We start from the raw sequence: 56,604 nt of genomic DNA on the forward strand, positions 1-56,604 counted from the left end.
CGCCGACGCGCCATAGGCACCGGCAAGGAAGACGGCGATCAGGTCCCCCGGCTGCGCCTCCGGCAGGGCGACGCGGTCGCCGAGCCGGTCGAGCGGCGTGCACAGCGGCCCGACCACCGACACCGTCTCGGCCGCGGGGCCGTCGATCGCGCTGGCGAGCGCGATCGGATAGTTGCGCCGCACCACCGTGCCGAAATTGCCGCTCGCGGCGAGCTGATGGTTGAGGCCGCCGTCGGTGACGAGGAACGTCTCGCCCTGGCTCGTCTTGCGATCGACGATCCGGGTCAGATAGACGCCCGCCTCGGCGACCAGCCAGCGGCCGAGCTCGATCGCGAACCGCGCCTCACGCAGCACCGCCGCGCGCGTCGCCAATGCCTCCGCAAGGCCTGCCCCGATCCGCTCGACATCGAGCGGCCGGTCGCCGGCGAAATAGGGCACGCCGAAGCCGCCGCCGAGATTGACCAGCGGCGGCGCGGCCCCCGCCGCCTCGGCGAGCCGGGCGGCGAGCGCGAGCGTGGCCGCCTGCGTCTCGACGATCGCGCCCGCGTCGAGCGCCTGACTTCCGGCATAGATGTGGAAGCCGCGCCAGTCGGCGCCGGCATCGATCAGCCGGCGGACCAAGGCCGCCGCCGCGGCCGCATCGACGCCGAAGGGCGACGGCCGGCCGCCCATCTTCATGCCCGATCCGCGCAGTTCGATATCGGGATTGACCCGCACCGCCAGCCGCGGCGTGATCCCGAACTGATCGGCGAGCCGCAGTGCGCGCGTCGCCTCGCCGTCCGATTCGAGATTGAGCGTCGCGCCGCTGCGCAGCGCGGCGGCCAGCTCGGCATCGCGTTTGCCCGGGCCGGCGAAGCTGATCGCGCCGCCGGGCTTGACCGCCAGCGCACGCTCCAGCTCGCCGCCCGACGCGACGTCGAGGCCGTCGACCCAGGGCGCGACCGTGTCGAGCAGCGCGGGCAAGGGATTCGCCTTGATCGCATAATGGAGGTCGACCTTCGGAAAGGCGGCACGGAAGCGGCGGATGCGCGCGGCGACGATGCCGGCGTCGTAGACGAAGACCGGCGTGTCCGCCGCCCACTGTTCCGCAGGCGCGCCGGCGATGGTCAGGACGCCGGACTGACCGACGAATTCGGGCGGCAGCGGACCGACGGGTTTCATGCCGTCACCTCGGCACGGATCGCGGCCCGGTCGAGCTTGCCGTTGGCGTTGCGCGGCAGCGCGTCGCGCCAAACATAATGGGCCGGTTGCATGAAACTCGGCAACAGGCTGCGCAGCCGCGCCCGCAACGCCGGTTCCGCCGCGGCATCGCCCGCCAGCATGACGGTGATCGCCTGCCCGAGCCGCGCATCGGCGACGCCGACCGCGACCGCCTCGCGCGCCTCGAAGCCGGCCAGCACCGCCTCCTCGATCTCGAGCGGGCTGATCCGGTTGCCGGCGCTCTTGATCATCTCGTCGTCGCGGCCGACGAAGCGGAACAGGCCGTCCTCCCCTTCGACGACGGTATCCCCCGACCAGACCGCGATGCCGCCGCTCGCCGACCATGGCGGGGCGGGACGGAAGCGTTCGGCCGTCCGCTCGGGGTCGCGCCAATAGCCCTGCGCCACCAGCGGCCCGGCGTGGACAAGTTCGCCCGACTCGCCGTGCGCGCGCGTGCCGTCGGGGCGGACCGCCATCACCTCGGCGAAGGGGATGGCGCGGCCGATCGCGTCGGGATGCGCGTCGATCAGCGCCGGGTCGAGCCAGGTCGAACGGAACGCCTCGGTCAGTCCATACATGGCGACGAGCTCGGCGGCGGGGAAGCGCGCACGCAGTCCGCGCACCAGCCGCTCGGTCAAGGCGCCGCCCGAATTGGTCAGGCGTCGCAGCCGGGCGGCGGTCGCCGCCGGCCAGTCGACGTCGAGCAACTGCACCCATAACGGCGGCACCCCGGCGAGCGTCGTCGCCTCGAACCGCTCGACCGCTTTCACCACGTCGCGCGCCGTCAGATAGTCGAGCGGGGCGACGGCGGCGCTGGCATACCAGGCGGACAGCAACTGGTTTTGGCCATAATCGAAGGCGAGCGGCAGCACCCCGAGCACCCGGTCGGACGGCGACAATCGCAGGTAATCCGCCACCGCCACCGCGCCGAGCCACAGATTGGCATGGCTGAGCATCACCCCCTTGGGCCGTCCGGTCGACCCCGAGGTGTAGAGGATCGCGGCGAGCGACTGCGGGTCTGCGGTCGAGCGACCCGGCCCACCGCCGGCGAGCGGCACCTCGCCCTCGTCGATCAGGCGGCACTCCGCCGGCACGTCCGCGGGGTCGAGCGTTTCGGCGCGCGCGCTCTGGGTGACGAGCAGGCGCGCGCCGCTGTCGGCGAGGATATGGGCGACCTGGGCGCGGCGCAGCGCCGGATTGATCGGGACGTGCACCAGCCCGGCACGCACCGCGGCGAGCGGCAGCACGCAGGCGTGCACGGTCTTGGGCAGCCAGCTCGCGATCCGCTCGCCGGGCGCACACCCTTGTGCGTCGAGCCAGCCGGCGACCGCGGCGACCGCCTCCTCGAGCGCGGCGAAGGTCCAGTCGCGGGATCGCGTCAGCAGCGCGGGCGCGTCCGCGGCGCCGCGCAGCAGGTGGTCGAGCGGAAACGGGGTCGGATCGGGCAAGGCCATCGCCCCTCTTAGCGTCACTCTGTTGCCGAATGCAGCCCCAGCCAGTACCGGCGGCTATCCGCAACCGATCAGGGCCGCCGCTTTGCTTCCCGAAGGCTATGACACCGTCGAGACCACCGTCCGCGCCGTCCTGCGCGACGTGTTGGGCCTTTCCGCCGAGCGCGTCGCCGGCTTCACCGCGACGACGCCGCTGTTCGGCGCGCTGCCCGAACTCGATTCGATGGCGGTCGCCAGCGTGCTGACCGAGATCGAGGACCGGCTCGGCATCCTGATCGAGGATGACGAGGTCGACGGCGATATGCTCGAAACCTTCGGCGCGCTGGTCGAATTTGCCGCGAGCAAGGCGCTCGTCTAGCCTCTGCGGCATGGCGCCGCGGATCGATCATTACGACTGGCCGGGCGGGCGCGAGGCGATGCTGCGCTTCGGCCCGGACGAGGGGCCGCTCGCGGTCGTCGCGCTGCCGGTGTTCGAGGAAGGCAATCGCACGCGGACCTTCGTGGTGACGCTGCTGCGGGCCTTGGCGGAAAGGGGCATCGGCAGTGTGCTGCCCGACGTGCCGGGCCAGGGGGAGAGCATGACCCCGCTGACCGGTCTTACGATTCTGAGCCTGGCGACGGCGCTGGAGGCCATCACCGATCGCTGTCTCGACGACATGCGGCGGACCTATGCGGTGGGCATTCGAAGCGGAGCGTTGCTCGACGGCTGCGCGCTCCATAGCGGACGGTGGCATCTCGCGCCGCAAACCGGCGCAGACCTGCTGCGGGATTTGCATCGGACGTGGCGAGCCGCCGGCCATTCCGGCGACCAGACGATGATGATGGCGGGTGGCGATCCGGTCGAGATCGCCGGCAACCTGTTGCCAAGCGACCTGTTGCTGTCGATGTCGGCGGCGACGCCATCCGATCAGCCCGGCATCCCCCGTCGCGTCGTCCGCCTCGCGAGCGACCCCGCCGCAGCCGACCGCCACGTCGATGCCGCCCCGCTGTGGCGCCGCAGCGAACCGGGCAACGATGCCGCGCTCGCCGCGCTGCTCGCCGAGGATATCGCCGGCTGGATCGCGGCGTGCGAAGCCTGATCACCTTTCCCTGTGCGGGCGAGACGCTGATCGGCTCGCTCGACATGGCGGCGGGCGCGACCGGATTGCTGATCGTCTCCGGCGGCAACGAAATCCGCTGCGGCGCGCATCGCGGCATGGCGCTGCTCGCCGCGGCGATGACGGCCCGCGGCCATCCCGTCTTTCGCTACGACCGGCGCGGGATCGGCGATTCGTCGGGCGACAACCATGGGTACCTGTCCGCCCGCGGCGATCTCGTCGCCGCGGCGGAAGCCTTCCGCGCCGCCGCGCCGCAGCTCGCGACGATCGTCGCTTATGGCAATTGCGACGCGGCGAGCCTGCTCGCGCTCCACGGCCGCGAGGCGGGAGTCGATCGCCTGATCCTCGCCAATCCCTGGACGATCGAGGACTTCGACGACCTTCCCCCGGTCGCCGCGATCCGCGCCACCTATCGCCAGCGCCTGACCAGCCCGCGCGCCTGGGCGCGGCTGCTCTCCGGCCGCATCGATCTCGGCAAGGCGCTCCGCGGCCTGCACAAGGCCTCGACCGCTCCGCCGCAGACACTTGCGCGGCGGATCGTCGGCGCGATCGAGAATTGGGGCGATGCCGCCACGATCATCCTCGCGAGCGGCGACGCCACCGCGCAGGCCTTCGCCGCCGCAGCGCCGCATCTTCCCGCGCATCGGATCGACACCGCCTCGCACAGCTTCGCCCGGGAGACGGATCAGCGGCAGTTGCAGGCGTTGGTCGCAGGTTTGCTGGAAGACCAATAACACACGCGAAGCCGCGAAGACGCGAAAAATTCGGTCGTCGCACAAGGGAAGCGCTTTCCTCTATAGTCTGGAAGTGCACTCGCCCGACGCTTCCACGTCATTGTATTGCACTGGACTCTTAGCGCCTTCGTGTCTTCGCGTGATCACCTTCCAGTCTAGAACGGCGACATCGAGCACCGCTGCAAGGTCATGCAGTGCCGACGCCCGTTCCGGCCACGGCCGGTCGCTATTCCGCCGCCTCGGCCATCTCCTCGAACTCGGCGGCGGCGAGAAAGCGCTCCGCATCGAGCGCGGCCATGCAGCCGGTGCCCGCCGCGGTCACCGCCTGGCGATAGATTTTGTCGGCGACGTCGCCGCAGGCGAAGACGCCCGGCACGCTGGTGCGGGTCGAGCCGGTTTCGACCGCGATATAGCCGTCGTCGTCGAGCGCGAGATGGCCGCGGAACAACTCGGTCGCGGGATGGTGGCCGATCGCGACGAACCCGCCGTCGACCGACAGGCGCGAATGCTCGCCCGTCACCGTATCCTCCAGATCGAGCGCGACGAGGCCGGCATTGCCGCCGCCGTCGACGAACTCGCGCACCTCCTTGTTCCACAGCACGGTGACGTTGGGATGCGCGTGCAGCCGCTCCTGCAGGATGCGCTCAGCGCGCAACGTGTCGCGGCGATGGATCAGCGTGACGTCGTCGCTGTGGTTGGTGAGGTAGAGCGCCTCCTCGACCGCGGTATTGCCGCCGCCGATCACCGCCACCTTCTTGCCACGGTAAAAGAAGCCGTCGCAGGTCGCGCAGGCGGACACGCCCTTGCCCTTCATCGCCTCTTCCGATTCGAGCCCGAGCCATTTCGCCTGCGCGCCGGTGGCGATCACCAGCACCTCGCCCTCGTAGACGTCGCCGCCGTCGCCGATCAGCCGGAACGGCCGCCGGGTGAGGTCGACCTCGACGATCGTGTCCCACATCAGCCGCGTGCCGACATGCTCCGCCTGCTTCTGCATCTGCTCCATCAGCCACGGGCCCTGGATGACGTCGGCGAAGCCGGGGTAATTCTCGACATCAGTGGTGGTGGTGAGCTGCCCGCCGGGCTGGATGCCCTGGACGACGATCGGCGCCATGCCAGCGCGCGCGCCGTAGATCGCCGCCGACAGACCCGCCGGGCCCGAGCCGAGGATGAGCATGCGCGTGGAATGGGTGGTCATGGGAACAGCCTGTCGGAAGGGAAGATTCGGATGCTGATCTAGGCGATCATGCGGCGTTTTTGAATGCCGTCGGCAAATCATCGCCGAACGCGGCTATAATCGGATCACCGGGGACGGTCGGCGGCGGGATCGTCGGCGCAGCGGCATCCTGTCATCATTTCCGTGCATCCAACCCTCGCCTCCACGCGTTCGCGCTCACGAAGCGTGAGGGATGAACATAGTGGCCGACGATCAGATCAGTACCGAACCCTATACCGGCCCGTCCGGCGGCTGGGGGTCGATGAAGTCGGTCGCCCGCATCAACCTGCGCGAGAAGGTCAATCCCGAGACGGTGCGCGAGCTTGCCCGGCAGAACAAGCCGGAGGGCGTGATGTGCGTGTCATGCGCCTGGGGGAAGCCCGCGCATCCGCATATCGCGGAATTCTGCGAGAACGGCGCCAAGGCGACCGCGTGGGAGCTGACCAGCTATCGCACCACGCCCGCCTTCTTCACCGAGCATAGCGTCACCGAGTTGCGCGGATGGAAGGATTTCGACCTCGAACAGGCGGGCCGCCTCACCCATCCGATGCGATATGACGCGGCGAGCGACCGCTACGTCGCGGTGAGCTGGGAGGAGGCGTTTGCCGACATCGGTGCGCATCTCAAGGGCTATGACCCGGCCAAAGTCGTCTTCTACGCCTCCGGCCGCGCCAGCCTCGAGACGAGCTATATGTGGGCGCTGATGGCACGGATGTACGGCAGCCAGAACCTGCCCGATTCGTCCAACATGTGCCACGAGACGACGTCGGTCGGGTTGAAGTCCGCGATCGGATCGCCGGTCGGCACGATCCATCTGTCGGATTACGACAGCTGCGACATGATCCTCTATTTCGGCCAGAACCCCGGCGTGAACAGCCCGCGGGCGCTTCACCCGCTGCGCGCCTGCGCCAAGCGCGGGGTCGAGATCATCGTCTTCAACCCGTTGAAGGAACGCGGGCTCGAACGGTTCACCGATCCGCAGAACCCGATCGAGATGGTCACCGGCAAGTCGACGCCGATCGCCAGCCAATATCATCAGGTCAAGACCGGCGGCGACATCGCGGCGATGCTCGGCATCTGCAAATATGTCATCGAGGCGGACGACCAGTGCCAGCGGATCGGCGCCCCCGCTATCCTCGACCACGCCTTCATCGCCGAACATACCAAGGGCTTCGAGGCCTTCGCCGAAATGGTGCGCGCCACCGACTGGGCGACGATCGAGCATGAGAGCGGGCTCAGCCGCGGCGAGCTGGAAGGCGTCGGTGCGATCTACGCCAAGTCGAAGCGCGTCATCTGCGTCTACGGCATGGGGCTGACCCAGCACGTCCACGGCATCGACAATCTGCACACCCTGGTCAATCTGATGCTGTTGCGCGGCAACGTCGGCAAGCCGGGCGCAGGCTTCGGCCCGGTGCGCGGGCACAGCAACGTCCAGGGCCAGCGCACCGTCGGCATCACCGAAAAGCCCGAACTGGCGCCGCTCGACCGGCTCAAGGCGCTCTACGGTTTCGAGCCGCCGCGCGACAAGGGCTGGGACACGGTCGAGGCGTGCGAACATATCATCGACGGCAGCGCCCAGGCGTTCATCGGCCTCGGCGGCAATCTCGCCCGCGCCGTGCCGGCGACCGCCGAGATCGAGCCGGCGTGGCAGCAGCTCGACCTCACCGTGAGCATCGCGACCAAGCTCAACCGCACGCATCTGCTGCCCGGCAAGACCTGTTACCTGCTCCCCTGCCTCGGCCGGATCGAGACCGACGAGCAGGCGACGGGGCCGCAGGCGGTGACGATGGAGGACAGTTTCAGCCGCATCTACGGTTCGCGCGGCAAGGCGACGCCGGCGGCGGACACCCTGCTGTCCGAGCCGGCGATCGTCGCGGGCATCGCCAAGGCGACACTGGCGCCCAATCCGAAGGTCGACTGGGATGCGTGGGTCGGCGATTACGCGCTGGTCCGCGACGCGATCGAGGCGACCTATCCCGACAAATTTACCCGCTTCAACGAGCGGATGTGGGTACCGGGCGGCTTCTGGAAGGGCGTCGAGGCGGCGCATCGGCAATGGCTGACCGAGAGCGGCCGCGCCGAGTTCAACGTGCCCTCGACACTCAACGCGACCGGTTTCGCCGAGGCGCCAGGGCGGTTCCGGCTGATGACGCTGCGTTCGAACGATCAGTTCAACACCACCGTCTATGGCTATCACGACCGGTTCCGCGGCATCAAAGGCACGCGCGACATCGTCTTCATGAACCGCGCCGACATGGCGACGATGGGCCTCGCCGAACATGACCTGGTCGACCTCGTCGGCGACGCGGGCAGCAACGGCGACCGGCGGGTCGGCAAGCTGCTCGTCGTCCCCTACGACATTCCGCAGGGATGCCTCGGCGCTTATTATCCCGAGTGCAACGTGCTGATGCCGGTGACGCACAAGGCCGAGCAGAGCCACGTGCCGGCGGGCAAGTCGGTGCCGGTGCGGGTGGAGCGATCCGCCTGATCCTCGCGGCGATCCTCGCCGGCGGCCAGTCGCGCCGCTTCGGGACGGACAAAGCGGCGGCGCTCTATCGGGGGCGTCCGCTGCTCGACCATATGCGCGCGCTCGGCGCGGAACAGGCGGATGCGGTGGTCGTCGTCGGGCGCGACGACGGCGTGTGCGATCGGCCGCACGCCGGCCTCGGTCCGCTCGGCGGGATCGCCGGGGCGCTCGCTTATGGCGCGGCGCATGGCTATGCCTCGGTGCTGACGCTGCCCTGCGATATGCCGCTGTTGCCCGAGCCGCTGCTGCCGGCGTTGCTGCGCCGCGCGCCCAGCTTCTGTCTCGACGCGCCGGTGATCGGCCATTGGCCGAGCGCGCTCGCGCCGTCGCTGCTCCGCCATATCGCCGAATCGCCGCGGCGCTCGGTACAGAATTGGGCGCGCAGCATCGGCGCGCTGCCGATCCCCAGCCCCGCGCCGCTGGTCAACGTCAACACACCCGACGACCTGCTCGCGCTGTGAGCGGCGCGCGGCAGGAGGCGGTGCACGTGCTGCGCCCCGACGGCAGCATCGATGCCGCGACACGGGCGATGGCGATCGAGGCGCCGGTCGCGATCGAAGTCGACGGTCTCGGCTATGCGGTGATGATGATGACGCCGCGCGATCTGGCGGCGTTCGCGACCGGCTTCATGCTGACCGAACGGCTGGCGGATACGCGCGGCGACATCCTCGACATCGACGTGTTCGAGGCGCCGGCAGGCTGGATCGTCCGCGTCGCGCTGGCGGAGCGGTGCCGCGGCCGTATCGCCGACCGGATCCGCCACCGCACCAGCGACACCAGCTGCGGCCTGTGCGGGATCGCCAGCCTCGAACAGCTCGTCCGTCCAGTCGCCCGCCGGCCGGAGGCGACGCGGGTCGCGCCCGCTGCGATATTCCATGCGCTGGGGCTGGTGCGCGATTCGCAGCACCTCAACCGCAGCACCGGCGCGGTACATGCCGCCGCAGCCTGCGGCGTCGACGGCGCGATCCTCGCGCTCTGCGAGGATGTCGGCCGCCACAATGCGCTCGACAAACTGATCGGCCTGGGAATCGATGCGGCGTTCACCCTGGTCACGTCGCGGATCAGCTTCGAGATGGTCGACAAGTCGCTGGTGGCGGGAACGCCGCTGCTCGTCGGCATCTCCGCCGCGACCAGCCTCGGCATCGATCACGCCCGCGCGCACGGGCTGACGCTGGTGGCGCTGGCGCGATCGGATGCGCTGCTGCTACTCAACGATCCCGGCGCGGTCTTCGCCTGAGGACGCGCCTCCGCCGCGCCGCCGGTCGTCAGTGCCCCCAATCCCACAGATGCGCCGACCAGTTGCGAATGCCGTCGATGACGCCGTCGAACCCGTCGATCAGCATGTGGCGATAGGTCCCGCCGAGAAAGACGCTGTCGGCGAGGATCAGGATCATCGCCACCGCCGCCCATAGCACGCCGCGATGCATCGGCTCGGGCTTGCGGACCAGTTTGACCTCGTCGCGCCGGCGTTCGGCGAGGCGGCGGTCCGGCGTGACCGGGCGGGCAGCGACGCGACGGTCCCCGCGGCGACGCTCGACAGGATGATGATAGGGCATGACCGGCCTCGCTCCGCAGCGACGACCGCCATGGCATGGCGCGTCTTTACAGGACGTTATCACAGGTTCGTTTTTCGCGGCCGGCCGACGCAACACAGCCGCCGCCCGGTCATTACCCGTGTCTGCCGCGGCGATGCCGCCCGAGGGGGACCTGATTGATGACTACCGAACGTCGCGCCGTGCATCTGCTCGGTTGGATCGCCACGCTGACCGCAGTCGCGATGTACGTCTCTTACGTGTCGCAGATCCGGCTCAATCTGGCCGGCCACAAGGGCTCGGCGATCCAGCCGCTGTGCACGATGCTCAATTGCAGCCTGTGGGTGACCTATGGCCTGGTCAAGCAGCGGCGCGACTGGCCGGTGACGCTCGCCAACGCACCCGGCGTGGTGCTGGGGCTGATCACCTTCGTGACGGCGCTGTAGGATGATGCTCACACCGGCGGGCGCTACCGGAAATGGTAGCGGAGGAGGGACTTGAACCCCCGACCCCAGGATTATGATTCCCGTGCTCTAACCAGCTGAGCTACTCCGCCCCGCCGTGTGAGGTGGCGCCTATAAGTGTGGGATACAGCAGCCGTCAAGCGAACATATGACGGGAAAGTGCTTCCCATGGCCCGCCGCGATACCACCAGGTGGCAAGGCCGGCGATCTCGACCTCGCGCGCGACGAAATCGCGGCTCAGCGCGGCGAGCAGCAGCTTGGCGATATTGGGCTGCACCTTGTTCTGGATGGTGACGTGCGGGCGCCAGCCGCCGGCATCCTGCGGCGTCAGCAGCCCCGAAAAGGCATCGGCCAGCTCACGGCGGATCGCGACCAGCTCGGGCGATTCGATGCGATAGGCGACGCCGCGCCCCAGCGAGATCAGCCCACCGACGCGCGCCACCGGCGCGGCGACGCCGCGGGTGAGGCCGGACAGGCGATGCTTGATCTCCGCCTCCGCCGAGGGCGGCAGATGGTGGAACATGGTGAGATGCGCCGACAGCTGGTTGCGTTCGGGCGGGAAATGTGCGGCACGCTGCGCGTCGAACCAGCCCTGGTCCTGCCGCCCGAACAGCGCGGTGACGATGATCGGCGCCGGTGCCGGACCGGAGGCGGGGCCGGTCAAATCTCCACCTGACTGCCGAGCTCGACGACGCGATTGGTCGGCAGGCGGAAGAATTCCATCGCGCTCTCCGCGTTACGCAGCATCCAGGCGAACAGCTTTTCGCGCCACAGCATCATCCCCGGTCGTTCGGAGGGGAGCAGCGTCTGGCGCGACAGGAAGAAGCTGGTGTCCATCATCTTGAACTCGGCACCGCAGCCATGCACGCGCTTGAGTGCCGCCGGCACGTCGACCTCCTCCATGAAGCCGTAGCGCAGGATCAGGCGGTAGAAGCCGTCACCCATCTCCTCGGTCATGGCGCGATCCGCCTCGCGCCAATAGGGCTGCTGGACGATCTTGACGGTGAGGAGGATCACCCGCTCGTGCAGCACCTTGTTGTGCTTGAGATTGTGCAGCAGCGCATGCGGCACGCCGTCCGCCGACGAGGTCATGAACACTGCGGTGCCGGGCACCCGGCTCGCCGAACTGGCGGCGGAGGTGATGAACACCTTGATCGGCATCGCCGCCTCGCGCAGCCGGTCCATCATCAGCTGCCGTCCCTTCGACCAGGTGGTGAGGAAGGTGAAGACGATGAAGCCGACCATCAGCGGGAACCAGCCGCCGTCGGGCACCTTGGTGAGATTGGCCGAGAAATAGGCGCCGTCGACGAGGAAGAACAGGCCGAGCAACGGTGCGGCGGCATAGAGCGGCCAGTTCCACAGCCGCGTCAGCGCGACGCCGAGCAGGCACGAATCGATGAACATCGCCCCCGTCACCGCGATGCCATAGGCGGAGGTAAGGTTGGACGAGGTGCGGAAGAACAGCACCAGCAGGATCACCATCACCATCAGCATCCAGTTGACGATCGGGATGTAGATCTGTCCGGCGGTCGCCGCGCTGGTATGTTCGATGCGCAGCCGCGGCATGAAGCCCAATTGGATCGCCTGCTGCGTCACCGAGAAAGCGCCCGAGATCACCGCCTGGCTGGCGATGATCGCCGCCATCGTCGCGAGGATGACCAAAGGCAGCTGGAGCGAATCGGGCGCGAGCATGTAGAAGGGACTCTCCAGCGCGGCGGTGCCCTCGCGGAACAGCAAGGCGCCCTGCCCCAGATAATTGCACATCAGCGCCGGCAGCACGAACACCAGCCACGACAGTCCGATCGGCCGCCGCCCGAAATGGCCCATGTCGGCATAGAGCGCCTCCGCCCCGGTCACCGCCAGCACCACCGAGCCGAGCGCGAGAAACGCCCGGACCGGATCGGCGAGGAAGAAATGCACCGCATGATGCGGCGAAAAGGCCCAGAGCACCGCCGGCGTCTGCACGACGCTGATCAGGCCGAGCACGGCGATGACGGTGAAATAGACGAGCATGATCGGCCCGAACACCAGCCCGATCCGCGCGGTGCCGCTCTTCTGCACCCAGAACAAGGCGATGAGGATGGCGATGACGATCGGCAGCACCAATCCGCCGAACGCCGGCGCGGCGATCGCCAGCCCCTCGACCGCGCCGAGCACGGTCACCGCCGGGGTGATCATCGAATCGCCGTAGAAGAGCGAGGTCGCGAAGACGCCGAGCAGGATGATCCCCGCCGACCAGCGTCGGCTCTTGGTCCGGCCCGAGACGAGCGCGAGCAGCGCGAGGCTGCCGCCCTCCCCCTTGTTGTCGGCGCGCATGATGATCGCGACATATTTGATCGTCACGACGATCATCATCGACCAGAACATCAGGCTGAGCACGCCCATGATGTGCAGCGGATCGAGCGCCAGCTTGTGGTGCCCGGCGAAGGTCTCGCGAAAGGCGTAGAGCGGGCTGGTGCCGATATCGCCGAAGACGATGCCGATCGCCCCGACGGCAAGCTTGAGCATGCCGTCGTGATGACCCTGAGCGTCCCCCTCGTCGCGCGCATTCGGCACGGCGGCCGGTACCGGCGTTGTCACGAGCGGTGCGACCGATCCGACGCGCAGCGAAGTCCGGCCATGTTCCCAACCTGTTCCATATGATCCCGCCTTAGCATGGGCTGAACGATGCGGGCAACGGGAAGGCTGCACCGGCCGGGGTCATGGCCGGCGGAAGACCTCGCGAATGACGAAATGCGAGGCGAGCCGCGTCACCCCCGGCAGGCGGGCGAGCGTCTCGCGGTGGATACGTTCGAACGTGTCGTCACGCCGCACCTCGACGTGGAGCATATAGTCCGCCTCGCCGCTCATCAGGAAACAGTCGCGAATCTCCGGCACGTCGGCGATCTCGCGTTCGAACGCGGCCATCGTCTCCTCGCGCTGGTCGCGCAGCGTGACGTTGACCAGCACGACGCTGGGATTGCCGCGCGCCGCCTTGCTGAGCACCGCGCGGAATCCGGCGATATAGCCGCGCTCCTTGAGCGAGCCGACCCGGCGATGCGCGGCGCTCGGCGACAGGCCGACCGCCTCGCCCAGTTCGGCGCTGGTGAGGTCCGAATTGGCGAGCAGTTGCGACAGGATCTTGCGGTCGAGGGCGTCGAGCATGGATCGTGCGATAGGCCGCCCATTGCTGCAATCCTATCCCTCCCGTGCCGCTTTCGTTGCGATTCTTTGCGACCTTCTCCCGCTCGGGCGCGGCTATGTACGGCGGCAGTAGAGGAGAATGATGATGCGCATCGGCGTGCCCAAGGAAATCAAGAACCACGAATATCGTGTCGGCCTGACCCCGCCCTCGGTCGCCGAACTGGTCGCCGCGGGTCATGAGGTCGTCGTCGAGACGCGCGCGGGCGCGGGCATCGACTTCGAGGATCAGGATTATATCGACGCGGGCGCGACCATCCTGCCCGATCCCGCCGCGGTGTTCGCCGCCGCCGACATGATCGTCAAGGTCAAGGAACCGCAGGCGAGCGAAATCGCGCTGCTCGAACCGCGCCACCTGCTGTTCACCTATCTCCATCTCGCCGCCGACAAGCCGCAGGCGGAAGGGCTCATCAATTCGGGCGCGACCTGCATTGCCTATGAGACCGTCACCGCGTCGCGCGGCGGCCTGCCGCTGCTCAAGCCGATGAGCGAGGTCGCCGGTCGCATGTCGGTGCAGGTCGGCGCGCATTATCTCGAAAAGGAACAGGGTGGCCGCGGCGTGCTGCTCGGCGGCGTACCGGGCGTCGCGCCGGCGAAGGTCGCGATCCTCGGCGGCGGCGTGTCGGGCGTCAATGCGGCGCAGATGGCGGTCGGCATGCGCGCCGACGTGACGATCTATGACATTTCCAACGACCGGCTCGCCGAACTCGACATGTTCTTCTCGAGCCAGATCAAGACCGCCTATGCGAGCAAGGCGGCGATCGCCGCGGCGGTGAAGAACGCGCATCTCGTCATCGGCGCGGTGCTGGTGCCCGGCGCGGCGGCCCCGAAGCTGGTGACGCGCGAGATGGTCAAGACGATGAAGCGCGGCGCGGTGATGGTCGACATCGCCATCGACCAGGGCGGCTGTTTCGAAACCAGCCATGCGACGACGCACGAGGACCCGGTGTTCGAGGTCGACGGCGTGACGCATTATTGCGTCGCCAACATGCCGGGCGCGGTGGCGCGGACCAGCGCCTTCGCGCTCAACAATGCGACGTTGCCCTTCGCGCTCAAACTCGCCAACCTCGGCGCGGACGCGGCGATGAAGGCCGATCCGCATCTCGCAAACGGCCTCAACGTCTCGGGCGGCAAGATCCGTCATCAGGCGGTCGCCGAGGCGCTCGACCTGCCGTTCGAGGCCTGGCAGGGCTGAGCCGGAACGAACGTGGAACATGGTGGTTGAAGCCTTCGACACTGTAGAAGGCTTCACCCATGTCCGAGACCGAAAACCCTAAGACCCACCCCACGTCCAACGCCGAAAAGGATCCGGATGACTGGACGACGGGTGACGAGACGATGACCGGCGCGCAGGCGAGCTACCTGAAGACGCTGTCCGAAGAGGCGGGCGAGACGTTCGACGAATCGCTGACCAAGGCGGAAGCGTCGAAGAAGATCGACGAGCTGCAGGGCAAGACCGGCCGCGGCAAGTGACCTCTCACGGCCCCCGTTGCGACAGGACGCGACGGGGGCCGTTCCATGTCGGATTGATGCCATGAAGATGATCCGCTTTTCCGATGGCATCACCGTGCCGGCACTCGGCCAGGGAAGCTGGATGATGGCGGAGGACGCCAGCCGGCGACGCGACGAGATCGCCGCCTTGCGTGCCGGGCTCGATCTCGGCCTCACCCTCATCGACACCGCCGAGATGTACGCGGACGGCGAATCGGAACGCCTGGTCGGCGAGGCGATCACCGGGCGGCGCGACGAGGTGTTCCTCGTCAGCAAGGCCTATCCACAGAACGCCTCCGCCAGCCGGCTGGCGGTCGCGTGCGACGATTCGCTGCGCCGGCTCGGCACCGATCGGCTTGATCTCTACCTGTTGCACTGGCGTGGCCGGATACCGCTCGGCGAGACGGTGGCGGCGATGGAGGCGCTCGTCGCGGCCGGCAAGATTCTGCGATGGGGCGTGAGCAATTTCGATCCCGACGATATGGCCGCACTGATCGCCGCGGGCGGTACGACCTGCGCGACCAACCAGATCCTCTACAATCTGACGCGCCGCGGGCCGGAACTCGACCTGTTGCCGTGGCTCGACCGACGCGGCCTGCCGGCGATGGCCTATAGCCCGGTCGAACAGGGGCGGCTCGTCACGCACCCCGGGCTAAGCGCGATGGCGCGGGCCAAGGGCGTCAGCGCGGCGCAGCTGGCGCTGGCCTGGCTGCTCGCCCGCGACGGCATTCTCGCCATCCCCAAGGCGGGCACGGTCGCCCATGTCCGCGACAATCGTGCCGCCGCCGACCTGCGCCTCGATGCGGAGGAACTCGCGGCGCTCGACCGGCTGTTCCCGCGCCCCGCGAGGCCGGTGCCGCTGGAGATGCTATAGCGGCGGCACGCGGCCGAAGCGCAGGGTGGCGCCCAGGCCACGCCCACCCGGTCCCGCAGCGATGAGCAGCCGCCCGCCATGCGCCGCGGCGACCCGCTGCACGATCGACAGGCCGAGCCCGAAGCCTTCGCTGCGCGTCGTCCCCGCCCGCCAGAACCGCGTTGCCATCCGTTCGAGATCGGCGGGCGCGATCGTTGGCCCGTCGTCGACGACGCTGATCTCGTGCCCCGGACCGACGCGCACGGTGATCCGCGTCCCCGGCGGCGTGTACCGCGCGGCATTGTCGACGAGATTCTCGAGCGCGAGGCGGATCGCGCCGGCATAGCCGGGCAGCGGCGGCGCGCCCTGATCGTCGAGCGCGATCCGCCGGCCCGCCGCGATCAACGCCGGCGCGCGATCGGCGACGACATCCTCGGCGACCGCGGACAGCGCGACGCTGGCATGCGCCCCGTCGATCGGCCGCTCGAGTTCGGCAAGGACGAGCAGTTGCGTGATGACCCGCGCCGCGCGATCGACCTCGGCGAGCAATTTGGCCCTCACCGCGGGGTCGGGGATCGCATCGGCCCGCAGCCGGATCGTCGCGAGCGGCGTGCGCAATTCGTGCGCCACGTCGGCGGCGAAGGCGGTCTGCGCGGCAAAGGCCTGTTCGAGCCGGTCGAGCGCAGCATTGGTCGCGGCGGCGAGCGGCTCGACCTCCCACGGCAAGGTGCCGTGCGGCAGCCGGCGGTCGAGCGTGCGCGGGCCGATCGCCGCGGCGATATCCGATGCCGCGGTCATCCGCCGCGTCAGCCGCCGGGTCAGCCACACGCCGGTCAGCGGCAGCAGCACGATTAGCGGCACCAGCAGCAGCGCGAAGCGGGCGAGGAAGGCATCGACGATATCGTCGGCGACCACTTCGGGCGCGCTGTCGTCCTGCGATACGACGATCCAGCGCCCGCCGGCCGGCAGGCTGATGGCCGCGAGTGCGCCTCGGCGCATCTGCCGCGCGCGCCGGTCAAGCGGCACCGCGGCGAGCATGGCGGGGCGCGAGGGGCCGTGCTGCGCGACGATCCGGCGGCGCGCATCGACGATGCTGAGCGTCAGCCCGCCGGCGAGGATGTCGGTCGCCTCGATCGCCGCCGCGGGGCTGTGATCGCGCAACAGCGTCGCGATTCCCGCGGCCTGCTGACGCAGAACGTCGCGCTGATAATGATGCGCGACGCGGTGGAGCATCACCGCGCCGAGCGGCAGCATCAGCGCCGCGATCAGCGCGGTGACGCCGTGGAGCAGCGCGAACTGCGCGGCGAGCGAGCGCGGCGCGCGCAGCCTCACGCCGCGGCGCGGAGCAGATAGCCGACGCCGCGCACCGTCTCGATCCGTACCCCGGTCTCCGCCTCGTCGAGCCGCTTGCGCAGGCGATGGACATAGACCTCGACCGCGTTGGAGCCGAGATCGCCACCCGCACCGAACAGATGATCCTCGACCAGCCGCTTCGGCACGACGTTGCCGCCGCGGCGCAGCAGCAGCTCGAGCAGCTCGATCTCGCGCGTCGACAGCGGCAGCAGCGTCGCGCCGACGCGCGCGACCCGCGTCTCGACATCGAAGGCGAGCCGCGCGCATTGCAGCGACGCACCGAGATAGCCGCCCTGACGGCGCAGCACGGCGAGGATGCGGGCGTGCAGCTCGTCGGGATCGAACGGCTTGACGATATAATCGTCGGCCCCGCCGTGCAGACCGCGGATGCGCGCCTCGACGCTGCCCCGTGCGGTGAGCGCGAGCACCGGGCGGACGTTGCCGTCGGCGCGCATCCGGCGGAGCAGCGCCAGCCCGTCGCCATCGGGCAGGCCGAGATCGAGCAGCACCGCGGCATGATCGATCGCGGCGAGATACCCCTCGGCCTCCTCGACGCTGGCGGCATGGTCGACGGTCATGCCCCGCTGCCGCAGCGCGCCGATCAGCGCATCGGCGAGCGCCGCGTCATCCTCGATCAGCAAAATGCGCAAACATCCTCCCGCGCCGCAGCATCCGTCAGGCCGCTGTAAGCCAGCCTGCCTATCGGCACCAAGCTTCTTCGCACGCGCAGGATCATGATGCACGCCACCGAACATCCCGAGCCCCTCGCCCCCGCCCGCTCGCTGTCGCGACCGGCGCAATGGCGCTGGCTGGCCATCGTCGCGGTGGTGCTCGCCGGGATCGTGCTGCTGATCGTGCTGATCGGCAGGCTGACCCATCACGAGGACGCGCCGCCGCCCGCGCCGCCGCCCGGCACCTTTCGTCCGACCGCCACGCAGATGGCGGCGCTCGGCACGATGCGGATCGGCATGGGCGCGGCGGACGCGCGGACGCTGGCGAGCGGGTCGATCTCGGTAGACGGCGACCGCAGCACGCCGGTGCTGATGCCCTATAGCGGGCAGGTGGTGCGCGTGCTGGTCGACGCCGGCCAGCGCGTGCGGCAGGGGCAGCCGCTGCTGCTCGTCCGCACCAACGACTTCGTCGACGCGCGCAACGGGCTGTTCGCCGCGCGGGCCTCCTATCAGAACGCCCAGGCGCAGCTCGCCACCGCGACGCGCAACGCCGAACGCCAGCGGCTGATCTACCAGACCGCGGGCGGCGCGGAGAAGGACTATCAGCAGGCGCAGACCGACCTCGCCGCGGCGCAGGCGACCGCGCGTACCGCCGCCGCCGCGCTTGGTGCGGCGCGCGACAAGCTCGCGGTGCTCGGCAAGTCGCCGGGCGAGATCCGCCAGCTGGAGGGCGTCGGCGAAGTGTCGGGCATCCACGACGTGACGACGCTGCACGCGCCGATCAGCGGGCTGGTCGCGACGCGCGACGTCGCCGCCGGCCAATATGTCAGCCAGGGCGGCGACAAGCCGGTGATGACGATTACCGACCCCTCGCGCGTCTGGCTGATCGCGCAGGTCGCCGAGACCGATGCCGCGGCGATCCACGTCGGCGATTCGGCGACGGTGACCACCCCCGCCCTGCCCGGCCGCAGCTTCCAGGCGCGGATCGATCTGGTCGGCGCGGCGCTCGACCCGCAGACCCACCGCCTGCCGGTGCGCGCGGCGATCGCCAATCCCGACGGCGCGCTCAAGCCGCAGATGTTCGCCAGCTTCCAGATCCATCGCGCCGCCGGCGGCGATGTGATCCGCGTCCCCGCCGCGGCGGTAATCCATGAGGGCGATCAGGCGCGCGTCTGGGTCGTCCGCCCCGACGGGCTACTCGTCGCACGCGACGTCGTCGCCGGCGACGCGCAGGACGGCCAGGTCGTCATCCGCCAGGGCCTCGCCGCGGGCGAGAAGATCGTCACCTCCGGTGCGCTGTTCGTCAACGAAGCGGGCATCGGCGAATGAACCGCATCGTCGCCTTCGCGCTGCGCCAGCGGCTGCTCATCGTCGGCGTCTTCGTCGCGATGCTCGCCGCCGGCGTGATCGGCTTCATCAACCTCAATATCGAAGCCTATCCCGATCCGGTCCCGCCGATGGTCGAGGTGATCACGCAGACGCAGGGCCTCTCAGCCGAGGAGATGGAGCGCAACGTCACCATCCCGATCGAGGTCGGCATGGCGGGCATCCCGCACCTCACCGCGATCCGCGCGATCAGCCTGTTCGGCCTGTCCGACGTCAAGATCCAGTTCAGCTACGATTTCACCAACGACCAGGCGAAGCAGCAGGTGATCAACCGCCTGTCGCAGCTGCCGCCGCTCGCCGGCGGCGCGCAGCCGACGCTGTCGCCGACCAGCCCGGTGGGCGAGATCTACCGCTACAAGATCAGCGCGCCCAAGGGCTATTCGGTGATGGACCTCAAGACGTTGCAGGACTGGGTGCTGCAGCGCCGGTTCAAGCGCATCCCCGGGGTGATCGACGTCACCGGCTGGGGCGGCAAGCTGCGCGCCTATGACGTGGTGATCGACAACGACCGGCTCGCCGCGCACAACGTCACCGTCAGCCAGGTGCTCGCCGCGATCGCCAAGAGCGACGGCAATGTCGGCGGCCAGACGATCAACTTCGGCGCACAGGCGGCGATCGTCCGCGGCGTCGGCCTGATCCAGACGCCGTCGGGGATCGAGAACGTGCTCGTCGGCACCGGCGGCGGCCAGCCGGTGCTGGTCAAGGACGTCGCCACGGTCAAGGTCGGCAACAGCCCGCGGCTCGGCATCGCCGGCTATAACGACCAGGACGATATCGTGCAGGGCATCGTGCTGATGCAGCGCGGCGCGCAATCGATGCCGACGATCCAGGCGGTGCAGAAGGAAGTCGCGGAGATCAACGATTCGGGCGTGCTGCCGCCCGGCGTGCATCTCGACCGGATCTACGACCGGTCCGACCTCATCCACCTCACCATCCATACAGTGCTCGAGAACATGGTAGTCGGCATCCTGCTGATCTTCGCCCTGCAATGGCTGTTCCTCGGCAATCTGCGCAGCGCGATCATCGTCGCCGCCACCATCCCCTTCGCGCTCGCCTTCGCGATCCTGATCCTCGTGCTGCAGGGGGAAAGCGCCAATCTGCTGTCGGTCGGCGCGCTCGACTTCGGCCTCGTCGTCGATGCCTGCGTCATCATGGTCGAGAATATCTTCCGTCACATGGTCGAGCGATCGGCGCATGTCGAAAGCGGACGCGGCCATTACACGCTCGCCAACCGCTTCTCGGCGGTGCTCGGCGCGTCGTCGGAGGTCAGCCGCGGCATCTTCTTCGCCGCCGCGATCATCATCGCGAGCTTCCTGCCGCTGTTCACGCTGACCGGCGTCGAGGGGCATATCTTCGGCCCGATGGCCAAGACCTATGCCTACGCGATCACGGGCGGCCTGCTCGCCACCTTCACCGTCGCGCCGGTGCTGGCGACGCTGCTGCTCCCCGACAAGCTGTCGGAGGTGGAGACGTGGATCGTCGGCAAGCTGCGCCGCGCCTATGAGCCGGCCGCCGCCTTCGCGCTCGGCAACCGGGTGCTGGCCCTGGGCGGGGCGGCGCTGATGCTGCTGCTCGCGGTGATCGGCGTGCGGACGCTCGGCATCGAATTCCTGCCGCATCTCGAAGAGGGCAATATGTATATCCGCGCGACGCTGCCCGGCTCGATCAGCCTGGAGGCGGGCGAGCCGGCGGTGAACGGCATCCGGCGGATCATCGCCAGCTATCCCGAGACGACTGCGGTGCTCTCCGCCCACGGCCGCCCCGACGACGGCACCGACGCCACCGGCTTCTTCAACGCCGAATTCTTCGTGCCGCTCAAGCCCGCCAGCGAATGGCCGCACGGCGTCACCAAGGAGACGCTGATCGCCGAGCTGTCGAGCAAGCTCACCGCCAAATATCCCGGCGTCGACTTCTCCTTCTCGCAGATCATCGAGGACAACGTCGAGGAAGCGGCATCGGGCGTGAAGGGCGCGAACTCGATCAAGCTGTTCGGGCCCGATCTCGCCACGCTCGAAAAATTCGCCAACCAGATCAAGGATCAGATGAGCCAGGTGCGCGGCATCGAGGATCTCGGCGTATTCCAGTCGCTCGGCCAGCCGACGGTGCGCGTCGACGTCGATCGCGCCCGCGCGGCGCGCTATGGCCTCACCCCCGACGACGTCAATGCGACGGTCGCCGCGGCGGTCGGCGGCAGTTCGAGCGCCGATCTCTATGAGGCGGGGACCGACCGCCACTTCCCGATCATCGTCCGCCTCAAGCCCGAACAACGCGACTCGCTCGAGGCGATCCGCCGCATCACCATCGGCGCCCCCGCCCCCGACGGCAGCAACAGCACGATCCAGGTGCCGCTGTCCGAAGTCGCCAACGTCCACCTCACCTCGGGCGCATCGTTCATCTATCGCGAGCATCAGGAACGCTACATCCCGATCAAATTCTCGGTGCGCGGCCGCGATCTCGGCGGCGCGGTCGACGAGGCGCGGGCGCGGATCACCAAAAACGTCCATCTGCCCGCCGGCTATCACCTCGAATGGGCGGGTGAGCTCGACAATCTCACCAATGCGATCGCCCGGCTGGAGGTCGTCGTGCCGATCAGCCTGCTGCTGATGCTGCTGCTGCTCTACGCCAATTTCGGCTCGATCCGCGACAGCCTGCTCGCCTTCGCGGCGATCCCGATGGCGGTGGTCGGCGGCGTGCTCGCGCTGGCGCTGACCGGTACGGCATTCAGCATCTCGGCGGCGATCGGGTTCGTCGCGCTGTTCGGCATCGCGGTGATGGACGGCATCCTCGTCGTCACCACCTTCAACAATGCGGTCGACGAAGGGCTCGATCGCGCCACCGCGCTCGGCACGACGGTGCGGCACAGCCTGCGGCCGGTGGTGATGACCTGCCTCGTCGCGGCGATCGGCCTGCTGCCCGCGGCGCTGTCGACCGGCATCGGCAGCCAGGTGCAAAAGCCGCTCGCGCTCGTCGTCGTCGGCGGCATGGCGCTCGCGCCGCTGCTCATCCTGCTGGTGCTGCCGGTGCTGATCGACCGTTTCTCGAAACGGGTGCCGCCGGAGGACCGCGGCGCGCATGGCCGCGACGTCGGCCATGGCCCGGCCGGCGATGCGCCCGCCGCGGAGGTGCCGGCATGAGCCGCGCTCTCGTCCTGCTGCTCGCCTGCGCCACCGCCGCCTGTGCGGTCGGGCCGCACGACCTCGACCCGCATGCGCCGCTGCCGCCCGCCGCGACGCCGGCGACGATCGCCCCCGCCAGCGGCACGGCGCAGGCCTTCTCGACCGCGCCGGCGCGCGCGGACTGGTGGACGGCGTTCGGCAGCCCCGAGCTGGATCGGTTGGTCGACGAGGCGCTCGCCCACAATAACGACATCGCCAGCGCCGATGCCTCGCTGCGCCAGTCGCAGGCGCTCGCCGGGGTGGCGGCGGGGGCGGCCCTGCCGCAGCTCGATGCGAGCTACAATGTCGAGCGCGCACGCGTCTCCAACGCTTTGTCGCCGCCGGTCGCCGATCAGCAACAGCAACTCTATACGCTGCACACCGCGCAGGTGAACGTCAGCTATGCGCTCGACCTGTTCGGTGCGACCCGCTCGCGCGTCCGGTCGGCGCGTGCCGCCGCGGAAGTGCAGCGGCAGCGGCTGGCGGCGGGCCGGACCACCGTCGTCGCCAATCTGGTGCAGGCGGTCATCGCCCGCGCCGCGCTCGCCGATCAGATCGCGGCGGCGCAGATTGCGATCTCGGTCAATCGCGACATCCTGGCGAGCCTGCTGCGTCGCCAGCAGCTCGGCGCGATCGGTGCCGCCGATATCGCCACGCAGCAGACCGCCGTGGCGACCGCCGAAGGCGTGCTGCCGCCGCTCGTCCGGCAGGAGGCGCATCAGCGCGTCCTCATCGCCGCGCTGCTCGGCCGCGCCGCCGGCGATGCGCTGCCGCCGCTGCCGTCGCTGTCCGCCTTGACCCTGCCGACGCGGCTGCCGACCGTTCTCCCTTCCGATCTGGTCGCGCGGCGGCCGGACGTGCTCGCGGCGCGGGCGCAGCTCGAAGGCGCCGGCGCGGACGTGCGCACCGCGATCGCCGCGCGGCTGCCTTCGATCACGCTCAGCGCCAATGCCGGCGGCTCGGCGCAGCGCTTCGGCGACATGTTCAAGGACGGCAATCCATTCTGGACGCTGCTCGGCGGCATCACCCAGCCGCTGTTCCACGCCGGCGCGCTGCGCAACCAGCAACGCGCGGCGGAGGCGGCGCTCGACGGTGCCAAGGCGCAATATCGCGGCGCCGTGGTACAGGCGTTCGGCGATGTCGCCGATGCGCTGACCGGCCTCGCCACCGACGCCACGGCGCTCGATGCGGCGACGCGCGCGGCAGATGCCTCGGGCCGGGCGCTCGGCTATGTGCGGCGTCAGCTCGCGCTCGGCGATGTCGGCACGCTGTCGCTGCTCAACGCCACCGCAGCCGATGCGCAGGCACGCTCGCAGCTGGTACAGGCGCGTGCGGCACGGCTGACCGATACGGTGGCGCTGTTCCAGGCGACCGGCGGGCCGGTGCCCGATGGGACTTTGACCGTCGTCCGATAGCCCCTATCCTGCGTTTTCGAACATGGGGGGCGGCGGGATATGGCGGTCTGGCTCGATCGGCTCGGGGCGTTGCTCGCCAGCCTTGTGCTGCTGACGCCGGTAGCGGGAGCGGCTCAGCCGGCGCCGCTGGGTTCGCTATGGCGCGGCAAGGGCGGCGAGGTTCGCGTCGTCGCCTGTCCGCCGGGGGGCGATACGGATGCCTATTGCCGCGCGCTCGCGGTGACGACGGCGACACGTACGATACGTCTTGGCGGCGGCTATATGAGCGTCAAGACGCTGTGGCAGCGTGACGGGGCACGATCAGGCCCCGATGTGCTGGTGCTTGGCGACTTCGGCGGTTCCGGTGGCGATGCCGATCTGTTCGCCGTCACCCTGACGCCCGAGGTTCACGTCACCAAATGGACGGGCGAGCGTTTCGACATCGTGGCGGTCCGGCCGGGCGGACCGGCGCTGCGGCTCACGCTGCCGTTCGACATCGAATATTTCAACGACGCGCCCCACGCCGGCGTGATCATCCTGCCCCTGCCGGTGATCTGGTCCGGGAACAGCTTGGTGCTCGATCGGCGCGCGCTCACGACGGGCCATGTCAGCAGACGAACATCGGACCCCGCCGTCATGCGGAGGGAGTTGCGCGCCTGGGTGGCGGAACGCTTGCCGCATGGGCGCGATCACCCGAAGGACCCTGATGCCTATACGCAAGCCTCGGTGGAGAGGCTGGTCGGGCTGATGCTGTCCGGCCACGCGGATGAGGCCAGACGCATGCTAGACCGAAACTGGCCGCAGCGGCTGGATGGGCAAGAAATCCTTCCAGGCGGCGAGGATCGATTCTGGTCGGCGATCTGCCGGGCGGTGGTCACCCATCACCTCTGGCGGACGTTCGGCCCGGCGGGCATTCCCCACGCCGATCTCATCCAGCGCGGCGCGGCTCTCCCGGCGTGACCATCGCCGTCTGACGACGGATCGTGCCGGAATCAACAAGGGGGGCATAAGCCCCCCTTGCCTCATGCAGGATGGCCGCCGTGACAGGCACGGCGGCCGCTCCGCATCTTAGTTGCTGTCGCTGTTGTCGTCGTCGGCAACGATGATGATGCCAGCGACGACGGCAGCGGCCGCGACGAGGGCGATGATCAGACCGCCACCGGCGAGCTCGTTCTTCTTGGCCGAGACCGAACCGGTGCGCACCGACTTCGCGACCGACAGGCTCGCCGCCGGGTTGGCGGGGGCAGCAGCGGCCGGAGCGACGGCGAGAGCGGCTGCAGCAGCAGCCATCAGAAACTTGGCAACCATAATGGTCATCCCCTTTGACGTGTTGAGGCTTGCTAATGGCAGCGTCGCCAAGAAAAGACAATCCGAAAGCGCGCAAATCCGCCACAAAGCTGGTCAAACGCCCCTGCCGGTGCGACGAACCGCCTGACGTCGACGGCAATAACCGCAGAGATTCACGCAACGTCGCGTGAGATCAGGACTTTTCGGCGGGCACCGGTGGGCGATACCCTCACGATGGTTCGATCGTCTCTGTGACACTTTGAAGAATTTGCCGGCAACTTGCGGAATCCGACCGATCATCAGTTGTCGGGCGCGTCCGCGGCGGCGATCACCTCGGCAAGAGTCGCCGGCCGAACCGCCAGCGATTCGAGCAGCGCGGTCATTTGCCGCCACCAATCCCAGAATCGTGCCAGATCGGCCGTGCTGCGGACATAGGGCGTATGCCCCGGCACCAGGCTCGGCGAATGGAACGACAGGCTGATCAGCCCGTGACCCTCCTCCTCGACCGCGACACGCACCGCAGCGCACGCCTCGGCGATCGGCATATCCTCCGGCGTCAGCGCGACACGCTGGAGCAGCCCGGCGGTGGCGAAGGCGCCGCGCGCCAACGGCAGGCGGCCGAGCGCAGGATAGAGGCCTGCGCCCCGCCGCCGCAGCCGCCCGGTGAAGCTGGTGGTCAACGGCACTTCGATCAGATCGCCTAGACGGAAGGCAGCGCTGCCGACACGGCTGAAATCCGGTCCGCCGTCCGCACTATAGTCGTAGCGCGCCCGCACCGAGCTTTCGACGCGATAGCCGCGACGGACGAGCGCGGCTGCGGTCGCCGGGCCGATGCCATAGCGTCCGGCGCGATAGGCGAGCGGGGCCCGGCCGAACGCATCGGTCAGCCGGTCGGTCAGCGTGTCGAGCTTGGCGGCTTCGAGCGCCGGCGGCAGATTGCCGGCATAAGTGTCGCCCGGCTGCGGTGCGGCGAACGGAGGTGTCACCCAGGCATGGAGTTGCGCCCCCAGCCCGACTCGCGGATCGGCCAGCACGCCGCGGAGCAGATCGACCGCCCCGGCATCGCTGACCACGGGGTGATCGATCAAATAGACGGGCGCGATGCCATGATCGGCAAAGCGGGCATGCGCCTGCGGCAGCGCGGCGATCGACGTGACCGAGCGATTGGCGCGATCGAGCGGCGCCGACCAGTCGAACTCCTCCTCGACATCGACGAAGACGAGGAAGCGGCGGCCGAAGCGCGCCGGCCAACGCACCAGAGCGGCAGCATCGGGGGCGGGCAGTCGGAACGGCGACAGGGCGCCGCCCAGCACGCTCAATGGGTCGCCTGCACCGCCGCCGGCTCGTCGGCCGCAGGGAGCCGCAGCGTCAGCAGATGCTCGCCGAACACTAGTTCGCCACCCAATTCCATGGCGAGGTTGCGCGCGAGGCGCAGCGCGAAGCCGGTGCCGAGCAGAGGCGCCCCGTCGCGATCCCCCGCCTCGGCCTCGGCTTCGGCGTCGAGGCTGAGCAACGCCGCCTCGCCGGTGGCGGCGAGCGCGATCGGGCGGGCGAAGCAGATCGCGACCTGCCCCTCGGGCGCGGGTGCCTCGGCGATGTCGATCCGCTCCCCCGTCGTCGCGGCGGCGGTCAGCGCGGCGAGCAGGCGCGAGAGCAGGCGTTCGAGCGCGCGATCGTCGCTCAGCGCCTGATGATCGCCCATCGGATGGATGTCGATCACCGTGCCGCGCAGCGAGGCGAGCGGCTCAAGATCGGCGACGATGCGCGTCAGCAGCGGCTCGAAGGCGATCGGCGCCGGGCGCAGGTCGAGCGCCTTGCCCTCGATCCGCGCCGCGGTGTCGAGATCGTCGATCGCGCCGAGCAGGCTCGCCGCCTGCCGGCGGATGGTCAGCGCATGGTCGCGGTAGACGGCGGAAACCGGCCCCAGCAGTTGCGCCTCGATCAATTCGGCGAAACCGGCGATCGCATTGGTCGGGGTGCGCAGCTCATGGACCAATTGGCGCAGCGAATCGGACATCAGCTTGCGTGCGCCCGGTACGGCATCCTCGTCGCTGCGCGGACGGCGGGCGATCGCGACATAGCCGAGGAAGCGGCCGCTCGCCGCATCGAATTGCGGCGTACCGGCGACGCGCCACGCGCCCGCGGCATCGGAATGGCCGCCGACGTCGAGCCGCGCGCCGGCGAATCGCTGCCGCTGGCGCAGCGCGCCGGTCATCACCGCATCGACGCGGACCTCGCCCTGCGGCGTCGCAACGGCGAGCGAGGCGCCGATCAGCGGCCCGCGCGCGACACCGTCGACCGCGCAGATCACGCCATGGCTGTCGGTGTCGAAGTGGAAATAGCTGGGCGGCTCCGCCTTGGCGTCGGCGATCGGTTCGTTGGGGTCGCGCTGCTTCTGAAAGGCATCGATCCGCGCGACGAGATCGGCGATCTGGAAACCGCCGTCGGCGACCGGCTGCGGCGCCGCGGCCGGCAGCAGGTCTTCGGATGGTGGAACGTCTTCGGCCGGCGGGGCGAAACGGACGACGGCGCTCTCCTCGGCGGGCGGCGCGACGGCGACGTCGTTCGCCGCGGGAGTGACGACGTCGTTCGCCGGCTCGGGCGTCTCGTAGCGCAGGACGAAATCGGCGGGACCGAAGCTGGCGAGCCCGCGCTCGACCGGCGCGGGAAGGTCGCGGCGGTGGCGCAGCAAGGCGCGGCCATGCGCGTCGAGTTTCGGCAACAATGCCAGCCATTCGTCGTCGGTCAGGCTCGCGGTGCGCAGCAGCGGTGCGGCGACGGTGATCTCATCCTCGGCGAAGACGCCGATCAGCGCGGCGGGCGGCCGGGCGAAGGCCAGGGCCCGCGCGCTGGCGATGCGCGTCGCCACGGGGACGACCTCCCGCAGCGCACGCAGCCGGTCGAGCGACGCCGGGTCGGCAGGGATGCGCCCGCGCCCCATCAGGTCGGTCAGCTGGCGCCACGCCGATTGCGCGCCGAACCCACTCTCCATGTCGGCCGAAAGCACCGTTTTCAGGCTGTCGTCGAACCGCACACCAACTCCTGGAGATCGCCCCATCGTCACGATGTGCGCGCTCATCCCTTAACGTCCGGCTCCGGTTAGAGGAACCGCCGATTTGCGCACGTCGCATAGTGGGACAATTGCGTTGCGCCGCAATTTTCTTATGCTTAGGGGGAGCCGCCGCGCTAATCCGGCCTGTTCCTGGAGAGTAATACGCAATGTCCTTCGATCGGATCGATCGTCAAATTCTCGCTCACCTGCAGCAGGATGGGCGGATGACCAATGTCGAGCTGGCCGAACGCGTCGGGCTGACCGCGCCGCCCTGCCTGCGCCGCGTGCGCGCGCTGGAGGAGGCCGGGGTGATCCGCGGCTATCACGCCGATCTCGATCCCGCCAGCCTCGGCTTTCCGATCACCGTCTTCGCGATGGTGTCGCTGCGCAGCCAGGCCGAGCATGATCTCGCCGCGTTCGAGGCGCATGTCGCCGACATTCCGGAAATCCGCGAATGCCATATGCTCAACGGCGAGATCGACTTCATCCTCAAGATCGTCGCCAGCGACCTCAAGAGCTTTCAGGAAATCCTCACCACGCATCTGACCCCGGCACCCAACGTCGCCAGCGTCAAGACGTCGCTGACGATCCGCACCGCCAAGTCGACCTCGGGCATCCCGGTCATCATCGACTGACCCTTTGACGCAAAAAGGGCGGCCCGTCTCCGGACCGCCCCCTTGTGCATCACCGGTGAGGCGATCAGGCCGCCGGAGCGGGCGTCGCGCCGACCTGAGTATAGGTGTTCCACAGCGCGGCGATGCCGGCGCGCGGATTCCCCGTCACCGCACCGAAGGCCGCCTGCGCGCCGGCCTTGTCGCCCGACTTGGCGAGCGCGATGCCGAGGCGGGTGTTGACCTCATTGGCATCGACACCGCCCTTGCTCAGCGCGGCGCGATACAATTCGATCGCCTTGGCATAGTTGTTCTGGCCGAGATAGGCGTCGGCGGTCGAGGCCGCGATCTTGCCGTCCTTCGATGCCAGCGCGGTCTTCTCGCTGCCGGCGAGCGACCCGTCCGCCTTGATCGCGGTGTTCGACGCGGTCAGCAGGCTCTTCGAGAAAGCACTGGTCGCGGGGATCTTGCCCGCTGCCATGCCTTCCTTGAGCACCGCCGCCGCTTCATACGGATTGCCCTTGTCGTAGACGTTCTTGGCGTAATCCTCGTACATCGCCTGATCGGGCATCGAGCCGGTGGCGCGGAGCAGGCGATACAGATCGACCGTCTGCGACTTGTCCGGCGCGGCGAGGCTGTTCTGCGCGAAGGCGAATTGCAGGATCACGTCGCGCCACACCTTGGCGTTCGGATAAGCGGCGACGTACTTCTGCATCCAGGCGAGCGTTTCCGGCGCCATTTTCTTGTTGTTCGCGGTGGCGATGCCGAAACGGTAATAGGCCTCCGGCACGGTCTGCCCCGCCGCCTTCTGCGCGGTGATGTAGCGATCGAGATCGGCGAGACCACCGGCGGTATCGCCCGCCTGCACCTTCACCTTGGCGAGCTGCAGGTCGAAGTCGGGCGAATTGTAGCCGGCGGCCTTCGCCTGCGTGAAATATTGCGTCGCGACCGGATATTGGTTGCTGTTGTAGGCGAGCTGGCCACGGCGGAACAAATATTTGCCGCGATCGGCGGCGGGCGTGTTCTTGGCGGCGATCAGCGCGTCGAGCGGCTTGGCGAGTCCGGTCTCGTCGAGCGGTGCCTTCGGATTGGCCTCCTGCGCGATGACGAGCTTGGTGTTCTCGAGATCGTAGCGCAGCGCGGCGGCGATATATTTGTCATCGTCGGTGGTGGCGGCGGCCTCGACCTGCGCGACCAGCGGCTCGGCGGTGGCGACATTGCGCGACTTCACCGCTTCCTGTGCCTGGAAGGCGATCGCCTGCACCGGCTTGCTGAGCTTGAAGCCAGGCGTCGCCGGCTCTTCCTTCTTGGCGATCGCGGGGGCGACGAACGCCAATCCGCTCACGCCGGTGGCCAGCACCGCGGCCAGCGCAAGCTTCGAAAGGGTCTTCATGCTAACCTACTCTCCAGATAGTGAGGCATCGCTGCCGCTAACGTCTGCGCGGCTGTAACGGTCCGTCGCAAGCCGTTCAAGCAGATGCCGTGCGGTGTCTGCCCCGGCGGCACTGAACGGCGATTGAACGGCGGCGGCGGGGCCGCTACCGCGACCGGCGATGATCGCCCTGCTCTCCCCCGCCAAGACGCTCGACTATGAGTCGCCCCTCCCCGCCCTCACCCCGACCCGGCCGCGCTTCGCCGCCGAGGCGGAGACGCTGGCGGCCGCGGCGGCGCATCTGACGCAGAAGAAGCTTGCCGAACTGATGCATATCTCGCCGGCGCTCGCCAAGCTCAACGCCGACCGCTTCCGCGACTTCCCCGACGCGCCCGAGCGGCCGGCGATCTTCGCCTTCGACGGCGACGTCTATACCGGGTTCGACGTCAAGACCCTGCCCGAGGAAGCGCTCCCCTTCGCGCAGGATCATCTGCGGCTGCTCTCCGGCCTCTACGGCATGCTGCGCCCGCTCGATCTGATGCGGCCGTACCGGCTGGAGATGGGCACGCGCTGGGCGCCGCGGAAGACCAAGCTGACCGACTGGTGGGGCGACCGGATCGCCAAGGCCCTCGCCGCCGATCTCGCCGAGGAGGGCGAGGGCGTCGTCCTCAACCTCGCCAGCCAGGAATATTGGGCGGGTGTCGGCGGCCATCTGCCCGCCGGCATCCGCGTCGTCGCCATCGACTTCCGCGACGGCGACCGGTTCGTCAGCTTCCACGCCAAGAAGGCGCGCGGGATGATGGCGCGCTGGATGGTCGAGCATCGCATCACCCGGATCGACGACATGCGCGGCTTCGACAGCGACGGCTACGTCTTCGACGCGGCGGCGAGCGGCGACGATGTCTGGCGGTTCGCGCGATGAGCGCGGCGGTGGTGATCGGCGCGTCGGGCGGGATCGGCGCAGCGCTGCATGCGGCGCTGGTCGACGAGGCGGCCTATGCGCCGGTCCATGCGCTGTCGCGATCGGGCGAGGCGCCGATCGACATCACCGACGAGGCGAGCGTCGCCGCCGCCGCGGCGCGGATCGCCGCCGGCCCGCCGCCGTCGCTGGTCATCCTCGCCACCGGCCTGCTCCACGACGCCCGCCACGGGCCGGAGAAGAGCTATCGCGACTTCGATCCGGCGTGGCTGGAGACGGTGCTGCGCGTCAACGCGATCGGCCCTGCCCTGGTCGCCAAGCATCTGCTGCCACTGATGCCCAGACAGGGGCGGACGGTCTTTGCGGTGCTGTCGGCGCGGATCGGCAGCATCTCCGACAATCGGCTGGGCGGCTGGTACGGCTATCGCATGGCCAAGGCGGCGCTCAACCAGCTGGTGCGGACGCTGAGCGTCGAGGAGCGGCGGCGCAACGATCGGGCGATCCTCGTCGGGCTGCATCCCGGTACGGTCGATACCGCTTTGTCCAAGCCGTTCCAGGCGAACGTGCGCCCCGGCACGCTGTTCACCCCCGATCGCGCCGCCTCGCAATTGCTCGACGTGATCGACGGCCTCGGCGTGACCGACAGCGGCAAGCTGTTCGATTTCGAAGGCAAGGAGGTCGCGCCCTGAGCCATGCCGCCGTGGCGCGGAGATGACAGAATCGTCATCGTCCGGCCATTGGCACGTCAGCGCATCGCGCGCATCGTCCTCATCAAGGCGACGCGATCCCGCGTCGGCCGGTGGGAGATGATGTCATGACCAAATCCTTGCCCGTTGCCATCCTGACGGCGGCCGCGCTCTGCTGTGGCTCCGCCGCCTTCGCAACCGGCGCGCAGACCGCGACCAGCGCCAAGACGACGATGACCAGCCGCACCACCACGACCAAGACGCCCGCGGCGCGTCCGACCACGATGACGAAGACGACGACGCGCACCACCGCCGGGACCAAGGGCCGGATGGTGACCACCAAGACCAGCACCGGCAAGACGGTGACCTATGATTGCAGCAAGGCGGGCAACGCCACCAAGGCCGCCTGCAAGAAGTAACACAAAGGCTCTATCGTCACGCGCGCGCGTGTGCGCGCGTGACTTTCGGTCGCGAGGTGCCTACAAGATCGGCACACCCGTGTAACAATCCGAAAGCGTATAGCCTTGGCCGACGAGACCAGCCTCGCCGAACCCTCCGATATTGCGACGATCTCCATCGTCGACGAGATGAAGTCGAGCTACCTCGACTATGCGATGAGCGTCATCGTGGCGCGCGCGCTGCCCGACGTCCGCGACGGCCTCAAGCCGGTGCATCGCCGCATCCTCTTCTCGGCGCAGGAAAACGGCTTCCTGTTCAATCGCCCCTATCGCAAGTCGGCGCGCATCGTCGGTGACGTGATCGGTAAATATCACCCGCACGGCGACACCGCGATCTACGACGCTTTGGCGCGGATGACGCAGGACTGGTCGATGCGGCTGCCGCTGATCGATGGTCAGGGCAATTTCGGCTCGATGGATCCCGATCCGCCCGCCGCGATGCGCTACACCGAGGCGCGCCTCGCCCGCGCGGCCAATTACCTGATGGAGGATCTCGACAAGGATACCGTCGACTTCCAGCCCAATTACGACGCCAGCGAGCGTGAGCCGCAGGTGCTGCCGGCGCGCTTCCCCAACCTGCTGGTCAACGGCGCCGGCGGCATCGCGGTCGGCATGGCGACCAACATCCCGCCGCACAATCTCGGCGAAGTGGTCGACGCCTGCCTCGCCTATATCGACCGGTCGGTGAGCGGCGGCGAGCCGATCACCATCGAGGAGCTGATGGAGATCGTTCCCGGACCGGACTTCCCGACCGGCGCGATCATCCTCGGCCGCGCCGGCGCGCGTTCGGCCTACAATACCGGCCGCGGCTCGATCATCGTGCGTTCGCGCCACAAGATCGAGACGGCGCGCGGCGACCGCACCTCGATCGTGCTCACCGAAATCCCCTTCCAGCAGGGCAAGAACGCGCTGGTCGAGAAGATCGCCGAGGCCGCCAAGGACAAGCGCATCGAGGGCGTCAGCGACATCCGCGACGAATCGAACCGCGAGGGCGTGCGGATCGTCATCGACCTCAAGCGCGACGCGACGCCGGAGGTGGTGCTCAACCAGCTGTGGCGGCATACGCCGGCGCAGGGCTCCTTCCCCGCCAACATGCTCGCGATCCGCGGCGGCCGGCCGGAGACGCTCAACCTCCGCGACATCATCCAGGCCTTCGTCCAGTTCCGCGAACAGGTCATCACCCGACGCTCGAAGTTCGAGCTCAACAAGGCGCGCGACCGCGCCCATATCCTGCTCGGTCTGGTGATCGCGGTCACCAATCTCGACGAGGTGGTGCGGATCATCCGCGGGTCGTCGAGCCCGGCGGAGGCGCGCGCCGCCCTGCTCGCGCGCGAATGGCCGATCGCCGAGATCGCGCCCTATCTCAGCCTGGTCGAGGCGGTCGAGGGCACGCAGGTCGGTGACGGCTATCGCCTGTCGGACACGCAGGTGCGCGCGATCCTCGACCTGCGCCTGCATCGCCTCACCGCTCTCGGCCGCGACGAGATCGGCGACGAGCTCAAGGGCCTCGCCGATTCGATCGCGGCGCTGCTGGAAATCCTCGGCAACCGCAAGCGGCTGTACGAGGTGATGCGCGAGGAGCTGGTCGACGTCCGCGCCATCTTCGCGACCCCGCGCCGCACCGAGATCGCCGCGGCCGCCGACGGCATCGACGACGAGGATCTGATCGAGCGCGAGGACATGGTCGTCACCGTCACGGTGCAGGGCTATATCAAGCGCACCCCGCTCGACACCTTCCGCGCGCAGAAGCGCGGCGGCAAGGGGCGCGCCGGCATGGCGACCAAGGACGAGGATGCGATCACCTCACTGTTCGTCACCTCGACGCACACGCCGGTGCTGTTCTTCTCCAATCTCGGCAAGGTCTATCGCCAGAAGGTCTGGCGCCTGCCCGAGGGCGGGCCGGCGACGCGCGGGCGGCCGATGATCAACCTGCTGCCGCTCAGTCCCGGCGAGACGATCTCGACGGTGCTGCCGCTGCCGGAGGACGAGACGCGCTGGGGCGACCTGCACGTCATGTTCGCCACCGCCAACGGCACCGTCCGCCGCAACGCGATGGACGCCTTCGCCAACATCCCGTCGAACGGCAAGCTGGCGATGCGCTTTGACGAAGGCTCGGACGATAAACTAATCGGCGTCGCGGTGCTGACCGAGAGCGACGACGTGCTGCTCGCCACCCGCAACGGCAAGGCGATCCGCTTCGCCGCGACCGACGTGCGCGAATTCCAGAGCCGCACCTCGACCGGCGTGCGCGGCGTCAGCCTCGCCGAGGGCGACGAGGTGATCAGCCTGTCGATCCTGCGCGGCGTGCCCTTCGATACCGACACGCGCGACGCCTATCTCCGCGCCGCGCCGTGGAAGGAAGGCGAGCGCGAGACGACGCTCGACGCCGAGACGATGGCGGCAATGGAGGCGGCGGAGGAGTTCATCCTCACCGTTACCCAGAACGGCTATGGCAAGCGCACCTCGGCGTACGAATATCGCCGCACCAATCGTGGTGGCCAGGGGATCACCAACATCGTCTCCGCGGGCCGCAACGGTCCGGTGGTGGCGAGCTTCCCGGCGCATTCGGGCGAGCAGCTGATGCTCGTCACCGATCAGGCCAAGCTGATCCGCATGTCGGTAGGCGACGTCCGCGTCACCGGGCGCAACACGCAGGGCGTCACGCTGTTCAGCGTCGCCAAGGACGAACATGTCGTCTCCGCCGCGCGCATCGACGAAGAGGAAGAGCCCGAGGACGAGGCGCAGGCGGTGGTAGCCGCCGAACTCGGCCGCGCCCCGGCGCATCCGGCCGAGGACGCGCTGATCGTCGACGACGGCACCGGGCCGCAGACGATGGACGAACAGGTCGACGAGAGCGATGACGAAGGGGACGAGGGATGAGCGAACGGCCGAACATCGCCTATAAGGTGCTGACCGGCGAGCAGATGGCGACGCTGGAACGCGACGGCCGCTTCGACGGTGCGCCGGTCGACCGGGCCGATGGCTATATCCATCTGTCGACCGAGGCGCAGCTGACCGAGACGGTCGACAAGCATTTCGCCGGTCAGGACGATCTGCATGTCGTCGCGGTCGATCTCGGCAGCTTCGGCGAGACGTTGCGCTGGGAGGAATCGCGCGGCGGCCAGCTTTTCCCGCATCTCTACGAGCCGCTGCTGCTCGAAACCGCCGTCGCCTTCGGTCCGCTGAGCCGTGCCGAAGACGGGACGGTACGATTGCCGACCACCAGTTGATCCCGGTCCGGGCTCCGCTCGCCGAGAAAAGCGGGCGGAACCGCATTCGAAACCCCATCGTTACCAAGTCACAACGACGAAGATGGAGAATCTCGAATGCGTACCCTGGCCCTGACGATCGGCAGCCTGATGATGGTGCCCGCCGCGGCTCTGGCACAGCAAGCCCAGCCCGCTCCCGGCGCCGCCGCGACCACTGCCGGTTCCGCGACCGCCTCCGCGCCCACCGTCGGCGCGACCATTTACGACAGCGCTGGCGTGGCGCTCGGCACCGTCGCCAGCATCACGCCGCAGGCGGTGATCCTCAACACCGGCACCGCGCAGGTGCCCGTGCCGCCGGCGTCGATCGGCAAGACCGACAAGGGCTTCGCCATGGCGATGACCAAGGCCGATCTCGACGCCGCGGTCGCCAGCTCGCAGGCGCAGGCGCAGCAGGCGGTGAAGGCGAAGCTGACCCCGGGCACCGCAGTGTCGGGTCTCAACGGCGCCAATCTCGGCACGATCAAGTCGGCAGACGCGCAGTTCGTGACGGTGACCACCGCCAAGGGCGATGTGAAGCTGCCGATCACCGGCTTTACCGCCGATGCGACCGGCAAGGTCATCGTCGGCATCACCGCCGATCAGCTCGCCGCCGCCACCGCTGGTGCCACCGCCGGCGCGGCCAAGTAATCGGGCCGGGGGAGGTTCGCCTCCCCCGCCCCTTCCGTCAGGCGGACGCCGCCATTTCGGTCAGCGCCGCGCGGATCGCCTCGATCGCCTCGGCCGCTTTGCCGCCATCGGGTCCGCCGCCCTGCGCCATGTCGGGCCGGCCACCGCCACCCTGACCGCCGAGCACCGTCACCGCCCGCCGCAGCAGGTCGACCGCGCTGACGCGGCCCACCAGATCCTCGCTCACGCCGACCGCGATCGACGCGCGCCCGTCGTTCACCGCGACCATCACCGCGACACCGGCACCGCCCAGGCGCTGCTTGGCATCGTCGACCGCGCCGCGCAGCCCCTTGGCGTCGAAGCCGTCGAGTATCTGACCGAGGAAGGCGACGCCGCCGACTTGCTCCGGCCCAGCCGCGGCTCCGCCGCCACCGCCCATCGCCAGCGCCTTCTTCGCCTCGGCCAGCTCGCGCTCGAGCCGCCGCCGCTCGTCGAGCAACGCCGCGACGCGCGCCGGCACCTCGTCGGGCGTGGTCTTGAGCGCGATCGCCGCCTCGCGCAGCCGCTCGTCGCGGGCGGTGAGATAGGCACGCGCAGCCTCGCCTGTCAGCGCCTCGACGCGGCGGACGCCGGACGATACCGCGCCCTCGCCGATCACCTTGAACAGGCCGATGTCGCCGAGCGCATTGACGTGGGTGCCGCCGCACAGCTCGACCGAATAGGTCTTGCCGCCGTCCTCGCTGCCCATCGACACAACCCGGACCTCGTCGCCATATTTCTCGCCGAACAAGGCCATCGCGCCTTCGGCGATCGCCTCGTCGGGGGTCATCAGCCGCGTCGTCACGCTGCCGTTGCCGCGGATCTGTGCGTTGACCGCAGCCTCGGCGTCGGCGAGTTCGGCGGCGGTCATCGCCACCGGATGCGAGACGTCGAACCGCAGCCGCTCGGGCGCGACCAGCGAACCCTTCTGCGCGACATGCGTGCCGAGCCGCTGGCGCAGCGCCTCGTGCAGCAGATGCGTGGCCGAATGATTGGCGCGGATCTGCGCGCGGCGGGCGACGTCGATCTGCAGGCGGACGGCATCGCCGACCGTGATCGCGCCACTCTCCACCACCGCTCGATGGACGAAGACGCGGCCGAGCTGCTTCGACGTCTCGGTCACGCTGGCGCGCAGACCCGCATCGGTCGAGATCACGCCGGTATCGCCGACCTGCCCGCCGCTCTCGCCGTAGAAGGGCGTCTGGTTGACGATGATCGCGACGGTGTCGCCGGCGGCGGCCTGATCGACGCGCGCGCCGTCCTTGACCAGCGCGACCACTTCGCCCTCGCCGACGTCGGCGCTATAGCCGATGAACTCGGTCGAGCCGGTCTCTTCGGCGATGTCGAACCACAGATCGTCCGACGCCTTGGCGCCCGATCCCTTCCACGCCGCGCGGGCCGCGCGCTTCTGCTCGGCCATCGCCGCGTCGAAGCCGGCGCGATCGACGGTCAGGCCGCGCTCGCGCAGCGCGTCCTCGGTCAGGTCGTAGGGGAAGCCGAACGTGTCGTAGAGGCGGAAGGCGGTTTCGCCGGCGAGCGTCGCGCCCGCCGCCATATCGACCGTCGCCTCGTCGAGCAGCTTGAGCCCCTTGTCGAGCGTCTTGCGGAACTGCGTCTCTTCCTGGCGCAGCGTCGCCTCGATCAGCGGCTGCGCGCGGACCAGCTCGGGATAGGCCGCGCCCATCTCGGCGACCAGCGCCGGCACCAGCCGGTGCATCAGCGGCTCCTTCGCGCCGAGCAGGTGCGCGTGGCGCATCGCCCGCCGCATGATCCGGCGTAGCACATAGCCGCGCCCCTCATTGGCCGGCAGCACGCCGTCGGCGACGAGGAAGCCCGACGAGCGCAGGTGATCGGCGATGACGCGGTGCGACGCACGCCGCGGCCCTTCCGCATCGGTACCGGTCAGCGAGGTCGAGGCGGCGATCAGCGCCTTGAACGTGTCGGTATCGTAATTGTCGTGGACGCCCTGCAGCACCGCGGCGATCCGCTCCAGCCCCATGCCGGTGTCGATCGACTTCTTGGGCAACTCGCCGACGATTTCGTTGGCGTCCTGCTCATATTGCATGAAGACGAGGTTCCAGATCTCGACGAACCGGTCGCCGTCCTCGTCCGGGCTGCCGGGAGGGCCGCCGGGGATGTGCGCGCCATGGTCGTAGAAGATCTCCGAACAGGGGCCGCACGGCCCGCTGTCGCCCATCGCCCAGAAATTGTCCTTGGTGGCGATGCGGATGATCCGCTCTTCCGGCAGATACTTGGTCCATAGGCCATGCGCCTCGTCGTCGGTATGATAGACGGTGGCGGTCAGCTTTTCGGCCGGAATGCCCCAGACGCCGGTGAGCAGCGTCCAGGCATGATGGATCGCCTGTTCCTTGAAGTAATCACCGAAGGAGAAATTGCCCAGCATCTCGAAGAAGGTGTGATGCCGCGCGGTATAGCCGACATTGTCGAGGTCGTTGTGCTTGCCGCCGGCGCGCACCGACTTCTGGCTGCTGGTCGCGGTGACGTAGGGCCGCGTCTCGAGGCCGGTGAAGACGTTCTTGAACGGCACCATGCCGGCGTTGACGAACATCAGCGTCGGATCGTTCTGCGGCACCAGTGGCGCCGAGGGCACGATGGCGTGCCCCGCGCTCGCAAAATAGTCGAGGAAGCCGCGGCGGATGTCGTTGGTCGAGATCATAGGCCAAGCGACTTAGGCGAGAGACGGCCCGCCCTCAAGCGCCGTTCGCCGCCGCCGGATCACAGCGCGTCGTCGGCCCAGCGCAGCCCGCCGGGCAAGTCCGCCGCCGCTATGTCCATCTGGAGCACCCGACGGCGTCGACCGGAGGCGGCGCGGGCGGAGCCGTGCAGGATCGGCGTGGCGTAGAACCATATGTCACCCGCCTCCGCCAGACACACGGCGCTGCCACAGCGTTCCACCACGGCGTCGATCGCCGCTTCCGCGATTACGCCGAGGCGATGCGAACCCGGCGCGACGTGGAGCGGGCCATTGTCCGGCCCGACCGGATCGAGATGGAGGCGGACGGTCACCATAGCCGCCAGCACGGCGATCGGCGGGGCGACGTGCAGCCGGTCCTGCTTCCTCGTCCACGGGCCGAAACCCGGCACGTCGATCCGCTCGGCGACCTCGACGGTACGATCCTGATGCCAGCCGAGCGCCCAATTGGCGCCGTCACGCTTGTCGAACAGCAAGGCCCGCACCGGGCGCGCCCGCGGCCCGAGCAGATCGATCAGCGTTGGGGCGATCGCGCGATAGGCGGCAAGCGCGGCGCAGCGCGTCGGGTCGATCCGCAGTCCCGGCTGGTCCGGCGGCAGATGCCCGAAGAGATCGGCGAGCGCGTCGCATGCCGCCGCATCGAGGCGGCCATCCCATCTGGCATAGCCCCGGTCCGCCAGCCGCACCCGCATCACAAGGGCGCGTCGATCGAGGCCGGCGGTGTGCTGAACCAGCGCGGGCCGGCGGCGGTCATGTGGAAGCAATCCTCGATGCGTACGCCGAACCGACCGGGAAGGTAGAGGCCCGGCTCGTTCGAGAAGCACATGCCCGCGGCCAGCCGCGTCGTCTCGCCGCGGACGAGATTGACCGGCTCGTGCCCGTCCATGCCGATGCCATGGCCGGTCCGATGCGACAGGCCCGGCAGCGCGTAATCGGGACCATAGCCGAGGCCGGTGTAATAGCGCCGCACCGCATCATCGACGCTGCCCGCGGTGGCGCCGATCCGCGCCGCGTCGAGTGCGACCTGCTGCCCGTGCGCGACCTGATCCCAAACGGTGCGCTGCGCCGTGCTCGCCGTGCCGCGCGGCACCCAGGTGCGCGAGATATCCGATTGATAGCCCTGCACCGTACAGCCGCAGTCCATCAGCAGCAGCGCGCCATCGGCGATGCGATGGACCTCGCGGCTGCCGTGCGGCAGCGCTGCCGCCGGGCCGATCAGCGCCAGCGCGAATTCGGGATCGCCGCCGAGCCTGGTCGTCGCCGCATTCATCAGCGCGCCGATCGCACTGCCGCTCATCCCCGCCTCGATCCGCGGCGCGAGCCAGTGATAGGCGGCAAGCGTCACCTTGGTCGCCGTCTCCATCAGCGCAAGTTCGGCCGGTGTCTTGATCATCCGGCAGCCGCGCACCACCGGATTGGCGCCGACCTGCCTGGCGTCGGGCGCGTAGCGGGCGAGATCGCTCGGAATGAAGACGCGCACCGTCTCCTCGATCCCGATCGGCAGCCGGTCGAGCCGCCGCTCCCGCAGCCAGGCGGCGACGACGGCGAGCGCATTGCCGTCCTCCTGCCAGACGCGGACCTCGGCAGGCACGGCGAGCGTCTGGCGGACCGAGGGTTCCTCGAAGAAGGGCGTGACGATCAGCGGCGCGCCCTCGCGCGGCAGGATGGCGAGCGTCGGGCGCTCGCTGCGCCCCCAGCGCACGCCGGTGAAATAGAGCATCGACGAGCCCGGCTCGATCAGCACCGCGCCGAGGCCATTCGCCGCCATCAGCGCCTGCGCCCGGGCGAGGCGGCGCGCCCGCTCGTCCGCGCCGATCGGCGTCGCGCCCGTGGTGATGTCGCGCAATGCCGACAGATCGGGTTCGGCGGCGCGGAGCAGCCCGGCGGAAAGCAGGGGCACCGTCGCCGCAGCGGCGAGCAGCGCGCGGCGCGAGGGGGTGGCGATCATGATGCCAGCGATACGGCGCTTGACCCGGCGGTCGCAATCCCCTTCCGTGGCCGGCGATATTGGGAGACTTGCTGCATGGCCAAACGGCTGACTGTGTTTATCGTGATCGGCCTGCTGCTTGGCGTCGTCGTCGGGTTGGCGATCAACGGATGGCTCGACGACGGCACGCCCGCCGCCGCGGCGCGGCTGAAGGGCATCGCCGGCTATTTCGCCATCGGCACCACCGTCTTCCTGCGCCTCATCAAGATGATCATCGCGCCGCTGGTGTTCGCGACACTGGTCAGCGGCATCACCCAGATGGGCGATACCGCGTCGCTCGGCCGGGTCGGTGCCAAGGCGATCGGCTGGTTCGTGTCGGCCAGCCTGATCTCGCTGGGCCTCGGGCTGGTGCTGGTCAATCTGATCCACCCCGGCGTCGGCATCAACCTGCCCTTGCCGCCGGTCGATGCCGATGCGGGGATCGCTACCGCGGCGTTCAGCCTCGACACGTTCATCACCCATATCGTCCCGGCATCGATGGTCGAGGCGATGGCGACCAACGAGATCCTCCAGATCGTCGTCTTCTCGATCTTCGTCGGCGTCGCGATCACCGCGGTCGGCGAGCGGGCCGCGCCGCTGACCCGGGCGATCGACGGGCTGGTCGCGGTGATGCTGCGGATCACCGATTACGTCATGCGCGTCGCCCCGGTCGCGGTGTTCTGCGCGGTCGCGGCGACGCTGACCGAGCGCGGTGCCGGGGTGATCGGTCAACTCGCCTTCTTCATGGGCAGCTTCTACCTCGCCTTGCTGTGCCTGTGGGCGATCCTGCTCGGCCTCGGCTTCCTGTTCATCGGACCGCGCATCCGGGCGCTGATCGGCTATGTGCGCGAGCCATTGCTCGTCGCCTTCACCACCGCCTCGTCGGAAGCCGCCTATCCGCGCATGCTGGAGGCGCTCGACAAGTTCGGGGTGCCGCCGCGGATCGCCAGCTTCGTGCTGCCGCTCGGCTATTCATTCAACCTCGACGGCTCGATGATCTACATGACCTTCGCGTCGCTGTTCATCGCCCAGGCCTATGGCATCGCGCTGCCGCTCGGCACGCAAATCGCGATGCTGCTGTTCCTGATGATCTCGTCCAAGGGGATCGCCGGGGTGCCGCGCGCCAGCCTGGTGGTCATCGCGGCGGTGCTGCCGGTGTTCAAGATCCCGGAGGCGGGATTGCTGCTGATCCTGGCGATCGACCATTTCCTCGACATGGGCCGCACCGCGACCAACGTCATCGGCAATGCCGTCGCCGCATCGGTGGTGGCGAAATGGGAGGGCGGCCTCGACCCGCGCGAGCCGGCGACGATCGACCCGCTGGTCTCGCACGGACCGGCGGCGGAGGCGACGACGCGGTTCCGGGATTGAGCGCTTCGCCGGGGTCCAGCCGCCGGCGGGTAAGGTCACGCGAAGGCATGAAGACGTGATCCAAAAGGAGGTTCACGCGGAGGCACGGAGGCGCGGAGATTAGGGTTGCCGCGAACGCGGCAATTTGCCCTGACGGCCGTGACGTACGCGGAAACGACGCTCCTATCGCAACCCTCCGCGCCTCCGCGCCTCCGCGCGAACCAGCTCCAGCCACAGGTTCGCGTCTTCGGGCGCCGCCCTCACCCGCCCATCGCCCCGATCAGGCGTAGGCGTAGCGACCGCCCTTCTCCAACGCCGCCTGATAGGCCGGACGGGCGTGGACCTTGTTCAGCCAGGCGATCGTCGCGGGGCGCGACGCGTCGAGCCCCGCGCGGCTGCGCGCCGCCTCGAGCGGGAAGCTCATCATCACGTCGGCGGCGGTGAGGTCGTCGCCCGCGAACCACGGCCGCTGCGACAGCTCCGCCTCGACATAGTCGAGGTGGACGTCGATCATCGGCTGGATGCGCTTGATCGCCGGCTTGCCCATCAGCGGAATACGGCTGAGCACCAGCTTGAGCAGCAGCGGCGGCATCATCGAGCCTTCGGCATAATGGAGCCAGAAGCGATAGCGCAGCGCCGAATCGCGGTGCGGCGGCGGTCCGAGCCGGCCATCGGCCTTTTCAACGAGATATTCGACGATCGCGCCCGTCTCTGCGACGACGCGGCCGCCGTCGGCGTCGAGATCCTCGATCACCGGCGACTTGCCGAGCGGATGGATGCGCTTGAGCTCGGGGGGCGCGAGCATCGTCCTGGCGTCGCGCTGATAGCGCTTGACCTGATAGTCGAAGCCGAGCTCCTCGAGCATCCACAGGATACGCTGCGACCGGCTGTTTTCGAGATGGTGGACGATGATCATCTGACTTCCCTTCATCGCGGCTCAGGCCGCGCGCACCTCTTGCCAATTCCCGACGGCACGATTTCGTTGCCTGACGCGCGACGCCGTCGATCGAACCCGGAGCGCGAGCCTAGACGGCGCACCGCGAGCGCCCCAAAGACAAAAGAGGCCCGCCGTCGCCGGCGAGCCTCCTGTCGTCGCATAGCGCCGGGCGCGCATCAGATGTCGTCGTCGGCTTCCGGTCCGGCCATCATCTCCTCGGCGACCTTTTCGGTCCGCTGACGGATCGCCTTTTCGAGCCGGTCGGCCATCTCGGGATGTTCGCGCAGATAGTTCTTCGAATTCTCGCGACCCTGACCGATGCGGACGCTGTCGTAGCTGAACCACGCGCCCGATTTCTCGACCAGCCCGGCCTTGACGCCGAGATCGAGGATCTCGCCGATCTTCGAAATGCCCTCGCCGTACATGATGTCGAACTCGACCTGCTTGAACGGCGGCGCGACCTTATTCTTGACGACCTTGACGCGGGTGGCGTTGCCAGTGACCTCTTCCTTGTCCTTGATCGCGCCGGTGCGACGGATGTCGAGGCGGACCGAGGCGTAGAACTTCAGCGCGTTGCCGCCCGTCGTCGTCTCCGGATTGCCGTACATCACGCCGATCTTCATGCGCAGCTGGTTGATGAAGATCACCATGCAACGCGACCGGCTGATCGACCCGGTCAGCTTGCGCAGCGACTGCGACATCAGTCGCGCCTGCAGGCCGACGTGGCTGTCGCCCATCTCGCCCTCGATCTCCGCGCGGGGAACCAGCGCGGCGACCGAATCGACGACTAGCACGTCGATCGCATTGGAGCGGACGAGCGTGTCGACGATCTCCAGCGCCTGTTCGCCGGTGTCGGGCTGCGAGACGATCAGCTCGTCGATGTTGACGCCGAGCTTCTTGGCATAGACCGGGTCGAGCGCATGTTCGGCGTCGACGAAGGCCGCGGTGCCGCCGCCCTTCTGCGCCTCGGCGATGACGTGCAGCGCGAGCGTCGTCTTGCCCGACGATTCGGGGCCATAGACCTCGATCACGCGGCCGCGCGGCAGGCCGCCGACGCCGAGCGCGATGTCCAGACCGAGCGAACCGGTCGAGATCGCCTCGACCTGCATCGCCTCCTTCTGGCCGAGCTTCATCGCCGAGCCCTTGCCGAAGGCGCGGTCGATCTGCGCCAGCGCGGCGTCGAGCGCCTTTTGCCGGTCGGTATTTGCGGTTGCCATGCCGGTGTCGATCACTTTCAGATTGGCGGCCATCGGGAGGGTCCTCGCTAGAGCAAGCGCGCCGTCGGGGCAACGCGTCTGTTCACCATGTACGGTGTTTGTTCCGTGAGAACAAGAGGGGAACGCGGATTTTACCCGATCGAGGGTGCCGGATCACGTCAGCCGCGTCGCCAGCGTCCACCAGCCGCAGGCGCGCGCGCGCTCCGCGGCCGCATCCCGCGCCGCCGGCTCGTCGAACAGCGCGAAGCAGGTCGCGCCGCTCCCCGACATGCGCGCCAGAAGCACGTCAGGCGCGGCGGCGAGCTGGGCGAGCACCGCGTCGATCACCGGCGCGATCGCGCGGGCGGGCGGTTCGAGGTCGTTGCGGCCGGCGCGGGCGCGGGCGAGCAGGTCCCCGTCCTCGGCGATCGCGCCGCGATCGATCCCGTCCCAGCGCGCGAAGACCGCGGCGGTGCCGACCGCGACGCCCGGATTGACGAGCAGCACCGGCATACCCGCCAGCCCCTCGACCGGCAGCAGCGCCTCCCCCTTGCCGGTACCCAGCGTCGCCCGCCCGAGCAGGCAGGCAGGAACGTCGGCACCGAGCGTCTCGGCGAGCACGAACAACCGCGGGTCGTCGGTGGCGATGCCGTGCAGGCGGGCGAGCGCGCGCAGGGTCGCCGCGGCATCCGCCGAGCCGCCGCCGATCCCCGAGGCGATCGGCAGATGCTTGTCGAGCGTGATCGCATGCGCCTGGGCGATGCCGAACACGCCGGCGAACCCCTGCGCCGCGCGCAGCACGAGATTGTCCGCGGGATTGCCGCCCGCGAGCGCATCGGCGAACGGTCCGGCGATCGTGAAGCTGTCCGCCGCGGCGGGAACGACGGTGATCGTATCGCCATCGGCCGCGAAGACGAACAGCGTCTCCAGAGCATGATAGCCGTCGGCGCGGCGATGCCGCACGTGCAGGGCGAGATTGATCTTGGCAGGGGCGGGTTCGACGATCATCGCGGCGGCAATCCGTTCGCGGCCTTGGCGGCGAGCCGCTGCGCCTCGGCCGGCGTCGCGGTCAGCGCCGCGGCGCGCCAGGCGTAGCGCGCCTCGTAGCGCCGGCCGCGCGTCCAGTAGAGATCGCCGAGATGCTCGCCGATCTCGGCATTGACGGTGTCGACCGCGGCGGCACGCTCGATCAATGGCTGCGCCCGCGCAATATCGCCGCTGAGGAAATAGGCCCAGCCGAGCGAATCGGCGATCGAGGAATCGTCGGGCTTGAGCGCATGCGCGCGTTCGAGCATCGCGATCGACTGCGGCACGTCGATGCCGCGCTCGGCCTGCGCATAGCCGAGATAGTTGAGCGCGAGCGGTTCGGCCGGGGCGATCGCCACCGCCTTCTGCAACGCGGCGCGGCTCGCCGGCCAGTCGCCCGCCTGTTCGAGCGCACCGCCATATTGCAGCCATGCGCTCCACGCGGTCGGATCGGCATCGACGACGCGGCGGTACCAGCCGACCGCCTCGCGATGCCGGTCGAGCGCGGTGAGCTGGTCGGCATAGGTCTGCCAGTCGCCCTCGCCCGCCCCCGGCCGCTCGGCCCCCGTGCGGGCGATGGCGAGCGCTTCCTCCTGGCGACCGGCGGCGGTGAGGATCGCGATCCGCGTCGCCAGCGCGGTCGAGGCATAGGGGCTCGCCGCGCCGATCCCGTCGAGCGCGGTCAGCGCGCGCGGCAACGCCTTGTCCTTGGCGAGAGCGCCGGCGAGCAGCAGCCGCACGCGATCATTGGCGGGGTAAGCGATCAGCGCGGTGCGGGCGAGCGCGATCGACAGCTCGCTTGCATCCTGATCGGCAAGGTCGCCGGCGATCCGGCCGAGCAGCCGCGATACGCCGAAGCCGAGCGTCGGCTGCGCGGCATCGCCCTCGCGCAATGCCGCGAACACCGGATCGTCGCCGGCGAGCAGGCTGCGGGCCTGATCCTTCTGCCCGAGGCCGAACAGCAACTGACCGGCGGAGAGGCGCAGGTCGATCGGCGAGCCGGTCTCGCGCAGCGCCTGGACCGTGGCCAGACCCTTTGCGGTGTCGCCGCGGGCGATCTGGATCAATGCCGCGGTCTCGGCGGCAAGCCGCTGCGCGACCGGGTCCTTGCCGGTGGCGAGAATCGCCGGCGCCGGGTTCTGCTTGCTCGCGAAGGCGATCCAGGCGCGCAGCGACGGCGCGAGCACGCCGAGCGGGGTGGTGGCGAGCGCATCGGTCGCGGCGCTCGCGCCCGCAGCGTCGCCGCGGGCGGCGGCAAGCGCGAGCGGCAACAGCGGCAGATCGGCGGGGGCGCCCGGCTGGCCGCGCAGCACCGCGGCGGCGCGGGTGGCGAGCGCGACGTCGCCCGCGGCGAGCGCCTCGCGATAGGCGCGCACCGCGACCGCCGTACTGGTCGGCGCCGCCGCCAGCGCGCGGGCATAGCCTGCGGCGGCGAGGTCGACGCGGCCGTCGGCATCCGCCGCCCCGGCCTTCAGGTAATCGGCAAGCCGCGCGGTGTCCGCCGCCGCCGGCGCGATCGTGGCACAGCCGACCGCCGCGGCGAGGATCAGGCGCTTACATGTTGGGATAATTCGGGCCTCCACCACCCTCCGGCACCACCCAGTTGATGTTCTGGGTCGGGTCCTTGATGTCGCACGTCTTGCAGTGGACGCAATTCTGCGCGTTGATGACGAACTTCGGCTCGCCCGTCTCCTGCCCGACGATCTCGTAAACGCCGGCCGGGCAATAGCGTTGCGCCGGTTCGTCGTAGAGCGGCAGGTCATATTCGACCGGCACGTTCGGGTCCTTGAGCGTCAGGTGGACCGGCTGGTCCTCCTCGTGATTGGTGTTCGACAGGAACACCGAGGACAGGCGGTCGAAGGTCAGCACGCCGTCGGGCTTGGGATAGACCGGCGGCTTGACCAGATCCTTGCGCCACAGGCTCTCGTGATCCGGATGATGCTTCATCGTGAACGGCATGCGGATGCCGAAATGCTCGAGCCACATCGTCACGCCGGCAAGGCCGGAGCCGAGGAAATCGCCGAACTTCTTGACCAGAGGCACGACGTTGCGGACGATCGACAGCTCCTTTTTGACCCAGCTCGTCTCGAACGCCTGCGGATAGGCGACGAGCTCGTCATGCTGGCGCTGCGACAGGATCGCGGCGGCGGCGGCCTCGGCAGCCATCATGCCGCTCTTCATCGCGGTATGCGTGCCCTTGATCCGCGGCACGTTGAGGAAACCGGCGCTGTCACCGATCAGCGCGCCGCCGGGGAAGACGAGCTTGGGGATCGACTGCAAGCCGCCGTCGCTGATCGCGCGCGCGCCGTAGGAGACCCGCTTGCCGCCCTTGAGCAGCGCGGCGATCTCCGGATGCGTCTTCCACTTCTGCATTTCCTGGAAGGGCGACAGATAGGGATTGGTGTAGTTGAGCCAGGTGACGAAGCCGAGGCTGACCTGCCCGTTCGCCTGATGGTAGAGCCAGCCGCCGCCATTGGCGTCGTCGCCGAGCGGCCAGCCCTGGGTGTGGATCACCCGTCCGGGCTGGTGCAGCGCCGGATCGATGTCCCACAATTCCTTGACGCCGAGGCCGTAGACCTGAGGCTGCGCGTCGCGCGCGAGGTCGAAGGTGCGGATCACCTCCTTGCTCAGGTGACCGCGGCAGCCTTCGGCGAAAAAGGTGTATTTGGCGTGGAGTTCGAGCCCCGGCGTATAGTCGGGCTTGTGCGTGCCGTCGCGCGCCACGCCCATGTCGCCGGTGGCGACACCGATCACGCGGCCTCCGTCGTCGAACAGCACCTCGGCGGCGGCGAAGCCCGGGAAGATCTCGACGCCGAGTTCCTCCGCCTTGCCGGCGAGCCAGCGGCACAGATTGCCGAGGCTGCCGGTATAGGTGCCCTTGTTGTGGAGGAAGGGCGGCGTCCACAGATGCGGCAGCACCGTCTTCTTCGTCGGGCTGAGCACCCAATGGAGATTGTCGGTGACCGGCACCTCGGCCAGCGGGCAATCCTCGCGCCAGTCGGGCAGCAGCTCGTCGAGGCTGCGCGGATCGATCACCGCGCCCGACAGGATATGCGCGCCGACCTCCGAGCCCTTTTCGAGCACGCAGACCGACAGGTCGGCGCCCTGTTCGGCAGCGACCTGTTTGAAGCGGATCGCCGCCGACAGGCCCGCCGGGCCGGCGCCGACGATCACCACGTCATAGGGCATCGATTCGCGTTCCGACATCATTCCACTCCCGGCATCCCACTGGATGCATCGTGCTTGCGGTTGTCGGCGGCATGAAAAGCGTTCAGGCGCATCCCGACAACGTCTCGTCTCCGGATCGCGATCGGACAAGTTGACGCAAACGTCAACCTAGGGAAGGTTCGGGGAAACAAAAAGGAACAGCGTGGGGGCCGATCAACATAGCGACTGGCTGGCGGGCGTCGCGAGCGCGCTCGACTGGTGGCAGGAGGCGGGCGTCGACACGCTCGTCGCCGATACGCCGCGCGACTGGCTCGCCGAGCCGATGGTCGTTCCGGCGATGCCCGCCCCCGCCCCTGCCCTCGCGGCGGCGCCGGCCGCGGCGACGATGCCCGACCGGATCGCCGATTTCATCGCCTGGCGCGCCGGCGATGCGGTGCCGGAAGTCTCCTGGCGCGGGATCTCGATCGCGGCGAGCGGCCCGCACGATGCGGCGGTGATGGTGCTGGTCGACTGCCCCGACAAGGAGGATGGCGAGGCCGGCAGCTTGCTCAGCGGACAGGCGGGCGCCTTGTTCGACCGGATGCTCGCCGCGATCGGCCTGAGCCGCGAGACCATCCACCTCGCCGCGGTCTGCGCGAAGCGGCCGGTCGCCGGCCGGATGCCGCCCGATACCGAGACGCGTTTGTCCGCCATCGCGCAGCATCATGTCGGGCTGGTCGCGCCGCAACGGCTGCTGCTGCTCGGCAATGCGGCGAGCCGTGCCGTTCTGGGGGCGGAAATGCCGGCGGCACGCGGGTCTTTACACTCATTTAACCATAGAAGCGGAAAGACCGGGGTGGTCGCCACTTTCCACCCGCGCTTCCTGCTCGAAAAGCCCGTGGCCAAGGCGGAGGCCTGGAAGGACCTGCAATTGCTGATCGGACCCGCATGACCCGCACGCTCGCCCTGCTCGTCGCGCTCGCGCTCCCCGCCACCTTCCCCGCCGCCGCGGACGCCGCGCCCGGCGATCCGGCCGGCGATGCGAGGCCGGTCACCGCCGCCGCGCTCGCCGATCGCATTCCCGATCAGCTCGATGCCAGCCAGCGCGAGGGCTATCGCGCGGTGTTCCAGGCGATCCGCGACGGCAGGTGGCAGGATGCGCAGCTCGGGCTCGACGCGATGAAGCCCGGCCCGCTGCACGCGATCGCCCGCGCCGAACTTTATACCGCCAAGGGCTCGCCGCGGATCGAGATGGAACCGCTCGTCGCCTTGCTCAACGAAGCACCCGAGCTGCCCGAGGCGGAGACCCTCGCCCGCCTCGCCCGCAGCCGCGGTGCGGCGGAGCTGCCGCCGCTGCCGCAGGCGCAGCGGCTGATCTGGCAGGACGGCGCGCCGCGCCGCGTCCGTGCCAAGGCGACACGCAGCGACGAGGTCGCCGCCGGGCTCGCCGTGGCGATGCAGCCCTATATCAAGGGCGACATGGGCGCCGAGGCGCAGGCGCTGCTCGAATCGACGCCCGGCCTGTCGCCCGAGGCGCTGAGCGAATGGCAGGCGAAGGTCGCCTGGATGTATTATCTCACCGGCGACGATCGCAATACGCGCGCGATGGCGGCCAAGGCCGCCGCGGGCGACGGCGACTGGGCGGTCCAGGGGCGCTGGATGGGTGCGCTCGCCGCCTGGCGGCAGAATGACTGCGCCGCCGCGGCCGGCGAATTCTCCGGCGTCGCTGCGCGCGCCACCGACGTCGATCTGCGTGCCGCCGCGCTCTATTGGGCGGCGCGGGCCGATATGATGTGCGGCCGCCCCGACCGCGTGCAGGCGCGCCTGCAGTCCGCGGCGCAATTCTCCGAAAGCTTCTACGGCCAGCTCGCCCGACAGGCGCTGCTGATCCGCGATACCAGCCGCCCGTCGACGCAGGTCGTCGCCGCCGACTGGGCGCGGCTCGACAAGCGGCCGAACATCCGCGTTGCCGCCGCGCTCGCCGAGATCGGCGAGACCGACCTTGCCGACACCGTCGTGCGCCAGCAGGCGCGGATCGGCGACCCGGCCGAATTCGGCAGCTTGGTCCGCGTCGCCGAGGCGCTCAGCCTGCCCGCCACGACCGTCTGGCTCGCACACAATTGCCCGCAGGGCGTCGTCGCCACCGCCGAGGCGCGCTACCCGACGCCCAATTGGACCCCGTCGAGCGGCTGGCGCGTCGACAAGGCCTTGGTCTATGCCCATACGCTCGAGGAAAGCGGCTTCCGCAACAAGGTTGTGAGCCCCGCCGGCGCCTATGGCCTGATGCAGATCATGCCCGCCGCCGCGACCGACTATTCGCGCGAACGCGGCCTGCCGCTCGACAAGGCGGCGCTGACCAAGCCGGCGACCAACATGGACATCGGCCAGCGCCATCTGGAGCGCTTGCGCGACATGGCGGGCGTGACCGGCGGGCTGCTGCCCAAGGTGATCGCCGCCTATAACGCCGGCCCGCGACCGGTCGGCGACTGGAACGCGATCGTCCACGACAATGGCGACCCGCTGCTCTACATCGAAAGCATCCCCTATTGGGAGACGCGCGGCTATGTCACCACGGTGCTGCGCAACTATTGGATGTACGAGGCACAAGGCGGCCGCAAGGCCTCGGCGAGCCGCTCCGCGCTGGCGCAGGGCATGTGGCCGCGCTTCCCCGGCCTGCCCGGCGCCGCCGCGGTCCGCATCGCCGGCCGCCCGAGCAACACCGCGATCGCGGTGAACGGCAGCGTCAGCCCGCAGTCGCGGACGACGGTGGCGGGGAATTGAGGCGGGTGGTGCGCTAGCGCCGGACTTCGGCAGCGATCCTCACGGCATCCATCTCCTCTCGGCACCGGCCGCGGGCGAGGTATTGCAGGAGAGGTTCACGCGCTCACCATTCCGATCGCACACAGCCACAGCTCGACGAGCCGCGGCCACTGCCCAACCGGCTCGCTGCCGTGGCGCAGCGCAAAGGCGTGTCCGCCTTTGGCAAAGAGGTGGACTTCGGTCGACACGCCGGCTTTGTCGAGCGCCGACGCGTACATCAGGCTGTTGCAGATCGGATCGACCGGATCGTTCCACGCCTGGGCGATGAAGGTCGGCGGCGCGGCGCGGCTGACCGGCAGTTTCGGATCGAACGTGCCGTGTTGGCGGCAGATGTGCCCCGGATAGAGCGCCACGGCGAAATCGGGCCGACTGCTCACCGCGTCGACGGCATCGACCGGGCGATAGGTGGGTTCGACGATGTTGCTGGTCTGGGCGACGAGATAGCCGCCCGCCGACATGCCGAGCACGCCGATGCGATGCGGATCGATGCCGAGCCGCCCCGCCATCGACCGCACCAGCCGGATCGTCCGCTGCGCATCCTGCAGCGCGCGCGGGATCGCGGGGGTGATGCGACGCTGCGTCTTGTCGTCCCAGAAGTCGTTGCCGCCGGGGGCGCGATATTTGGAGACGATGCAGGTGATGCCCCTGCCGGTCAGCCAGTCGCAGATCTCGACGCCTTCGAGGTCGACGAAGACCTTCTGGAAACCGCCGCCCGGAAAGACAATGACGGCGGCGCCATTGGCATGGCCCCGAGCGGGCATGATGGTCATCGTCGGGACGGAAACGTTGAGCACGGCGGCGGATATTCCGCCGGTCGCACCGGGGTCGGGATAGCTCTGGACGCTTTCCGGCGGCTGCGGCCGGAACGTGCCGTCGGGGGCGGCGCCCGGCCAGATGCGCATCTGCCGCAAACCCGCGCGCGGCTGCCACGTCGACGGGGCGCTCGTTCGAGCCGGCGCGGGCGGCGCATCGGGCTTGCCGGCGCGGCCGCAGGCTCCGCTGGCAGCCCCGATCGTCAGTGCGGTGAGCAACGCTAAGCGAAACGGCGTCATGCGAAATTCCCTGGTCTCTGACGCACCGGGTCTATGGCGTGGCTGCGCCGGCGACAAAGAACCTTTGATCCCGTCTGTCCGGAGATTTGCTCATGGCTCGGTCCCGGGCCCGCGTCGAACCGGAGGACTGACCTCCCCGACCAATGATGGGCTGACTTTCGCCGAACCCCCTCTACAGAGTGGCTATGGCAATCGGACTGGATAATGCGGGGTTCAGCGATGCGCTGGTGATCCTGGGGGCGGCGGGGCTGGTGATCCCCGCCTTTGCGCGGTTTCGCGTCAGCCCGATCATCGGCTTCATCCTCGTCGGCGTGCTGGTCGGGCCGGCGGGGCTCGGAGCGCTGACCGATCGCGCGCCATGGCTCTATTACCTGACCATCTCCAACCCGCATTCGATCGAGCCCTTCGCCGAATTCGGCATCGTGCTGCTGCTGTTCTCGATCGGGCTCGAGCTGTCCTTCAAGCGCCTGTGGGCGATGCGGGCGCAGGTGTTCGGCATCGGTCCCGCCGAACTGATCGGATCGGCGGTGCTGATCGCGGTGGCGGTGCATCTGCTCGGCCAGGATTGGGGCGGTTCGGCGGGGCTCGGGCTTGCGCTCGCGCTGTCGTCGACCGCGCTGGTGCTGCCGCTGGTCGGCACCACGAGCCCGGTCGGCCGCGCCGCCTTCGCGATGCTGCTGTTCGAGGATCTCGCGCTGGTGCCGATCATCTTCGCGCTGGGCGCGATGGCGCCGACCGCGAGCCCGGACGGCTGGGTCGGCATCGCCGGAGTCGCGCTGCGCGGCCTGGCGACGGTGGTGGTGATGTATCTGGGCGGACGGCTGGTGCTGCCGCGGCTGTTCGCGCAGGCGGCGCGGACCAAGAGCCCGGAGCTGTTCCTCGCCGCCTCGCTGCTCGTCGTCATCACCGCGAGCGTCGCGACCACAGCGGCGGGGCTGTCGCCGATCGTCGGCGCACTGCTCGCCGGGCTGCTGATCGCCGAGACCGAATATCATAACGAGGTCGAGGTCATCACCGCGCCGTTCAAAGGCCTGGCGCTCGGCGTGTTCCTGATCACCGTCGGGATGAGCGTCAATCTTGGCGAAGTGCTCGCCAATTGGCCGTCGCTGCTCGGCGGCGTGACCGCGGTTGTCGGGATCAAGGCGATCGTCACCTTCCTGCTGCTCCGCGTCGCGCAGACCGGGCGCGGCGTCGCCGCGGAGACCGGGCTGCTGATGGGCAGCCCGTCGGAAACGACGCTGATCGTCCTCGCCACCGCGGCGCAGGCGCAGCTGATCCTGCCGTCGACCGCCGCCTTCTGGCAGACGGTGACCGCGATCGGGCTGACGCTGACGCCGCTGCTCGCGCAGGCGGGCAAGCGGCTGTCGCGCGGCATCGACCGGTTCGCGCCCAATGACCCGCTGCCCGCCGACGACGGCGGCGACGGGCCGGGCGCGGTGGTGATCGGCTTCGGCCGCGTCGGCCGGATGGTCGCCGACCTGCTCGCGGTGCACGGCCAGCGCTATCTCGCGGTCGAGGCGGATATCGATGCGGTCGTCGAGGCGCGGCGCAGCGGCCACCCGGTGATGTTCGGCGATATCGCCCGCGGCGACTGGGTGGAGCGGCTCGACCTCGCCCGCGCGCGCGCGCTGATCCTGACGATGGACGATCCGGTGCTGACCGTGCAGCTGACGCGGCGGATGCGCGCGCTGGCCCCCGACCTGCCGATCATCGCCCGCGCCCGCGATCCGCACCACGCCGCCGAACTCTATCGCGCCGGGGTGACCGACGCGGTGCCGGAAACGCTCGAAAGCTCGCTGCAATTGTCGGAGGCGGTGCTGGTCGATCTCGGCGTCGCGATGGGGCCGGTGATCGCCTCGATCCATGCAAAGCGCGACGAGCTGCGCCAGACGATCCGTGCGGCGGCGGAACTCGACCGCGAACCGCGCATACGGCGGGTGCGGCGGATGAGCGAGGATGTGCGGTCGGCCTGAGTGCGGGCGCAAGGAACGCAGGAAGAGGGTTCACGCGGAGGCGCGGAGGCGCGGAGGAGAAGAGGGTTCCACGTCAAAAAGCCGACGACAGGCGACTCAGCGAAACTGCTTGCTATCTCCAATGAGAATAGAGGAGGCGCTGCGCGCCGCGGCGCAACACCTCTGCGCCTCTGCGCCTCTGCGCGCAAACTCCTTCTCCGCGCCTCCGCGCCTCCGCGTGACCCTAATCTTCCGACCGGTCGGCCCGACTCGGCTGAGCCCCACCGTAAGCGACCGATGGCGCACGAAGACCAATCCACCGCGCTCGGCCTCATGTATAGAGATCAATAACCTCCGCGGCCTCCGCCACCGCGTCGAGCAACAGCGTGCGGTGGCAATGGGTCGGGTCCCGTTCGTAGCAGAGCAAGGCGCTCGGCTGCGTCGCGGCGAGGTCGAGCATCTGCGCGGCGGCGGCCTGCGCTTCGGGCAGGTCGAGCTGCGCGTCGTAGACCTCGGTCAGCGTCGCGACGTCGCCCTTCTTGGCGGCGTCGCGGCCGCGCTTCGGCGTGCCCAGCGCCTTGAGGTGGACATAGGCGATGCCCGCCTCGGCGAGACTGGCGGCAAGCGACGACTTGGAGAAGCCGGGGCGGCGCGACAGCGGCAATGCGCGCACGTCGATTACCTGCGTCACGCCGGCGCGATGCAGCGCGGCGAGGAAATCGGCCATCGTCGTGGCCTCGTACCCGATAGTGTAGATCGTCGTCATGCCGCCCCAACGCCTCGGCGGGGCGGCGCGTTGCCCGCGCCGGCATCGCGGCCTAATGGCCTGACATGACTTATGACATCCATATCGTCGGCGGCGGCCTCGCCGGATCGGAAGCGGCATGGCAGCTCGCCGAGGCGGGCTATCGTGTCCGCCTGTCGGAGATGCGCGGATCGGGTGAGCGCACGCCGGCGCATCAGACCGACCAGCTCGCCGAACTCGTCTGCTCGAACAGCTTCCGCTCGGACGATGCCGAGGCGAATGCGGTCGGGTTGCTGCATCAGGAGATGCGCGCGCTCGGATCGCTGATCATGGCGCAGGCGGACCGGCATCGCGTCCCCGCCGGCTCGGCGCTCGCCGTCGATCGCGACGGCTATGCCGCGGCCGTCACCGCCGCGCTCGCCGATCATCCCAATGTCACGCTGGTGCGCGAGCGGATCGACACGCTGCCGGAGGGGCCGGCGATCCTCGCCACCGGGCCGCTCACCGCGGCGCATCTCGCCGAGGCGATCGGCGGCGCGACGGGGGCGGAGGCGCTCGCCTTCTTCGACGCGCTGGCGCCGATCGTCCACGCCGACACGATCGACATGGACGTCGCGTGGAAGGCGTCGCGCTGGGACAAGGGCGAGGCGGATTACATCAACTGCCCGATGGACAAGGAAACCTATCTCGCCTTCCACGCCGCGCTGCTTGCCGGGGAGAAGAGCGAATTCAAGGAGTGGGAAAAGGACACGCCCTATTTCGAGGGCTGCATGCCGATCGAGGTGATGGCGGAGCGCGGCCTAGACACGTTGCGCTACGGGCCGATGAAGCCGGTCGGGCTCGACGACCCGCGCACCGGGCGCTGGCCCTATGCGGTGGTGCAGCTGCGGCAGGACAATGCGCAGGGCACCTTGTGGAATATCGTCGGCTTTCAGACCAAGCTCAAACATGCCGAACAGGTCCGGCTGTTCCGCACCATCCCCGGCTTGCAGAATGCGGAATTCGCGCGGCTCGGCGGGCTGCACCGCAACACCTTCATCCGCTCGCCGCAATTGCTCGATCCGACGCTGCGGTTGAAGAGCCGGCCGCATCTGCGTTTCGCCGGACAGATCACCGGCTGTGAGGGCTATATCGAGAGCGCGGCGATCGGCCTGCTCGCCGGACGCTTCGCCGCGGCGGAGCTCGCCGGCCAGACGCTGGCGCCGCCGCCGGTCGAGACCGCGCTCGGCGCCCTGCTCGGCCATATCACCGGCGGCGCAGAGGCGGAGACCTATCAGCCGATGAACGTCAACTTCGGCCTCATGCCGCCGATCCCCGGTCGCACCAAGAAGGCCGACCGCAAGAAGATGTACACCGACCGCGGTCGTGCCGCCTTTGCCGGCTGGCTCAGCTCTCATCACCCGACGGCGCCGCAGTCGGCGGACATTTCGCCCGACCCGGCTTGCGCTTGACCGCGGTGGCGGCAAATTCGGCGGCGTCCATCGCCCCCGATTTGTCGCGATCAGCGGCGACGAATTTGGCGGCGGCGCGGGCGGCATATTCGTCGAAGTCGAGCCGGCCGTCGCCATTGCTGTCGAGCTTGGCGAAGCTCTTGCGCCGGTTGGCGAGATATTCCTCGCGGCTGATCGCGCCATTCTCGTCCTTGTCGTAGCGCGCGAAGCGACGCTGTTCGCGCGTCGCCTCGGCCGCGGCGGGAACGT

Annotated in this window: 50 protein-coding genes and 1 tRNA gene (2 of these 51 only partly in view); 26 read left to right on the plus strand and 25 right to left on the minus strand. The window is 69.2% G+C overall.

Annotated features, from left to right (window positions below; translation table 11 throughout):
- Both PBN85_RS09740 and PBN85_RS09745 read right to left on the minus strand, forming a co-directional pair.
- Positions 1-1,161, minus strand: the 5' portion of a protein-coding gene (locus PBN85_RS09740) for a pyridoxal-dependent decarboxylase, exosortase A system-associated (protein WP_271298824.1). 60 nt of this gene lie to the left of the window's left edge; 1,161 of the gene's 1,221 nt are visible here — the first part of the coding sequence; its start codon is at positions 1,159-1,161; the stop codon falls past the left edge of the window.
- Entirely contained in the window at positions 1,158-2,654 is a 1,497-nt protein-coding gene (locus PBN85_RS09745; protein WP_271298825.1) for an AMP-binding protein, read from the minus strand. The genes PBN85_RS09740 and PBN85_RS09745 overlap by 4 nt, the downstream gene beginning before the upstream one ends.
- Before the next feature lie 82 nt (positions 2,655-2,736).
- On the opposite strand from PBN85_RS09745, the gene PBN85_RS09750 reads away from it, so the two are divergent.
- The 3 genes from PBN85_RS09750 to PBN85_RS09760 are packed head-to-tail and all read left to right on the plus strand — an operon-like array spanning position 2,737 to position 4,482.
- Positions 2,737-3,009, plus strand: coding sequence for an acyl carrier protein (locus PBN85_RS09750; protein WP_037536336.1), 273 nt, complete (start codon positions 2,737-2,739; stop codon positions 3,007-3,009).
- Positions 3,010-3,067: 58 nt separating this feature from the next.
- Positions 3,068-3,730 carry a hypothetical protein gene (locus PBN85_RS09755; protein ID WP_271298826.1) on the plus strand — a complete coding sequence of 221 codons (663 nt, stop codon included), beginning with the start codon at positions 3,068-3,070 and terminating at the stop codon, positions 3,728-3,730.
- Positions 3,718-4,482 carry a hydrolase 1, exosortase A system-associated gene (locus PBN85_RS09760; protein ID WP_271298827.1) on the plus strand — a complete coding sequence of 255 codons (765 nt, stop codon included), beginning with the start codon at positions 3,718-3,720 and terminating at the stop codon, positions 4,480-4,482. Before PBN85_RS09755 ends, PBN85_RS09760 begins: the two co-directional genes overlap by 13 nt.
- Before the next feature lie 226 nt (positions 4,483-4,708).
- Here the strand turns inward: PBN85_RS09760 and trxB are convergent, their stop codons facing one another.
- Entirely contained in the window at positions 4,709-5,677 is a 969-nt protein-coding gene (trxB, locus tag PBN85_RS09765; RefSeq protein WP_037536329.1) for a thioredoxin-disulfide reductase, read from the minus strand.
- A 211-nt stretch (positions 5,678-5,888) separates the two neighbouring features.
- On the opposite strand from trxB, the gene PBN85_RS09770 reads away from it, so the two are divergent.
- Genes PBN85_RS09770 through fdhD form a run of 3 tightly spaced genes read left to right on the plus strand, consistent with a single transcriptional unit; the run spans position 5,889 to position 9,459 of the window.
- Positions 5,889-8,183: an FdhF/YdeP family oxidoreductase gene (locus tag PBN85_RS09770; protein WP_271298828.1), complete on the plus strand. Its 2,295-nt coding sequence runs from the start codon at positions 5,889-5,891 to the stop codon at positions 8,181-8,183.
- On the plus strand, positions 8,090-8,683 hold the full coding sequence (mobA, locus tag PBN85_RS09775) for a molybdenum cofactor guanylyltransferase (protein WP_235199826.1): 594 nt from the start codon (positions 8,090-8,092) through the stop codon (positions 8,681-8,683). Before PBN85_RS09770 ends, mobA begins: the two co-directional genes overlap by 94 nt.
- Positions 8,680-9,459: a formate dehydrogenase accessory sulfurtransferase FdhD gene (gene fdhD, locus PBN85_RS09780; RefSeq protein WP_271298829.1), complete on the plus strand. Its 780-nt coding sequence runs from the start codon at positions 8,680-8,682 to the stop codon at positions 9,457-9,459. Before mobA ends, fdhD begins: the two co-directional genes overlap by 4 nt.
- A 28-nt stretch (positions 9,460-9,487) precedes the next feature.
- On the opposite strand, the gene PBN85_RS09785 is transcribed toward fdhD, so the two are convergent.
- Entirely contained in the window at positions 9,488-9,778 is a 291-nt protein-coding gene (locus PBN85_RS09785) for a hypothetical protein (RefSeq protein ID WP_271298830.1), read from the minus strand.
- A gap of 158 nt (positions 9,779-9,936) precedes the next feature.
- On the opposite strand from PBN85_RS09785, the gene PBN85_RS09790 reads away from it, so the two are divergent.
- Positions 9,937-10,200: a SemiSWEET family transporter gene (locus PBN85_RS09790; protein ID WP_037536321.1), complete on the plus strand. Its 264-nt coding sequence runs from the start codon at positions 9,937-9,939 to the stop codon at positions 10,198-10,200.
- Positions 10,201-10,233: 33 nt separating this feature from the next.
- On the opposite strand, the gene PBN85_RS09795 is transcribed toward PBN85_RS09790, so the two are convergent.
- The 4 genes from PBN85_RS09795 to PBN85_RS09810 form a co-directional block, all read right to left on the minus strand.
- A tRNA-Met gene (locus PBN85_RS09795) sits at positions 10,234-10,310 on the minus strand.
- A 44-nt stretch (positions 10,311-10,354) separates the two neighbouring features.
- The gene (locus PBN85_RS09800) at positions 10,355-10,882 is read right to left on the minus strand and encodes a 2'-5' RNA ligase family protein (protein ID WP_271298831.1); all 528 of its coding nucleotides are present in this window, start codon (positions 10,880-10,882) and stop codon (positions 10,355-10,357) included.
- A complete protein-coding gene (locus PBN85_RS09805) occupies positions 10,879-12,726 on the minus strand; it encodes a potassium transporter Kup (RefSeq protein ID WP_271298832.1) in 1,848 nt (615 codons plus the stop codon). Before PBN85_RS09805 ends, PBN85_RS09800 begins: the two co-directional genes overlap by 4 nt.
- Positions 12,727-12,918: 192 nt before the next feature.
- Positions 12,919-13,362: an Lrp/AsnC family transcriptional regulator gene (locus tag PBN85_RS09810; RefSeq protein ID WP_271298833.1), complete on the minus strand. Its 444-nt coding sequence runs from the start codon at positions 13,360-13,362 to the stop codon at positions 12,919-12,921.
- Positions 13,363-13,486: 124 nt separating this feature from the next.
- Here PBN85_RS09810 and ald point away from each other — a divergent pair, with 124 nt between their 5' ends.
- The 3 genes from ald (at position 13,487) to PBN85_RS09825 (ending at position 15,763) form a co-directional block, all read left to right on the plus strand.
- Entirely contained in the window at positions 13,487-14,593 is a 1,107-nt protein-coding gene (ald, locus tag PBN85_RS09815) for an alanine dehydrogenase (protein ID WP_037536483.1), read from the plus strand.
- A gap of 59 nt (positions 14,594-14,652) precedes the next feature.
- Entirely contained in the window at positions 14,653-14,871 is a 219-nt protein-coding gene (locus tag PBN85_RS09820; RefSeq protein WP_271298834.1) for a DUF3072 domain-containing protein, read from the plus strand.
- A gap of 61 nt (positions 14,872-14,932) precedes the next feature.
- Positions 14,933-15,763, plus strand: coding sequence for an aldo/keto reductase (locus PBN85_RS09825; protein WP_271298835.1), 831 nt, complete (start codon positions 14,933-14,935; stop codon positions 15,761-15,763).
- Here PBN85_RS09825 and PBN85_RS09830 read toward each other — a convergent pair.
- Both PBN85_RS09830 and PBN85_RS09835 read right to left on the minus strand, forming a co-directional pair.
- Positions 15,758-17,074, minus strand: coding sequence for a sensor histidine kinase (locus PBN85_RS09830; RefSeq protein WP_271298836.1), 1,317 nt, complete (start codon positions 17,072-17,074; stop codon positions 15,758-15,760). The two genes, PBN85_RS09825 and PBN85_RS09830, sit on opposite strands and share 6 nt — an antisense overlap.
- Positions 17,071-17,745: a response regulator gene (locus tag PBN85_RS09835; protein ID WP_271298837.1), complete on the minus strand. Its 675-nt coding sequence runs from the start codon at positions 17,743-17,745 to the stop codon at positions 17,071-17,073. The genes PBN85_RS09830 and PBN85_RS09835 overlap by 4 nt, the downstream gene beginning before the upstream one ends.
- Positions 17,746-17,832: 87 nt before the next feature.
- On the opposite strand from PBN85_RS09835, the gene PBN85_RS09840 reads away from it, so the two are divergent.
- The 4 genes from PBN85_RS09840 to PBN85_RS09855 are packed head-to-tail and all read left to right on the plus strand — an operon-like array spanning position 17,833 to position 24,661.
- Positions 17,833-19,095: an efflux RND transporter periplasmic adaptor subunit gene (locus PBN85_RS09840; RefSeq protein ID WP_271300876.1), complete on the plus strand. Its 1,263-nt coding sequence runs from the start codon at positions 17,833-17,835 to the stop codon at positions 19,093-19,095.
- On the plus strand, positions 19,092-22,286 hold the full coding sequence (locus PBN85_RS09845; RefSeq protein WP_271298838.1) for an efflux RND transporter permease subunit: 3,195 nt from the start codon (positions 19,092-19,094) through the stop codon (positions 22,284-22,286). Before PBN85_RS09840 ends, PBN85_RS09845 begins: the two co-directional genes overlap by 4 nt.
- Positions 22,283-23,722 (plus strand): efflux transporter outer membrane subunit, encoded by a 1,440-nt coding sequence (locus tag PBN85_RS09850; RefSeq protein WP_271298839.1) that lies wholly within the window; start codon positions 22,283-22,285, stop codon positions 23,720-23,722. Before PBN85_RS09845 ends, PBN85_RS09850 begins: the two co-directional genes overlap by 4 nt.
- 39 nt (positions 23,723-23,761) lie before the next feature.
- A complete protein-coding gene (locus PBN85_RS09855; RefSeq protein ID WP_271298840.1) occupies positions 23,762-24,661 on the plus strand; it encodes a hypothetical protein in 900 nt (299 codons plus the stop codon).
- 108 nt (positions 24,662-24,769) lie between these two features.
- Here the strand turns inward: PBN85_RS09855 and PBN85_RS09860 are convergent, their stop codons facing one another.
- From PBN85_RS09860 to PBN85_RS09870, 3 genes are all read right to left on the minus strand, one after another.
- Positions 24,770-25,060, minus strand: a complete 291-nt coding sequence (locus tag PBN85_RS09860; RefSeq protein ID WP_443026737.1) for a hypothetical protein — start codon at positions 25,058-25,060, stop codon at positions 24,770-24,772.
- Positions 25,061-25,287: 227 nt separating this feature from the next.
- Entirely contained in the window at positions 25,288-26,301 is a 1,014-nt protein-coding gene (locus tag PBN85_RS09865; protein ID WP_271298841.1) for a WalW protein, read from the minus strand.
- A 2-nt stretch (positions 26,302-26,303) separates the two neighbouring features.
- A complete protein-coding gene (locus PBN85_RS09870) occupies positions 26,304-28,067 on the minus strand; it encodes a sensor histidine kinase (protein ID WP_271298842.1) in 1,764 nt (587 codons plus the stop codon).
- Between the two features lie 140 nt (positions 28,068-28,207).
- Between PBN85_RS09870 and PBN85_RS09875 the strand changes: the two genes are divergently transcribed.
- The gene (locus PBN85_RS09875) at positions 28,208-28,675 is read left to right on the plus strand and encodes an Lrp/AsnC family transcriptional regulator (protein WP_037536303.1); all 468 of its coding nucleotides are present in this window, start codon (positions 28,208-28,210) and stop codon (positions 28,673-28,675) included.
- Positions 28,676-28,739: 64 nt separating this feature from the next.
- On the opposite strand, the gene PBN85_RS09880 is transcribed toward PBN85_RS09875, so the two are convergent.
- The gene (locus PBN85_RS09880; RefSeq protein ID WP_037536301.1) at positions 28,740-30,044 is read right to left on the minus strand and encodes a tetratricopeptide repeat family protein; all 1,305 of its coding nucleotides are present in this window, start codon (positions 30,042-30,044) and stop codon (positions 28,740-28,742) included.
- 160 nt (positions 30,045-30,204) lie between these two features.
- On the opposite strand from PBN85_RS09880, the gene yaaA reads away from it, so the two are divergent.
- The 6 genes from yaaA to PBN85_RS09910 all read left to right on the plus strand — a co-directional run bounded on the left by yaaA (position 30,205) and on the right by PBN85_RS09910 (position 35,982).
- Entirely contained in the window at positions 30,205-30,945 is a 741-nt protein-coding gene (gene yaaA / locus PBN85_RS09885) for a peroxide stress protein YaaA (protein ID WP_037536300.1), read from the plus strand.
- Positions 30,942-31,631, plus strand: a complete 690-nt coding sequence (locus tag PBN85_RS09890; RefSeq protein WP_037536298.1) for an SDR family oxidoreductase — start codon at positions 30,942-30,944, stop codon at positions 31,629-31,631. The genes yaaA and PBN85_RS09890 overlap by 4 nt, the downstream gene beginning before the upstream one ends.
- A 125-nt stretch (positions 31,632-31,756) precedes the next feature.
- Positions 31,757-32,047, plus strand: a complete 291-nt coding sequence (locus PBN85_RS09895; protein ID WP_037536296.1) for a hypothetical protein — start codon at positions 31,757-31,759, stop codon at positions 32,045-32,047.
- 105 nt (positions 32,048-32,152) lie between these two features.
- Complete coding sequence (gene gyrA, locus PBN85_RS09900; RefSeq protein ID WP_037536295.1) at positions 32,153-34,966, plus strand: DNA gyrase subunit A; 2,814 nt, start codon at positions 32,153-32,155, stop codon at positions 34,964-34,966.
- The gene (locus PBN85_RS09905; RefSeq protein ID WP_037536293.1) at positions 34,963-35,316 is read left to right on the plus strand and encodes a DUF952 domain-containing protein; all 354 of its coding nucleotides are present in this window, start codon (positions 34,963-34,965) and stop codon (positions 35,314-35,316) included. The genes gyrA and PBN85_RS09905 overlap by 4 nt, the downstream gene beginning before the upstream one ends.
- 96 nt (positions 35,317-35,412) lie before the next feature.
- Entirely contained in the window at positions 35,413-35,982 is a 570-nt protein-coding gene (locus tag PBN85_RS09910) for a hypothetical protein (RefSeq protein WP_271298843.1), read from the plus strand.
- Positions 35,983-36,019: 37 nt separating this feature from the next.
- Here PBN85_RS09910 and alaS read toward each other — a convergent pair whose 3' ends face one another.
- Genes alaS through PBN85_RS09925 form a run of 3 tightly spaced genes read right to left on the minus strand, consistent with a single transcriptional unit; the run spans position 36,020 to position 40,661 of the window.
- Positions 36,020-38,677 carry an alanine--tRNA ligase gene (gene alaS, locus PBN85_RS09915; protein ID WP_271298844.1) on the minus strand — a complete coding sequence of 886 codons (2,658 nt, stop codon included), beginning with the start codon at positions 38,675-38,677 and terminating at the stop codon, positions 36,020-36,022.
- A gap of 59 nt (positions 38,678-38,736) precedes the next feature.
- Positions 38,737-39,405, minus strand: a complete 669-nt coding sequence (locus PBN85_RS09920) for a phytanoyl-CoA dioxygenase family protein (RefSeq protein WP_271298845.1) — start codon at positions 39,403-39,405, stop codon at positions 38,737-38,739.
- Complete coding sequence (locus PBN85_RS09925) at positions 39,405-40,661, minus strand: M24 family metallopeptidase (protein WP_271298846.1); 1,257 nt, start codon at positions 40,659-40,661, stop codon at positions 39,405-39,407. The genes PBN85_RS09920 and PBN85_RS09925 overlap by 1 nt, the downstream gene beginning before the upstream one ends.
- A gap of 75 nt (positions 40,662-40,736) precedes the next feature.
- On the opposite strand from PBN85_RS09925, the gene PBN85_RS09930 reads away from it, so the two are divergent.
- Positions 40,737-42,050: a dicarboxylate/amino acid:cation symporter gene (locus PBN85_RS09930; protein WP_271298847.1), complete on the plus strand. Its 1,314-nt coding sequence runs from the start codon at positions 40,737-40,739 to the stop codon at positions 42,048-42,050.
- 259 nt (positions 42,051-42,309) lie between these two features.
- Here PBN85_RS09930 and PBN85_RS09935 read toward each other — a convergent pair whose 3' ends face one another.
- The 5 genes from PBN85_RS09935 to PBN85_RS09955 form a co-directional block, all read right to left on the minus strand.
- On the minus strand, positions 42,310-42,945 hold the full coding sequence (locus PBN85_RS09935; protein WP_271300877.1) for a glutathione S-transferase family protein: 636 nt from the start codon (positions 42,943-42,945) through the stop codon (positions 42,310-42,312).
- A gap of 197 nt (positions 42,946-43,142) precedes the next feature.
- A complete protein-coding gene (gene recA, locus PBN85_RS09940) occupies positions 43,143-44,216 on the minus strand; it encodes a recombinase RecA (RefSeq protein ID WP_037536277.1) in 1,074 nt (357 codons plus the stop codon).
- Positions 44,217-44,336: 120 nt separating this feature from the next.
- Positions 44,337-45,170, minus strand: a complete 834-nt coding sequence (locus PBN85_RS09945; RefSeq protein WP_271298848.1) for a 4-(cytidine 5'-diphospho)-2-C-methyl-D-erythritol kinase — start codon at positions 45,168-45,170, stop codon at positions 44,337-44,339.
- Entirely contained in the window at positions 45,167-46,771 is a 1,605-nt protein-coding gene (locus PBN85_RS09950; protein WP_271298849.1) for a tetratricopeptide repeat protein, read from the minus strand. Before PBN85_RS09950 ends, PBN85_RS09945 begins: the two co-directional genes overlap by 4 nt.
- On the minus strand, positions 46,743-48,395 hold the full coding sequence (locus tag PBN85_RS09955; RefSeq protein ID WP_037536475.1) for an electron transfer flavoprotein-ubiquinone oxidoreductase: 1,653 nt from the start codon (positions 48,393-48,395) through the stop codon (positions 46,743-46,745). The genes PBN85_RS09950 and PBN85_RS09955 overlap by 29 nt, the downstream gene beginning before the upstream one ends.
- A gap of 163 nt (positions 48,396-48,558) precedes the next feature.
- Between PBN85_RS09955 and PBN85_RS09960 the strand changes: the two genes are divergently transcribed.
- Both PBN85_RS09960 and PBN85_RS09965 read left to right on the plus strand, forming a co-directional pair.
- Positions 48,559-49,287: a uracil-DNA glycosylase gene (locus PBN85_RS09960; protein WP_037536273.1), complete on the plus strand. Its 729-nt coding sequence runs from the start codon at positions 48,559-48,561 to the stop codon at positions 49,285-49,287.
- Positions 49,284-51,116, plus strand: coding sequence for a lytic transglycosylase domain-containing protein (locus PBN85_RS09965; protein WP_271298850.1), 1,833 nt, complete (start codon positions 49,284-49,286; stop codon positions 51,114-51,116). The genes PBN85_RS09960 and PBN85_RS09965 overlap by 4 nt, the downstream gene beginning before the upstream one ends.
- A gap of 95 nt (positions 51,117-51,211) precedes the next feature.
- On the opposite strand, the gene PBN85_RS09970 is transcribed toward PBN85_RS09965, so the two are convergent.
- A complete protein-coding gene (locus PBN85_RS09970; protein ID WP_271298851.1) occupies positions 51,212-52,207 on the minus strand; it encodes an alpha/beta hydrolase in 996 nt (331 codons plus the stop codon).
- Positions 52,208-52,392: 185 nt separating this feature from the next.
- Here PBN85_RS09970 and PBN85_RS09975 point away from each other — a divergent pair, with 185 nt between their 5' ends.
- Positions 52,393-54,180 carry a cation:proton antiporter domain-containing protein gene (locus PBN85_RS09975; RefSeq protein WP_271298852.1) on the plus strand — a complete coding sequence of 596 codons (1,788 nt, stop codon included), beginning with the start codon at positions 52,393-52,395 and terminating at the stop codon, positions 54,178-54,180.
- Positions 54,181-54,490: 310 nt separating this feature from the next.
- Here PBN85_RS09975 and PBN85_RS09980 read toward each other — a convergent pair whose 3' ends face one another.
- The gene (locus PBN85_RS09980; RefSeq protein ID WP_271298853.1) at positions 54,491-54,925 is read right to left on the minus strand and encodes a DUF488 domain-containing protein; all 435 of its coding nucleotides are present in this window, start codon (positions 54,923-54,925) and stop codon (positions 54,491-54,493) included.
- A 65-nt stretch (positions 54,926-54,990) separates the two neighbouring features.
- Between PBN85_RS09980 and trmFO the strand changes: the two genes are divergently transcribed.
- On the plus strand, positions 54,991-56,355 hold the full coding sequence (gene trmFO, locus PBN85_RS09985) for a methylenetetrahydrofolate--tRNA-(uracil(54)-C(5))-methyltransferase (FADH(2)-oxidizing) TrmFO (protein ID WP_271298854.1): 1,365 nt from the start codon (positions 54,991-54,993) through the stop codon (positions 56,353-56,355).
- Here trmFO and PBN85_RS09990 read toward each other — a convergent pair.
- A protein-coding gene (locus tag PBN85_RS09990; protein WP_271298855.1) for a histidine kinase crosses the window boundary here: on the minus strand, positions 56,291-56,604 show its 3' portion. Its footprint extends 145 nt past the window's final position; 314 of the gene's 459 nt are visible here — the last part of the coding sequence; its start codon lies beyond the right edge, outside the window — the gene reads right to left on this strand; its stop codon occupies positions 56,291-56,293. The two genes, trmFO and PBN85_RS09990, sit on opposite strands and share 65 nt — an antisense overlap.

Origin of the sequence: Sphingomonas sp. CV7422, assembly GCF_027945725.1 — a bacterium.
GTDB classification, from domain to species: Bacteria; Pseudomonadota; Alphaproteobacteria; order Sphingomonadales; family Sphingomonadaceae; genus Sphingomonas; species Sphingomonas kyungheensis.

What these genes read in the sequence shown, in the direction of transcription:
- PBN85_RS09745 (WP_271298825.1), bottom strand. Translation starts at nt 2,654, where the DNA reads ATGGCCTTGCCCGATCCGACCCCGTTTCCGCTCGACCACCTGCTGCGC.
- PBN85_RS09755 (WP_271298826.1), top strand. Translation starts at nt 3,068, where the DNA reads ATGCTGCGCTTCGGCCCGGACGAGGGGCCGCTCGCGGTCGTCGCGCTG.
- trxB (WP_037536329.1), bottom strand. Translation starts at nt 5,677, where the DNA reads ATGACCACCCATTCCACGCGCATGCTCATCCTCGGCTCGGGCCCGGCG.
- PBN85_RS09770 (WP_271298828.1), top strand. Translation starts at nt 5,889, where the DNA reads ATGAACATAGTGGCCGACGATCAGATCAGTACCGAACCCTATACCGGC.
- PBN85_RS09785 (WP_271298830.1), bottom strand. Translation starts at nt 9,778, where the DNA reads ATGCCCTATCATCATCCTGTCGAGCGTCGCCGCGGGGACCGTCGCGTC.
- PBN85_RS09790 (WP_037536321.1), top strand. Translation starts at nt 9,937, where the DNA reads ATGACTACCGAACGTCGCGCCGTGCATCTGCTCGGTTGGATCGCCACG.
- PBN85_RS09805 (WP_271298832.1), bottom strand. Translation starts at nt 12,726, where the DNA reads ATGCTCAAGCTTGCCGTCGGGGCGATCGGCATCGTCTTCGGCGATATC.
- PBN85_RS09810 (WP_271298833.1), bottom strand. Translation starts at nt 13,362, where the DNA reads ATGCTCGACGCCCTCGACCGCAAGATCCTGTCGCAACTGCTCGCCAAT.
- ald (WP_037536483.1), top strand. Translation starts at nt 13,487, where the DNA reads ATGCGCATCGGCGTGCCCAAGGAAATCAAGAACCACGAATATCGTGTC.
- PBN85_RS09820 (WP_271298834.1), top strand. Translation starts at nt 14,653, where the DNA reads ATGTCCGAGACCGAAAACCCTAAGACCCACCCCACGTCCAACGCCGAA.
- PBN85_RS09825 (WP_271298835.1), top strand. Translation starts at nt 14,933, where the DNA reads ATGAAGATGATCCGCTTTTCCGATGGCATCACCGTGCCGGCACTCGGC.
- PBN85_RS09840 (WP_271300876.1), top strand. Translation starts at nt 17,833, where the DNA reads ATGCACGCCACCGAACATCCCGAGCCCCTCGCCCCCGCCCGCTCGCTG.
- PBN85_RS09845 (WP_271298838.1), top strand. Translation starts at nt 19,092, where the DNA reads ATGAACCGCATCGTCGCCTTCGCGCTGCGCCAGCGGCTGCTCATCGTC.
- PBN85_RS09850 (WP_271298839.1), top strand. Translation starts at nt 22,283, where the DNA reads ATGAGCCGCGCTCTCGTCCTGCTGCTCGCCTGCGCCACCGCCGCCTGT.
- PBN85_RS09855 (WP_271298840.1), top strand. Translation starts at nt 23,762, where the DNA reads ATGGCGGTCTGGCTCGATCGGCTCGGGGCGTTGCTCGCCAGCCTTGTG.
- PBN85_RS09870 (WP_271298842.1), bottom strand. Translation starts at nt 28,067, where the DNA reads ATGAGCGCGCACATCGTGACGATGGGGCGATCTCCAGGAGTTGGTGTG.
- PBN85_RS09875 (WP_037536303.1), top strand. Translation starts at nt 28,208, where the DNA reads ATGTCCTTCGATCGGATCGATCGTCAAATTCTCGCTCACCTGCAGCAG.
- PBN85_RS09880 (WP_037536301.1), bottom strand. Translation starts at nt 30,044, where the DNA reads ATGAAGACCCTTTCGAAGCTTGCGCTGGCCGCGGTGCTGGCCACCGGC.
- yaaA (WP_037536300.1), top strand. Translation starts at nt 30,205, where the DNA reads ATGATCGCCCTGCTCTCCCCCGCCAAGACGCTCGACTATGAGTCGCCC.
- PBN85_RS09890 (WP_037536298.1), top strand. Translation starts at nt 30,942, where the DNA reads ATGAGCGCGGCGGTGGTGATCGGCGCGTCGGGCGGGATCGGCGCAGCG.
- PBN85_RS09895 (WP_037536296.1), top strand. Translation starts at nt 31,757, where the DNA reads ATGACCAAATCCTTGCCCGTTGCCATCCTGACGGCGGCCGCGCTCTGC.
- PBN85_RS09905 (WP_037536293.1), top strand. Translation starts at nt 34,963, where the DNA reads ATGAGCGAACGGCCGAACATCGCCTATAAGGTGCTGACCGGCGAGCAG.
- PBN85_RS09910 (WP_271298843.1), top strand. Translation starts at nt 35,413, where the DNA reads ATGCGTACCCTGGCCCTGACGATCGGCAGCCTGATGATGGTGCCCGCC.
- alaS (WP_271298844.1), bottom strand. Translation starts at nt 38,677, where the DNA reads ATGATCTCGACCAACGACATCCGCCGCGGCTTCCTCGACTATTTTGCG.
- PBN85_RS09920 (WP_271298845.1), bottom strand. Translation starts at nt 39,405, where the DNA reads ATGCGGGTGCGGCTGGCGGACCGGGGCTATGCCAGATGGGATGGCCGC.
- PBN85_RS09925 (WP_271298846.1), bottom strand. Translation starts at nt 40,661, where the DNA reads ATGATCGCCACCCCCTCGCGCCGCGCGCTGCTCGCCGCTGCGGCGACG.
- PBN85_RS09930 (WP_271298847.1), top strand. Translation starts at nt 40,737, where the DNA reads ATGGCCAAACGGCTGACTGTGTTTATCGTGATCGGCCTGCTGCTTGGC.
- PBN85_RS09935 (WP_271300877.1), bottom strand. Translation starts at nt 42,945, where the DNA reads ATGATCATCGTCCACCATCTCGAAAACAGCCGGTCGCAGCGTATCCTG.
- recA (WP_037536277.1), bottom strand. Translation starts at nt 44,216, where the DNA reads ATGGCCGCCAATCTGAAAGTGATCGACACCGGCATGGCAACCGCAAAT.
- PBN85_RS09945 (WP_271298848.1), bottom strand. Translation starts at nt 45,170, where the DNA reads ATGATCGTCGAACCCGCCCCTGCCAAGATCAATCTCGCCCTGCACGTG.
- PBN85_RS09955 (WP_037536475.1), bottom strand. Translation starts at nt 48,395, where the DNA reads ATGTCGGAACGCGAATCGATGCCCTATGACGTGGTGATCGTCGGCGCC.
- PBN85_RS09965 (WP_271298850.1), top strand. Translation starts at nt 49,284, where the DNA reads ATGACCCGCACGCTCGCCCTGCTCGTCGCGCTCGCGCTCCCCGCCACC.
- PBN85_RS09970 (WP_271298851.1), bottom strand. Translation starts at nt 52,207, where the DNA reads ATGACGCCGTTTCGCTTAGCGTTGCTCACCGCACTGACGATCGGGGCT.
- PBN85_RS09975 (WP_271298852.1), top strand. Translation starts at nt 52,393, where the DNA reads ATGGCAATCGGACTGGATAATGCGGGGTTCAGCGATGCGCTGGTGATC.
- PBN85_RS09980 (WP_271298853.1), bottom strand. Translation starts at nt 54,925, where the DNA reads ATGACGACGATCTACACTATCGGGTACGAGGCCACGACGATGGCCGAT.
- trmFO (WP_271298854.1), top strand. Translation starts at nt 54,991, where the DNA reads ATGACTTATGACATCCATATCGTCGGCGGCGGCCTCGCCGGATCGGAA.